A 55,575-nucleotide genomic window follows, 5' to 3' on the forward strand; every position below is an offset into this window, starting at 1 on the left:
ACTTCGCCGAGATGAAGGAAGGAGCCCTGCAATACGCGCCGATCGGTGCGATGGTCGGGCTGATCCTGGCGGCGGAGCTGATCGTCGTGCTGGGCGGCTACACCTTCGCGCCGAAGCTCGCCTCGACGGTCGCAAAGCCCATTCCGGATCTCGCCGCGCGCTCGAACACGGCAGCGCTCGGCGACATCCTCTATACCGACTACCTCTACTACTTCCAGATTTCAGGCCTCATCCTGCTGGTCGCCATGATCGGCGCCATCGTCCTGACGCTACGCCACAAGGAAGGGGTCAAGCGGCAGTCGATCGCAGCCCAGGTCGGCCGCACGCCGGCGACCGGCATGGAAATCCGCAAGGTCAAGTCGGGCGAAGGAGTCTGAGATGGTCGTCGGCATCGCACATTATCTGGCCGTATCGGCGATCCTGTTCACGCTCGGCGTGTTCGGCATCTTCCTCAACCGCCGCAACATCATCGTCATCCTGATGTCGATCGAATTGATCCTGCTCGCCGTCAATATCAACTTCGTCGCCTTTTCGGCGGCGCTCGGCGATCTGGTCGGCCAGGTGTTCGCGCTGTTCGTGCTGACGGTCGCAGCGGCTGAAGCCGCAATCGGACTTGCCATTCTTGTCGTCTTCTTCCGCAACCGCGGCTCGATCGCGGTCGAAGACGTGAACGCCATGAAGGGTTGACGGAACCACCATGTATCAGGCCATCGTCTTCCTTCCACTGCTCGGCTTCCTGATCGTCGGCCTGTTCGGCACGTCGCTCGGTGCCAAGGCATCCGAATACATCACCTCCGGCTTCCTGGTGATCGCGGCCGTGCTGTCATGGGTCGCCTTCTTCAGCGTCGGTTTCGGACATGGCGAAGTGTTCACCGTGCCGGTGCTGCACTGGATCCAGTCCGGCGGCCTGGACGTCTCCTGGGCGCTGCGGATCGACACGCTGACAGTGGTGATGCTGGTGGTGGTCAACACCGTGTCGGCGCTGGTTCACATCTATTCGATCGGCTACATGCACCACGATCCGAACCGGCCGCGCTTCTTCGCCTATCTGTCGCTGTTCACCTTCGCCATGCTGATGCTGGTGACGGCCGACAACCTCGTGCAGATGTTCTTCGGTTGGGAAGGGGTGGGCCTGGCGTCCTACCTGCTGATCGGCTTCTGGTACAAGAAGCCGTCGGCCAATGCCGCCGCCATCAAGGCGTTCGTCGTCAACCGCGTTGGCGATTTCGGCTTCGCGCTCGGCATTTTCGGCCTGTTCGTGCTGTTCGGCTCGGTCAACCTCGGCACGATCTTCGCCAATGCGGCGACGTTCATTCCTGCTGAAGGCGCGCCGCAGGGTGCCGCCGTGCTCACCTTCCTCGGCCATGCGCTGGACAAGCAGGCGGCGATGACCGTCGTTTGCCTGCTGCTGTTCATGGGCGCCATGGGCAAGTCGGCGCAGGTGCCGCTGCACACCTGGCTGCCGGACGCCATGGAAGGCCCGACCCCAGTGTCGGCGCTCATCCATGCCGCCACCATGGTAACCGCCGGCGTGTTCATGCTGGCGCGGCTTTCGCCGCTGTTCGAATTGTCGCATTCGGCGCTGACGGTGGTGACCTTCATCGGTGCCTTCACCGCCTTCTTCGCGGCGACCGTCGGCCTGGTCCAGAACGACATCAAGCGCGTCATCGCCTATTCGACCTGCTCGCAGCTCGGCTACATGTTCGTGGCGCTCGGCGTCGGCGCCTATGGCGCGGCGATCTTCCACCTGTTCACGCACGCCTTCTTCAAGGCGCTGCTGTTCCTTGGCTCGGGCTCGGTCATCCATGCCGTCTCCGATGAGCAGGACATGCGCAAGATGGGTGGCTTGCGGAAGCTGATCCCGACCACCTACTGGATGATGGTGATCGGCACGCTGGCGCTGACCGGCGTCGGCATTCCGGTGACCGTCATCGGCACCGCCGGCTTCTTCTCCAAGGACGCCATCATCGAGACGGCCTTTGCCGGGCACAATTCGGTCGCGGGGCTGGCCTTCGTGGCGCTGGTCATCGCCGCCGGCTTCACCTCCTTCTACTCCTGGCGGCTGATCTTCATGACCTTCCATGGCGAGCCGCGGGCGAGCCACGAGGTGATGCATCACGTCCATGAATCACCGCCGGTGATGCTGGTGCCGCTGTTCATCCTGGCGGCCGGCGCTTTGTTTGCCGGCATCATCTTCCACGGCGCCTTCATCGGCGAGGGCTATGCCGAATTCTGGAAGGCGTCGCTGTTCACGCTGGCGGACAACCACATCCTGCACGAGATCCACGAATTGCCGCTGTGGGTCGAGCTCTCGCCCTTCATCGCCATGCTGATCGGGCTCGCGGTGGCCTGGCAGTTCTACATTCGGTCGCCGGAAATGCCGAGGAATCTCGCTGCCCAGCATCGCGGGCTCTACGCCTTCCTGCTCAACAAGTGGTATTTCGACGAGCTTTACGACTTCCTGTTCGTGCGGCCGGCCAAGCGTCTCGGTTCCTTCCTGTGGAAGACCGGTGACGGAACCATCATCGATGGGCTCGGGCCGGACGGCATTTCGGCGCGCGTCGTCGATGTCACCAACCGCGTCGTCAAGCTGCAGACCGGCTATCTCTACCACTATGCCTTCGCCATGCTGATCGGCGTTGCCGCACTCGTCACCTGGATGATGCTCTGATGACCGCCTGGCCAATCCTCTCGCTGGTCACCTTCCTGCCGCTGGTTGGTGTGCTGCTGATCCTGTTCATCAACGATGACAGCGAAAACGCGCGCCGCAACATTCGCGCCATTGCGTTGATAACCACGGCATTCACCTTCCTGGTGTCGCTGTTGATCTGGACCGGCTTCGACAATTCGCAGGCCGGCTTCCAGTTCGTCGAAAAGGTCGCCTGGCTCGACTCCGGCATTTCCTATCATTTGGGCGTCGACGGCATTTCCATGCTGTTCGTCATCCTGACGACCTTCCTGATGCCGCTTTGCATCCTGGCGTCGTGGGAAGCGATCGAGAAGCGCGTCAAGGCCTACATGATCGCCTTCCTGCTTCTGGAAACGCTGATGATCGGCGTGTTCTGCGCGTTGGACATCGTGCTGTTCTACGTCTTCTTCGAAGCCGGCCTGATCCCGATGTTCATCATCATCGGCGTGTGGGGCGGCAAGCGGCGCGTCTACGCCTCGTTCAAATTCTTCCTCTATACGCTGGCCGGCTCGGTGCTGATGCTGCTCGCCATCATGGCGATGTTCTTCCAGTCCGGCACCACCGACATCCCGACGCTTTTGACGCACAACTTCCCGGCCAACATGCAGACCTGGTTGTGGCTCGCCTTCTTCGCCTCCTTCGCGGTGAAGATGCCGATGTGGCCGGTACATACCTGGCTGCCCGATGCGCATGTCGAGGCGCCAACGGCAGGCTCGGTCATCCTGGCCGCCATCCTCTTGAAAATGGGCGGGTACGGCTTCCTGCGCTTCTCCCTGCCGATGTTCCCGCTGGCGTCCGAGATGTTCGCGCCGCTGGTGTTCACGCTGTCGGTCGTCGCCATCATCTACACCTCGCTGGTGGCGCTGATGCAGGAGGACATGAAGAAGCTGATCGCCTATTCCTCGGTCGCCCATATGGGCTTCGTCACCATGGGCATCTTCGCCATGAACCAGGAAGGCGTCCAAGGCGCGATCTTCCAGATGCTCAGCCACGGCCTGGTCTCGGGCGCGCTGTTCCTGTGCGTCGGCGTCATCTATGACCGCATGCATACCCGCGAGATCGCCGCCTATGGCGGCCTCGTCAACAACATGCCGAAATACGCCACCGTGTTCATGATCTTCACCATGGCCAATGTCGGCCTGCCTGGTACGTCAGGCTTCGTCGGCGAGTTCCTGACCATGCTCGGCGTGTTCCGCGTCAACACCTGGGTGGCGTTCTTCGCCGCCACCGGCGTCATCCTGTCGGCCGCCTACGCGCTTTGGCTCTATCGCCGGGTGATCTTCGGCGCACTGACCAAGGACAGCCTGAAGGGACTGCTCGATCTGTCGACCCGCGAGAAGGCGATCATCTATCCGCTGGTCGTGCTGGTCATCTTCTTCGGCGTCTATCCCGCACCCGTCTTCGACGCGACGGCCCAATCGGTCAAGTCGCTCGTCACCAATGTCACCGCATCCATCGGCGCCGCGCAGACCGCGGCGGCGAACTGACCCAGGGGTTTTGCGAACCATGACGCCGGACCTTCTCTCCAGCCTGTCGCTCTCGACGCCCGAACTGATCCTTGCCATCGGCGCGCTCGCGCTGCTGATGGTCGGGGCCTATTCGCGTTCCAACACCGCCAATACGGTGACCGGCCTTGCCGTCGCCGTGCTGGTGATCGCAGGCGCCTGGCTGATCTTCCACGCCGGGCAGGGCACCGCCTATGGCAATGCCTTCATCCAGGATTCCTTCTCCCGCTTCATGAAAGTGCTGGCGCTGGTCGGTTCTGCGGTGACGCTCATCATGTCGATGCGCTTTGCCAAGGCGGAGCGTTTCGACAAGTTCGAATATCCGGTGCTGATCCTGCTTTGCACGCTCGGCATGATGCTGATGATCTCGGCCAACGGCATGATCGGGCTCTATCTCGGCCTCGAACTGCAGTCTCTGGCAATCTACGTGCTGGCGGCGATCAACCGCGACAATCTGCGTTCGACCGAGGCCGGCCTGAAATATTTCGTCCTCGGCGCGCTGTCCTCGGGCATGCTGCTCTACGGTATCAGCCTGGTCTACGGTTACACCGGCAACACCGGTTTCCAGGAGATCGCCACCGCGCTTGGCGGCGGCGAGCGCCAGCTTGGCCTCGTCGTCGGCCTCGTCTTCGTGCTGGCCGGGCTTGCCTTCAAGATCTCGGCGGTGCCGTTCCACATGTGGACGCCAGACGTCTATGAAGGTGCGCCGACACCGGTGACGGCCTTCCTGGCGGCAGCGCCGAAAATGGCGGCGATGGCGCTGATCGTGCGCGTCACCATGGGCGCGTTCAAGCCGATCGCTTCCGACTGGCAGCAGATCATCGTCTTCATCTCGATCGCCTCGATGGCGCTTGGCGCGTTCGCCGCCATCGGCCAGACCAACATCAAGCGGCTGATGGCCTATTCCTCGATCGGCCATATGGGCTACGCGCTGGTCGGCCTCGCCGCCAACAGCCAGGCCGGCGTGCGCGGTGTCGCCATCTATATGCTGATCTACCTGGTGATGACGCTCGGCACCTTCGCCTTCATCCTCGCCATGCGGCGCAAGGAAGGCAATGTCGAGCAGATCAGCGATCTCGCCGGCCTGTCGTCGACCAACCCGGTGATGGCGACGATCCTGACCATCCTGATGTTCTCGCTGGCCGGCATTCCGCCGCTCGCCGGCTTCTGGGGAAAATGGTACGTCTTCCTCGCCGCCATCAATGCCAATCTCTATGCGCTGGCGATTATCGGCGTGCTGGCCTCGGTGGTGGGCGCCTACTATTATCTGCGCATCATCAAGATCATGTGGTTCGATGAGCCGGTCGGCGGCTTCGTGCCGATGGCCAGCGAATTGCGTGTCGTGCTCGGCGTCAGTGGCGCGTTCGTGCTGTTCTATGTGCTGATCGGCGGGCCGATCGGCACCTATGCCGAAGCCGCCGCCAAGACATTTTTCTGACGGGATGGCATTTCGGCTGGCTCCAACCTCGGCGTCGGAAGGGTTCCGGCTCGAAGCGCATGACAGTGTCGGCTCCACCAACGCGCTGGCGCTGGACCATGCCCGGGCGGGCGACCCGGGTAAGCTCTGGGTCCTTTCCAAGAAGCAGGAAAGCGGGCGCGGCCGGCGTGGCCGTGCCTGGGCAACGCCGGAGGGCAATCTGGCGGCGACGCTGCTTGTCATCACCGCCGGCGAGCTTCGCCTTGCCGCGACGCTCGGCTTTGTCGCCGGGCTGGCGCTGGCCGACGCGCTCGACGCGGTGGTGCCGAAGAGCCGCATCGCGATAGGCATCGACGGCGCGAGCCAGGGACGGAACCGCTTCGAGCTGAAATGGCCGAACGACGTGCTCGCCTCCGGGGCCAAGCTCGCCGGCATCCTCTTGGAGTCGGCGATGCTTGATGGTGGCCGTTTCGCGGTGGCGGTGGGCATCGGCGTCAACGTGGTGGCGCACCCGCAGGATTTGCCGTATCCCGCGACATCGCTTCATGCGTTGGGCGCGGCTTGCGATGCCGAAACGCTGTTTCTGGCGCTGTCGGATGCCTGGAGCGAGAATGCCCGCCTTTGGGACGAAGGGCGTGGCCTTGCCGCCATCCGGAAGCGTTGGCTTACCCGCGCCGCGGGCCTTGGCGGCGAGGTTGCTGTCAGAATTGACGGCAATGTGGTGCGTGGCGTGTTCGAGACCATTGACGAGGACTGCCGTTTCGTGATCCGCGACGATGAGGGAGCCGTTTTGACGGTCGCCGCCGGAGATGTGCATTTCGGCGCGGTCGCGTCCGCGCGGGTATAGTTTTGTTTTTGAGCAATTCCGGGCTGAAAACGGTTAGACACTTTTGCTGGAATTGCTTTAACGGCTTGGCCTGAGGGCCAGGAAGGGAAAAATCATGGCGAAAGCGGACAACGCCGAACTCGTCTTCGTGCCGCTTGGCGGCGTCGGCGAGATCGGCATGAACTTCGCTCTCTACGGCTACGGCCCGCCGAGCGCGCGCGAGTGGATCGTCATCGATGTCGGTGTCACCTTTCCCGACGCGGCGCATCCGGGCGTCGACCTGATCCTGCCCGACACGCGCTTTATCGAGGAGAACCTCGCCAATTTGCGCGGCATCATCATCACCCACGCGCATGAGGACCATTACGGTGCGCTGCTCGACACCTGGCCGAAGCTGAAGGCGCCGGTCTGGATGACGCCATTCAGCGCCGGGCTGCTGGAAGCCAAGCGGCAGGGCGAGCAGGGCGCACCGAAGATCCTGCTGTCGATCTACCGGGCCGGCGAAAAGTTCACCGTCGGTCCCTTCGAAATCGAAGCCATTCCGGTGGCGCATTCCATTCCCGAGCCGATGTCGCTGGCGATCACCTCGCCGGCCGGCACCGTCATCCATACCGGCGACTGGAAGATCGATCCGGAACCGACGATCGGACCCAAGACCGATGAGGCGCGTTTCCGCGCCTATGGCGACAAGGGCGTGCTGGCGCTGATCTGCGATTCGACCAACGCGCTGCGCGAAGGCGATTCACCCTCGGAAGTGGCCGTGGGCGAGGGCCTGAAAGGTGTCATCCAGGCCGCCAAGGGCCGCGTCGCCGTCACCACTTTTTCCTCCAATGTCGGACGTATCGTCTCGATCGCCAGGGCAGCACGCGATGCCGGCCGCCAGTGCCTGGTGCTCGGCCGCTCGCTGAAGCGCGTCATCGATGTCGCTGACGAGCTTGGCTACATGGACGGTCTGCCGGAGTTCATCGCCGAGGAGGATTTCGGTTTCATCCCGCGCGAGAACCTTGTCATCATCTGCACCGGCAGCCAGGGCGAGCCGCTGGCGGCGCTGGCGAAACTGTCGCGCGACGAGATGAAATCGGTGTCGCTGACGGCGGGCGACACGGTGGTGTTTTCTTCGCGCACCATTCCCGGCAACGAGAAGGCGATCCTCGAAATCAAGAACCGCCTGATCGATCTCGGCATCAAGATCATCGAGGACGGCGATGCGCTGGTGCATGTCTCCGGCCATCCCCGGCGCAGCGAACTGCGCAAGATGTATGAATGGGTGCGTCCGCAGATCGGCGTTCCCGTGCATGGCGAGGCCGCGCATCTGGTGGCCCAGGGTTCGCTGATGTCGATGTCGGGCATCGGCCAGGTGGCGCAGGTGCGCGACGGCGACATGCTGCGGCTCGCGCCAGGTCCCGCGACCATCATCGACCAGGTGCCGTTCGGCCGCGTCTACAAGGACGGCAATCTGATCGGCACCGACCAGGCGATGGGTATTCGCGACCGGCGCAAATTGTCCTTTGCCGGTCATGTCGCGGTCAATGTCGTTCTCGACGATAAGTATGAACTGGCCGGCGATCCCGATCTGGTCGCAATCGGCGTCGCCGAGGCCGATGCCCGTGGCGAGACGCTCGAGGACCTGATGATTGATGCGGCCGTCGGCGCGGTCGATTCGATCCCCCGTCAGCGCCGCAAAGATCTCGACCTGGTGCAGGAGGCGGTGCGGCGCGCGGTGCGCGGCGCGGCCAACGAAGCCTGGGGCAAGAAACCGCTGGTGACTGTTTTCGTAACCCGTTGAGAGGGGCAGGGGCTGGTCAGACGTTCAACTGATAGCTGACCGGAATCCAGCGAAAGGACCCGCCTGTCTGCCCGACATAGCCCAGGCCCGGAAACGGCATGTGATGACCTGCAACGAGCAGGCGCCGCTCTGAAGCCATCCTCAGCAGCCGCTTGCGGGTCTCGATTGCCCTTTCCTTGTCGTCGTCGAAATCGGCATGCCACTCCGGACGCTGGATGGATACGACATAGTGCAGGAAAGCGTCCGACCAGATCAGCAATTGCTGCCCGTCGCTTTCGACAAGGAAGGCCAAAAGCCCGGGTGAGTGACCGGCTGCATCGATGGCAGTGATGCCCGGCACCACTTCGTCTCCAGGCGCTATGAATGTCGCGCGATCGGCCAGTCCGGTGCAGATCCGCCTGAAGAGATCACGGTTGGCCAACCTGGCCGCGCGCACCGCATCTCCTTCGGTCCAGAAGGCGAATTCCGCCGCGCCGAATACATAGCGCGCCTGGCTGAAAACCGGTTCGCCGTTCCGGACAAGCCCGCCAATGTGGTCCGGATGCCCGTGCGTGATGACCACCACATCGATGTCATCGGGGCCGAGCCCAAGGGCTTGCAGACAGTCCAGGAGTGAACTGTCTTCATCTCCGCAGCCAGTGTCGAACAGGATCTTTTCGGAACCGGTGTCGACCAGCGTCGGGATGAAGCAATGCTCGTAGCGATCCTGGTCGATGAAGTTCGAGACCGCGAGTTCGTGCACGGCCGCCGGCGGCTGTCCGGCCGCGAAGGCCGATGCAAGCTTGTCTCTGATATCGACGGCGTCGAGCAGGGCGGCAACTTTGAACGATCCGAGATCGAAGGTGAACACGCGGGCGCGGGCAGGGCTGATTCCGGACATCGCCGTTTGTACTTCGCTGATGTCGTTTGCAACAGGTGCGACAGTGCGCGCCTCGTGAAAGGCTGTCGGTCTCGGTTGATTTGACGTATGACGCCAACCTTGGACCTGGGAGAAAAAAGCTCGCCATGCTCGGACGGCTGAACCATGTCGCGCTTGCGGTGCCGGATTTGACTGCCGCCATTGCCGCTTACCGCAACACACTCGGCGCCGAAGTGACCGAGCCGCAGGCTTTGCCGGAGCATGGCGTCACCGTGGTGTTCGTCAATGTCGACAACACCAAGATCGAATTGCTGGAGCCGCTCGGCGAGAACTCGCCGATCACGGCATTCCTGGCGAAGAACCCATCGGGCGGCATGCATCATCTCTGCTACGAGGTCGACGATATCCTGGCCGCGCGCGACCAACTCAAGGCCGCCGGCGCCCGCGTGCTTGGCGACGGCAATCCCAAGTCAGGTGCGCATGGCAAGCCGGTGTTGTTCCTGCATCCGAAGGATTTCTTCGGTACGCTGATCGAATTGGAGCAATCATGAGCTGGGTCTCGTTCACCGCCCTGTTTTTCGCGACCTGGTGGGTGGTGCTGTTTGCCGTTCTGCCGTTCAGCGTCAAGACGCAGGATGACGATCACGACGTGACGCTGGGCACGGTTGCGAGCGCGCCGCGCGGGCCGCATATGTTGCGTGCCGTGATCCGCACCACCGTCGCGACGGCGATCCTGATGGGCACTTTCTACGGTTTGACGCACGGGCTGGGATATAGCCTCAACGACATTCCGCACATCGTGCCGGATTTCGGCCAGACCCCAGCGAAATAGAGAGCCCGGCAAGCCTGCACCCAAGGGTGCTCCAACAAGATCGGAGCGCTGCGGATGGTATTGAGATGCCGCCCCGCCTGCCGGCCATGGGCTGCTGACGCAAGGTCATGTAGCTTGGCAATTCGCGGCGCTAACCAGATGATTGCACAAAAAAAATGCAAGGCACAAGGCCTTGCAATTAAACGCGTCCGATCTGTTTTCCGGTGTCCGGCGGCAGCGAATAACCGCGCCTAGATCGCATCCTCCCAAGACTTTGACCGCGTAGGAAGGCAGATTTGTTTCTGCCCTCTCGGTTATCGGGGCACATTAGCCTAACGGAAATGAAAATGTCACGAAGAATTTTGCCTTGAAACGGGCATTCTCGTGCTGCACTGCACAATAGTGCGGCAGGCTTTGCTTTTGAAACGGACAGCCAAGGTTGATAGAGCCTTTGCGGCATGTTCGCGATTGACGCGCGCAAAGAATTGGGGGGCAAATCCGAAGAGGTTCGGTGCGTTCCATTGTCGGCGCGGACTGATCCGAAGCGCGGGATTCCGGGACGGAAGGGGCTGATGTGGTGGGATGGCCGGGTTTCCATTCGGTCATGAAATCGCTATGAAGCCGGGGCAAGCAAGCCTGCGCCCCGCCGATTCTGGCGTGGCCATTCTCATTCACGGACCAGTCCATGCGTTTGTCGCGCTATTTCCTGCCTATCCTTAAAGAAAATCCGCGCGAGGCCGAAATCGTCTCGCATCGGCTGATGCTGCGCGCCGGCATGATCCGCCAGCAGGGGCAGGGCAGTTTTTCCTGGCTGCCGCTGGGCAAGCGGGTGCTGGACAAGGTCTGCAAGATCATCCGCGAGGAGCAAAACCGCGCCGGTGCGCTGGAGATCCTGATGCCGACCATCCAGTCGGCCGATCTGTGGCGCGAGAGCGGCCGTTACAACGACTATGGCAAGGAGATGCTGCGCATCAAGGACCGCCAGGACCGCGACATGCTCTACGGACCGACCAACGAGGAAATGGTCACCGAGATTTTTCGCGCTTACGTCAAGTCCTACAAGGACCTGCCGCTCAACCTCTACCACATCCAATGGAAGTTCCGTGACGAGGTGCGGCCGCGCTTCGGCGTGATGCGTTCGCGCGAATTCCTGATGAAGGACGCCTACTCCTTCGATCTCGACTTCGAGGGCGCGCGAGCCGCCTATAACAGGATGTTCGTGTCCTATCTCCGGACCTTCACCCGCATGGGCCTGCAGGCAATCCCGATGCGGGCCGACACCGGACCGATCGGCGGCGATCTCAGCCATGAGTTCATCATCCTGGCCGATACAGGCGAGAGCCAGGTCTTCTGCCATCGCGATTATCTGTCGCTTGCCGTGCCCGGCGCGAACACCGACTTCGCCAATGACGGCGAGATATCGGATATCGTCAAGACGTGGACGACGCCTTACGCCGCCACCGACGAGATGCATGACGAGGCGGCCTGGGAAAAGGTCCCGACAGGTGACCGGGTCTCGGCGCGCGGCATCGAGGTCGGCCATATCTTCCACTTCGGCGAGAAATACTCCAAGCCGATGGGCGCCAAGGTGACCGGCCCCGACGGCAAGGATCATTTCGCCTCCGGCGGCTCCTACGGCATCGGCCCGTCGCGGCTGGTCGCGGCGATCATCGAGGCCAGCCATGACGAGAACGGCATCATCTGGCCGGAAGCGGTGGCGCCGTTCGATATCGGCCTGATCAACATGAAGGCGGGCGACGCCGACTGCGACCGCGTCTGCGACGAACTCAACGCTGCCTTCACGGCGGCCGGCAAGGACATGCTCTACGACGATACGGACCAGCGGCCGGGCGGCAAATTCGCCACCGCCGACCTGATCGGCCTGCCGTGGCAAGTGATTGTCGGACCGCGCGGCGTGGCTGCCGGCGAGGTCGAGATCAAGAATCGCAAGACCGGCGAGCGCGTGACGCTGCCGATCGCCGACGCGGCAAAACGCTTCGGTGCCACCGCATGAGCGAGGCGGCGGCAGCGAGATCGGCGGGCGCCGGCCCGTTCTCAATCTTCGAACGCACGGTTGCGTGGCGCTATTTGCGCTCGCGGCGCAAGGAGACGGTGATCTCGGTGATTGCCTCGATCTCCTTTCTCGGCATCATGCTGGGCGTCGCCACGCTGATCGTGGTCATGGCCGTGATGAACGGGTTCCGCGCCGAGCTTTTGACGCGCATACTCGGCGTCAACGGCCATCTGATCGTGCAGCCGCTCGATTCGCCACTCGAGGACTATGCCCAGGTCGCCAGCCGCATCAACGGCGTGTCTGGCGTCAAATACGCTATTCCGCTGATCGATGGCCAGGTGCTGGCGCAAGGCAATGTCGGCGGCGGCACCGGCGCGCTGGTGCGCGGTATCAGGGGTGAAGACCTCGGCAAGATCGCCATCGTGGCCAGCAACATCAAGCAAGGCACGCTCGCCGATTTCGATACCGGCGAGGGCGTCGCCATCGGCAAGCGCATGGCCGAGAATCTCGGCCTGGCGCTCGGCGATAGCATTACCTTGATCTCGCCGGACGGGGATGTGACGCCGCTCGGCACCACGCCGCGCATGAAGGGCTACAAGATCGCCGCGATCTTCGAAGTCGGCATGTCGGAGTATGACAGCTCCATCGTCTACATGCCGTTCTCCGAAGCGCAGCTCTATTTCAACATGGACGGCCGGGCGCAGACGATCGAGATCTACGTCGACAATCCTGATGATGTCGATGCGCTGAAACCGAAGGTGGAAGAGGCGGCGCAACGCCCCATTGATCTCGTCGACTGGCGCCAGCGCAACGAGACCTTCTTTTCCGCCCTTCAGGTCGAGCGCAACGTGATGTTCATGATCCTGACGCTGATCGTGTTGGTGGCGGCGCTCAACATCATTTCCGGACTGATCATGCTGGTGAAGGACAAGGGGCATGACATCGCCATCCTGCGCACCATGGGCGCCTCGCGTAATGCCATCCTGCGCATCTTCCTGATGACGGGAGCGGCGATTGGCGTGACGGGCACGCTCGCCGGCGTGCTGCTCGGCGTCCTGATCTGCACCAACATCGAATCGATCCGCCAGTTCTTCTCCTGGATGACCGGCAAGGTGCTGTTCAATCCGGAGCTCTATTTCCTCAGCCAGCTGCCGGCCAAGATGGATCCGCGCGAGACGACCTATGTCATCATCATGGCGCTGGCGCTGTCCTTCCTGGCAACGCTGTTTCCAGCCTGGCGAGCGGCCCGCCTCGATCCGGTCGAAGCCTTGAGGTACGAGTAGTGGCCGAGGTCATTATCGAGTTGAAGAGCGTCGAGCGGCACTATGTCCAGGGGCCGCGCAAGCTCACCATCCTGAACGGCGCCGACTTCTCGCTGCGGCGCGGCGAAATGGTGGCGCTGGTGGCGCCGTCGGGCACCGGCAAGTCGACGCTGCTGCATACGGCGGGCCTGCTGGAGCGCCCCGACGCCGGAGACGTGATCCTGTCCGGACGCGCCTGCGGCCGGTTGTCCGACGACGAGCGCACCTCGATCCGCCGCAACGATGTCGGCTTCGTCTACCAGTTCCATCATTTGCTGCCGGAGTTTTCGGCGCTGGAAAACATCATGATGCCGCAGCTCATCAAGGGGCTGCCGCGCAAGGAAGCGGGCGAGCGCGCCGCGCAACTGCTCGACTACATGCAGATCGGCAAGCGGGCTTCGCACCGGCCATCCGAGCTGTCCGGCGGCGAGCAGCAGCGTGTCGCCATTGCGCGAGCTGTCGCCAATGCGCCGCTGGTGCTGCTCGCCGACGAGCCGACCGGCAACCTGGACCCGGTCACCGCCTCCTACGTCTTCGAGGCGCTGGAGGCGCTGGTGCGGCAATCGGGTCTCGCCGCGCTGATCGCCACCCACAATCACGAACTGGCATCGCGCATGGACCGGCGCGTCACGCTCGCCGACGGCAAGGTGGTGCCGCTTTAGCCTGTGCGTCAGGTGTTGCCGGCCTGACCTGAAACTCAACACCTGCGTGTTTCGCGAGTGCCCGACGCCCGCCATTTCCCCTGCCTGTTGATAGGCGGCGGGCTGTCAACGTTTTCTTAACCCTGCCGATCTGATCGCCCGGAGATTTTGGATGCGGTCGGATTCTGTTCGTTGACAATGGAACAAAATTAGAACAAATTAGAAACATATCCACAACAGGAGAGAGTTATGACCGATCTGGTTCAGGATGTCATCTCGCTGGTTTGCATGAGTGCGTTTCTTGTTTCCATGGCGATCTGGATCGGAGCCATGTGAGTTGGCGGTGTCCGCCATCGCTGTTTCCCGATGGCCGCAAGCAGCTCCGCCGTTAAGCTTTTCTTGCCGCCGCGACGTTAGGGTGCGCCTCCAGGCAGGAGCAACGTCCAGGTGTCGCCCATCGTCACGGCCATTCTCGTGGCCAGCAATCTCGGGCTGATCTTTCTCTTGATGACCGTGCCGCTCGGTTTGCGCACGGTCCGGTCGAGCCGCGTCGTGGCAATGGACCGGCAGCGCCTGTGGCAGGCGCTGTGGCCGCTTGGCAGCGATGCCGGCTGGTCCGGCGAGATCCTGTCGGCGCAGCCGCTGGACGAAGAGGGCGTGGCCCGCATCATGCTGTCGTGGGAAGGCCGCGACGGCAAGCCGATCGAGCGCAGGGCGCGCTTTGAAGATGTCGTCGAGGGCGGCCGCTTCTCTATGCGGGTGATCGAGGACACCGCGCTCGATGGCTCGTTCTGGAAGGATTATGGCGAGACCGCCGAACTGGTTTCGGAGGGCAGCGGCACACGCGTGACGCTCAGCCGGACAGACCGGTATCGCGGCGTCGCTTTCCTGGTGTTCCGTTACTTCGCCATGCGCCGCGAGCTCTCCAAGCTGCAGCGTTGGGCAAAGACCGGGCAGTACCGCAAGGGCGGCTGGTTCGAGCATCCGCTGAGCCAGGTCGGCTTTGCCGTGCTGTCGGCGTTGATGCTGTGGCCGTTCTTCGGCCTTCATCTTGGCGGGCTGGCGTTGGCCGCGATCCTGACGTCGGCGGTGGCACTGCACGAACTGGGCCACATGGCGGCGTTTCGGCTGACGGGCCATCGCAGGGCGCGGATGATCTTCATCCCGCTGCTTGGCGGCATCGCCATTGGCGGCCGGCCCTACAACAGCCGTTTCGAAGTGGCCTTCGTGGCGTTGATGGGGGCGGGGTTCTCCGCCTTCCTGGTGCCGATCGTCATTGCCGCCAGCGTGCTTGCCGGCGGCGAGGGCCACAAGGCCGCGGCCGCGCTGCTGGCCGCGCTTGCGGGCTGCGTGGCCCTGTTCAACATCGCCAATCTGGTGCCGGTGTGGAAATTCGACGGCGGCCAGGTGCTGCGCCAGATCTGCCCGGGGCCGGTCGTCCTGGCGCTGGCGTCCTTCTCGCTGCTTTCTGCCTTTCTGGCGCTCGGCTGGCGGGCTGGTTTTTCGTCGGGCTTCCTGCTGGCGGCCGGTGCGGTGTTTTCGATCCTTAGCCTGCTCACCGTCGGCAGCGGCGTGAAGCCACGTCACGAACTGGAGCCGATCGGCACCGTCGACCGTCTCGTCATCGCAGGCGCCTTGCTGGCGGTCTTCGCCATCCATGGCTGCGGCGTGCTGTGGGCGTCGGCCCAACTGATCTGACGCGCGGTCAGCCGGTCTTGCGGGCCACTTCGGCGGGCAAGGCCGCGGCTGCGCCGAACACATCCTCGAACGCGGATTTCAGCGCCAGGTCGAGATCGGCCATTGTCAGGGGAAGGCCGAGATCGACGAGGCTGGTGACGCCATGGTCCTGCACCCCGCAAGGCACGATGCCGCCGAAATGGGACAGGTCCGGCTCGACATTGATGGCGATGCCGTGAAAACTGACCCAGCGCCGCAGCCTGATGCCGATTGCCGCGATCTTGTCCTCGCCCAGTGAGCCGTCCGGCAAGGCAGGGCGATCGGGCCGCACCACCCAGACGCCGACGCGGTCCTCGCGGCGTTCGCCGCGCACGTTGAAGGCGGCGAGCGTACCGATGATCCACTGTTCGAGCGCGGCGACGAAGGCGCGCACGTCCTCGCGCCGGCGCTTGAGGTCGAGCATGACATAGGCAACCCGCTGGCCGGGCCCGTGATAGGTGTATTCGCCGCCGCGACCGGCCGCGAAGACCGGAAAGCGGTCAGGCTCGATCAGGTCCTCGATGCGGGCGCTGGTGCCGGCGGTGTAGAGCGACGGATGTTCGACCAGCCAGACCATCTCGCCGGCGGCTCCGCTGCGGATCGCCTCGGCGCGCGCCTCCATGAAGGCCAGCGCATCGGGATAGGCGGTAAGGCCAGGTTCGACCAGCCATTCGACCGGCGCCGAACCGGGCAAGGGGAGGAACGACGTGGCGATCTGGCTGCGTTCTGTCATGGTGTGTCGCTTTTACTTATACATGTCGTGGCCCAAAACCGCCTTCCACTTTTGGGCGACATGCCTTTGGCCTCCATATGGCGACATCAGGCGCAAACGTCCAGTTCCGGATGCTCATTGCAATCCTGTGGAACGTTATGCCAATTGCCGGACATTATTGCTCATCGCGCACTTGTTTCGCCGGAAACGATTTGCTACACGCCGCGAGCCGGTCGGTTCCGGCTCCTACCACGTGCGGTCGTGGCGGAATTGGTAGACGCGCAGCGTTGAGGTCGCTGTGGGGCAACCCGTGGAAGTTCGAGTCTTCTCGACCGCACCATTGCCGGATTTGTCGAGCCGAAAGCTGCTGGCAACTGGCGGCAAGGCTGAACCTCTCCTGCCGGAGCAGTGCGGGGTGGGGTGACTGCCTGTCGCTGTCCGAGTTCGATTTCTCCTGTGGTTACTTATGAGCGACACATAGCGACGCTGCGTTCGAAAGACCTCTCAGCCGTGCGTGCGGCGATCGGCGGCAAAGGTGTACAAATAGGATTGTTTGCAGGTGTGCCAGCCCGAACAACGAAGATTGAAAACCGCGTCAGCCTTTGACACGCCGCGTCAGGTCGCCACGGCGTAGTGCACGTCGCTTTGCCCCTACGCACTTGCCCTTCACCTTTCAGACGGCAGTTTCGACGATCGTTTGCACCATATCAGCATCCCGTCGCGGCGGCTCGCCAAAAAGACGTCTGTACTCCCGGCTGAACTGAGAGGTATTCTTGTAGCCCACCGCAAAACCAGCAGAGGCAGCATCACCCTGCCTGGCAACCAGGCGGCGACGGGCTTCTTGCAGTCGGATATGCTTTTGATACTGCAGTGGGCTTAGAGCTGTCACGGCCTTGAAGCGGCGGTGAAATACGGACTCACTCATGCCGGCAACCGCAGCCATGTCCTCAACGCTGAGGTGCTCCGTGTAGTGCTCGCGAATCCAGGCCATAGCCTGTCGGATGTGGGACAGCCGGGAGTCGACTCCGGCAATCTGGCGCAGCATCTCGGCGTGCGGACCCAGCATCAGCCGAAACATCAATTCATGCTCCAAATGGAGCCCCATCACGGGGATCTCCTTCGGGCGCTCATACATCTCCAGCAACCTTTGCCAGGCGCCTATCAACTCAGAATTGGCCATGCTGAAACCGAATCCGGGCTGCATCCGCAGCTCCGGTGTCTGGGACAGATAGAGCACCACGTTCATTATTACAGCAGGATCGAGATTGAGGTTTATCGCTAGGAACGGGCTTTCCGCTGATGCCTCGAGGATCTGGCCCATGGCCGTGATTTCGGCGGCAACGACCATGGTCTGACCCGGTCCGTATTCGAACACCTGATCCCCGATGATCGTGCGTTTGGTTCCCTGAAGTACGATGAAGGCCATCGGATCATAAACCAGAGCAGTCATTTCGGTCGGTTCAGCAATGCTGTGGACACTCAGCCGCGGCAAGTCGGGTTTTTGGACTCCGGCATGACGGATCGCCAAGGATCGGATTTCATCGAGTTTTTCCATAGTCTCATCAGGTGCCAGTTATCTGAAAAAATCAACCTGTCGGCAGGATCAGGCAATTAATCAGGACCATCAGGCATCGCAAAAGTCTGACGACTGACCACATTCCTCCCGTACCACGGAAGGATACAAAACATGCAAAAACGCAAATTGGGCACTAACGGCCCGGAAGTCTCCGCCATCGGCTACGGCGCCATGGGTTTTCACCTGGCCTATGGTGCCGCCGACGAGCAGGCCGGGCTCAAAACGATCCGACGCGCTTATGACCTAGGAGTGACCTTTTTCGACACTGCCGAGGTTTATGGCTGGGGAGAAAACGAGAAGTTCATCGGCCGCGCCGTCAAGGGCTTCCGTGATAAGGTCGTCTTGGCGACCAAATTTGGGTTCACCCGCTCTTGGGGATCCGACAGCCGTCCAGAGCACATTCGCGAGGTCACCGAGAACAGCCTGCGCTATCTCGGCGTCGACCATATCGACGTCCTCTACCAGCACCGCGTCGATCCAAACGTGCCGATTGAGGATGTTGCAGGCACGGTCAAGGATCTGATCGCTGAGGGAAAGGTCAAGTATTTCGGCCTGAGCGAAGCAGGCTCCCAGACGATCCGCAAGGCCCACGTCGTGCAGGAAGTCGCAATGCTGCAGACCGAATATTCGGTGTTCGAGCGCGATGTTGAAGTCCTGTTCCCGACCTTGCGGGAGCTTGGCATCGGCTTGGTCCCGTACTCACCGCTCGGCCGTGGCTTTCTGACTGGAGCGGTCAAGCCCGCCGCTGAGTATGAGGAAAGCGACATGCGTCGAGGCGATCCCCGCTGGCAGCCCGGCAATTTCGAGAAGAACCTCGAAGCGGTTCGCCAGTTGACGGAGCTGGCCAGAACCAGAGGATCCAGCGTGTCACAGCTGGCACTGGCCTGGCTTTTGGCTCAGGGCGACGACATCGTGCCGATCCCGGGCTCGCGTCGACAGGAACGTGTGGCTGAAAACGTCGGCGCGGCCGATCTGGCGCTGTCCGCGGAAGACCTGACCAGGATCAAGGAGATCCTTCCAGGCGGCGGCTTCGGCGAGCGCTATGCCGCTGAATTCACGCCGACCTGGATCTAGTCCATTTCAAGGGTGGACTGGGGGCTGTCACCCCCCACCATATCAACGAAGGAATTCTAACATGGCGACACCTATTGAGGTCGTGACTGATTTCTGCGCCGCCTATTCCGAGGATCGCGGTAGGCCCGCTATACGGCGGTGGTTCACACCTAAGACGCTGTGGGTCAACGTCGGCATTTCCGCCACCACCGGCATTGAAGAAGCGATCGGGATGATCAACGAGCTCGAGAAATCCATGAGGATCGCTACCGTTCACATCGACATGCTCGCCATTGCCGCAGACGGGAAACGCGTGCTGACAGAGCGGTTGGACCGGTTTGAACGCGCTGACGGCAGCGAGATCGGAAGGATGACCCTGATGGGAATTTACGAAATCGAAGGCGATCACATTGTCGCTTGGCGCGACTACTTCGACATCAACGCGGTCTCAAAACTCGCCGCGGGATGACGGGTCGATCATTCCCACCGCATCGCCGGGGCGGACGCCATGGCCGCTTTCATCATCATCGGTGAACGCCCGCCCGACCTCCCGATGTCGAAAGCGGTGCGCAGGACGCCTCCTTAGCTCATACGAAAAAGGATCATGTCGTGACACTTTCCCATGGTATCGCCTCCTTGCGAGCTGAGTGACAGTGCCACTCAGCTCGCAATTGGCAGCTTCGAAGGCGTCGATGCGACGTCTTCGGTCAGCCATTCAGCATCCGACCGCCATCGACAATGACTTCCGAGCCGATGGTCCACGCCGATTCATCGGATGCGAGATAGATGACGGCCTTGGCGACCTCTTGCGGTGTGCCAAAACGGCCAACGGGGATGGACCCAGCGATATCCTTGTTGACCTGTGCGCGATAGGCGTCCGGAATGCCGAGCTTGTCGTAAAGCGGCGTCTCGACCGGGCCGGGGCTTACTGCATTGACGCGAATGCCGCGATCCATGAGTTCGCTGGAGAGCGTCTTGGATAGGTTGAGAAACGCCGCCTTTGTGGCGGCATAGACCGATGACCGGGCGGCGCCAACATGAGCGTTGATCGAGGTGTTGAACACCACCGAGGCCGGATTTGCGAAGACGGGCAGCAGCGCCTGCATCAGGAAATAGGGGCCTTTCACATTAATGGCGAACGACTGATCGAAGGCTTCTTCGGTCCAGTCCTCGACCGGCTGCCAGACCGAAACGCCGGCATTGAGGAACGCCACGTCCAACTGGCCGAAATGCTCCTTGACCGACTTGGCCAGCTTCCTTTGCGCGTTGACATCCGAGCTATCGGCCCGCAGCACTGGAACGGTCGAACCCAGTTCGGCCTTTGCTCTTTCGATAGAGTCAGGATTATTGCCAGTGACCATGACGCGCGCGCCCTCGGTCAAAAATTGTTTGGCTGTCTCCAGGCCAATGCCCGAAGTGCCGCCAGTGATAAGCGTCCGTTTTCCGTCGAGGCGATTCATGTGGGTTCCATTCCTTGCAATTTGGCTCAATGAAGCTGGCAATGACTTTCAACTCGCGACCGATCCTGAGGATGGCACGACGGTGAGTTAAGTCACTTAGTTCTATTTATAGACGCACGGATTGTATGTCAAGTTAAGCCACTTACCTTGATTTCTGGCCAGCTTGTGCCTATCTGATGAGCTTACAACCACAAAGAAGGCGCAAGGGCTTCAGGAAACGGGCGATGACAGGCGAGACATATCAAGATCGGGTCAAGGAGGAGAAGCGCGTCGCTTCTGTCGCGGCGGCCACCAAGCTCTTCTTCGAACAAGGCTACGGAGCAACATCACTTCAGCAGATTGCAAAACTTGCTGACGTGTCGACCGCCACATTGTTCAAGCGCTATCCAACCAAGGCTTCGCTTTTTGAAGCGATCGTTGAGGAATTCTGGACATTGGAAAGCGGTTGCCACGCGGACGTTCTCGTCGGCGATCCGAACGCGAGCCTGCGCAAGATCGGGCGTGACTATGCCGACCGGATGCGCCAGCCCAGAATGGTTGCCATTTTCAGGCTTATCATCGCTGAAGCCCTGCGCTTTCCCGATCTGGGGCAGATGCTGTTCGACCGCGGATTCGAGCCCTATCTCGATCGGCTGAGCGCCTATGTGATTGAAGAGGCGCAGGCCGGAAACCTCGTCGTACCCGACGCCAAGCTCGCTGCTCAGGCTTTCCTGGCCACGATCGCCGGGCAGGCGTTCTGGCCTGAACTGATGGCGCCGGGCTGTGGCGGCACCGACAAAGACTTGTCAGTCATCATTGACGAAGCTGTCGCCACCTTCCTGGCGCGCTACGGCGCCAAGCTCGCTTGAATGCCTGCGAACGCAGCCGTCAAACCCACCAAAGTACCTTCGTCTGGAGCAAACCCCGGGACTGAATTCTCCCTCACCCTCGTCAGCAATCCATCATGTCCGTTTGTGCAACGAGCCGCGATCGCTCTTAATGAAAAGGGCGTGCCGATTAAGCGGATTGACGTCGACCTCGCCAATAAGCCGGATTGGTTTTTGGCCATGTCGCCGACCGGCGAGGTGCCCGTGCTCCACGCATTCCAGTCGCGCCGCCTCGTGCTCGGCAACGGCCCGCGGCCGCTTGTTGGTGAAGGTTATGCAGCCTTCTTCGTCCGAGCCAGCGTATCGGCCACCACGTCGCCGAAGGACGAGGGCGTCGGCACGATGATGACGCCGGCCTCTTTCAGGATCTCGACCTTCTCCTGCGCGGACTCGCCGAAGGCCGAGATGATGGCGCCGGCATGACCCATGCGGCGGCCTTTTGGCGCGGAAAGCCCTGCAATGTAGGCGATCAGCGGCTTTCTCATATTGTCGCGCGCCCAGATCGCGGCTTCGGCTTCCTGCGGTCCGCCGATCTCGCCGATCATCACCACGGCGTCGGTTTCGTCATCCTGCTCGAACAGCTTCAGAATGTCCTTGAAGGAAGAGCCGTTGATCGGATCGCCGCCGATGCCGACGCTGGTCGAGACGCCGATGCCGAGCGCCTTCATCTGCGAGGCGGCCTCGTAGCCCAGCGTGCCCGAGCGGCCGACGATGCCGACGCGGCCGGGAAGGTAGATCGAGCCGGGCATGATCCCCATCAGCGCCTGTCCCGGCGTGATGATGCCGGCGCAGTTCGGACCGACCAGCCGCATGCGGTCCTCGAAGCGGTAGCGGCGCATGTAGCGCTTGACCTGCATCATGTCCTGCGAGGGGATGCCGTCGGTGATGCAGACGCAGAGCTTTATCCCCGCATCCGCCGCCTCCATGATCGAATCGGCGGCAAAGGGCGGCGGCACGAAGACGATGCTCGCCTCGGCGCGGGTTTCGCGCACCGCGCCCTTGACGGTGTTGAAGATCGGCAGGCCGAGATGCGTCTGGCCGCCTTTGCCTGGGGTGACGCCGCCGACCAGCTTGGTGCCGTAGCGTTTCATGTCCTCGGCATGGAAACTGCCGATCTTGCCGGTGAAACCTTGCACGATGACGCGCGTGCTGCGGTTGAGCAGGATTGCCATTTTCCGTCCTCCCTCAGGCTGCTTTTTTCTTGGTGGCCGCGCGCCATGCGGCGACGGCTTTTTCGGCGGCTTCGGCGAGCGTGTCGGCGACGATCACCGCCTCGCCGGAATCGGCCAGGATCTTGCGCCCTTCCTCGGCCCTGGTGCCGGACAGCCGCACCACCAGCGGCACGTTGACGCCGACCTCGCGGATCGCCTTGATGACGCCCTCGGCAACCCAGTCGCAACGGTTGATGCCGGCAAAGATGTTGACCAGGATGGTCTCGACATTCTTGTCGCCGAGCACCGCGCGAAAAGATTTCGCCACCCGCTCCGGCGAAGCGCCGCCGCCTATGTCGAGGAAGTTCGCCGGCTCGCCGCCGGCGATCTTGATCATGTCCATGGTCGCCATGGCGAGCCCCGCGCCGTTGATGATGCAGCCGATGTTGCCGTCGAGGCCGACATAGGAGAGGCCTCGGTCGCTGGCGAAGGTTTCGCGCGGATCTTCCTGGCTCTTGTCGCGCAATTCGGAGATTTCGGGCCGCCGGAACAGCGCGTTCTCGTCGAACGACATCTTGGCGTCGAGGGCGATCAGGCTGCCGTCGCGGGTCACCACCAGCGGATTGATCTCCAGCATCGAGGCGTCGTAATCGCGGAACACCTGGTAGCAGCTGAAGATGGTCTCGGTCGCCTTGCCGATCAGGCTGTCCTCCAGCCCGAGCCCGAAGGCGATCTCGCGCGCCTGGAAGCGTTGCATGCCGACGCCCGGGTCGACGGTGGCGCGGATGATCGAATCCGGCGCTCTTTCGGCGATCTCCTCGATCTCCATGCCGCCGGCGGCCGAGGCCACGATCATGACGCGCTCTTCCTTGCGGTCGAGCACGAAGCCGAGATAGAGCTCCTGCGCGATGTCGACGGCTTCCTCCAGATAGAGGCGCGAGATCAGCTTGCCGCGCGGGCCGGTCTGGTGGGTCACCAGCTTGCGCCCGAGCATGGCTTCGGCGGCGCTCGAAATCTCCTCGTCATTGGCGCAAAGCTTGATGCCACCGGCCTTGCCGCGCGCGCCGGAATGAACCTGCGCCTTCAGCACCCATTTGCCGCCGCCGATCTCGCGCGCCCGGTAGGTCGCCTGTTCGGGACTGTAAGCCAGGCCGCCGCGCGGTACATGCACTCCATGCCGGGCAAGCAGTTCCTTGGCCTGATATTCGTGGATGTCCATTTTTTCTTCTCCCCAAATCGTCGAAGTGCCGCGACGCGCGGCTCTCATTGGCTAGTTAAGCTGGCCGGCGCGCTCGATGGAGTCATTAACCACCAGCACGTTGCGTGCCATGCGTTCCGATGCGGCGTCGATCATCTTGCCGTCGAGCGCGGCAGCCCCCTTGCCCTGCGCCTCGGCCTCTTTCAGCACTTCGAGGATGCGGCGGGCGCGCGTGACTTCCTTCTCCGGCGGCGAGAACACCTCATTGGCCAAGGCAATCTGCGAGGGATGGATCGCCCATTTGCCTTCGATACCGAGTGCGGCGGCGCGCCTGGCGGCCGCCTTGTAGCCTTCCGGATCGGAGAAATCGCCGAACGGCCCGTCGATGGCGCGCAACCCATAGGCGCGGCAGGCGACGGTCATCCGCGACAGGGCGAAATGCCACTGGTCGCCGGGATAGTCGGGGTTGAGGCCGCCGATGTTGACGGTCCGCGCCTTGTTGCTGGCGGCATAATCGGCGACGCCGAAATGCATCGCCTCCAGACGCCCTGGCGTGGCGGCGATCGCCTCGACATTGGCCATGCCGAGCGCGGTTTCGATCAGCGCTTCCAGGCCGACACGGGTCTTGAATCCCTTGGCCATCTCGATCTGGTTGACCATCGCCTCGACCATGTAGAGGTCGGCCGGCACGCCGACCTTCGGCACCAGGATGGTGTCCAGCCGGTCGCCGGCCTGTTCCATCACGTCGACGACGTCGCGATACATGTAATGGGTGTCAAGGCCGTTGATACGCACCGATACGGTCTTGCCCTTGGCGCGCCAGTCGATGTCGTTGAGCGCCTGGATGATGTTCTTGCGGGCGCGTTCCTTGTCGGGCGGGGCGACAGCGTCCTCGATGTCGAGGAAGACGAAGTCGGCGGCGCTGTTGGCCGCCTTGTCGATCATCTCCGGGCTGGAGCCGGGAACAGCCAGCTCGCTGCGCTGGAGCCTGAGTTTCTTGAGGTGGTTGATGGTGTGGCTCATCGTCTCTCCCCTCAGGCGGCTTCGGCGACCGGCATTGCCGCCGAGGCGCGGAAATGCTGGATGGCGGCGCCGACGCCGGAGCCCGGCGCCAGCCGGACGCCGCAATCGAGCAGCGCCATTTCAGCTGAAGACAGCGAGGCCAGCACCATCACCTCGTTCAGCCAGCCGAGATGGCCAATGCGGAAAACCTTGCCGAACACCTTGTTGAGGCCGCCGCCGAGCGACGTCTGGTAGGCCTGGTAGGCGCGCTTGACGACGTCGCCGCTATCGACGCCATCCGGCACGAGGATGGCGCTGACCGTGTCCGAATGCCATTTCGGCGCCTTGGCGCAGAGCTTCAGGCCCCAGGCGTCGACCGCCTTGCGCACGCCTTCGGCGAGGCGATGGTGACGAGCGAAGATGGCGTCGAGCCCTTCGTCCTCGATCAGGTCGAGCGAGGCGCGCAGGCCGCGCAGCAGCTGTGTTGCCGGCGTGTAGGGAAAATAGCCGGCATCGTTGGCACGGATCATGTCCTCGAAGGAGAAGAAGCAGTGCTGGTGGGTGGCGGTTCTGGAAGCCACGAGCGCCTTCTTGCTGACCGACAGGAAGCCGAGGCCGGCCGGCAGCATGAAGCCTTTCTGCGAGCCGCTGACGGCGCAGTCGACACCCCATTCTTCCTGGCGAAAGTCGATCGAGCCGATCGACGACACGCCGTCGACGAAGAGCAGGGCAGGGTGGTTCGCATCGTCGAGCGCTGCGCGGCAGCCGGCGACGTCGCTGGTGACGCCGGTCGCCGTCTCGTTCTGAGTGCAGAAGATCGCCTTGATGCGGTGCGTCTTGTCCGCCTTCAGCCGCTCGGCATAGAGGTCCAGCGGAACGCCGTTTCCCCATTCGCAGTCGATCACGTCGACCTCGAAGCCGAGCCGCTCGGCCATGTCGACCCACAGATGGGAGAACTGGCCGAAGCGAGACATCAGCACGCGATCGCCGGGGCTGAGCACATTGGTCATCGCCGCTTCCCAGGCACCGGTGCCGGAGGACGGGTAGATGAAGACGCGGCCGGTCTCGTTCCTGAAGACGCGTTTGATGTCCTCGAACAGTGGCAGGGTGAGGTCGGGGAAGGTGGCCGCGCGCATGTCCTCCATCGGCAGGTTCATCGCCTGCCGCACCTGTTCGGGAATATTGGTCGGCCCGGGAATGAAAAGATGGGTGAAACCGGCCATGGTGCGAACTCCTCCTGATCCAGCAAAAGCGGTGGTGGGGAGTTTCGTTTCGAAGGTTGATGTCAACAACACCTTGGCGGGTAAGAACTTGCCGCGTGCGGGTGGGTATGGCCTACCCGGTCGCCCTACCCGAAAGGCTGCTTCTGGCTGCGCCTCTCTCGTGAATAGAGTGCGACCGCCATGGCGCGGTTGCGGACGTCCAGCTTGTCGTAGAGATTCTTGAGATGGTACTTCACCGTATTCTCGGAGATCCCGGTCCGGGTCGCGATCTGCAAATTGGTCCAGCCATCTGACAGTACCGCCAGCAGTTCACGCTCGCGCACGGTAAGCCGGGACAGAGGCGTGTCGTTGACCTTGTTGATGTCGATATAGGGGATGCAGATGCGGCCATGCGCGACAGCCAGGATCGTGTCGAAAATGATGGCGGGATCGTCGAACTGGAAGCAGTAGCCTTGCGCGCCGAGGCGCACACACTGTTTCAGGATGCCGATGTCATGGTCATTTGAAAAGACCGCGATGCGGATGTTGAGCTTGCGGCCCTGGACCTCGGCCAGGACGTCCGCGCCGTCCATGTCGGAGAGCTTCCAGCCGATCACGGCGACATCGAACTCCTGTACCGCCGCAAGCTCCAGGAAATGCCTGCCGCTTTGTACCGAGGCCAAAAGTTCGAAGCGCCCGTCGCAGTCCAGCATTTCGCGCAGAGCCGATATGACGAGCGGATTGCGTTCGGCCACGACCACGCGAACGCGCCGCTCTTCGATTGCCTTGTTCTCTGTCCGTGACTTGATCTTCAAGGGCTTCCGCTTTTTGTTGCGGTCTGGCGGGTCCAGCCGATGCCTGGACCTGCATCATGACAATTCTGCTCCAATGGCGCGGGGGTGCTCTTTCCCCAGCGACATCGGCTGTCGCGCCACAGGAAGCCGAAGCGCGGCCTGCTTTTGATGAAATCGACAGTTCGCGCGGGGCGGGCAAGCATGTGTTTGGCCTGAAATTCCCGCGCGTTGGAAGAACATGTTGCGAAGTTGAAGCGTTCCGGGTCGCCGTCACTTTTGTATGGGCACCGGACCGAAAACCGGTTTCCACTTTGCGGACTCATGGTCTAGACCTGATTTGCACCTTTTCCGGATTCTGATGGCGGGAGGCGCTGGTGGAAGGCCAGGACGAACGGACGACCGGCGCCAGGGCCGCCGACGAGCACCACGCTGATATCTATGGCGAGGACGGTGCCGTCCTATCGTCCTTCCTTGCCCAGATTGGTGCGGCGATCGCCGATCGCGATACGCTGACCCTCAAGCGCCAAGTCGACGACCTGCATCAGTCGGAACTTGGCGACCTCATCGAGGCGCTGCACCCCGAACAGCGGCGCGCGCTGGTCGAACTGCTGGGGGCGGACTTCGATTTTTCCGCGCTGACCGAAGTCGACGAGGCTATCCGCATGGATATCGTCGATAACCTGCCCAATGCCCAGATCGCGCAAGCCGTGCAGGCACTCGATTCCGACGATGCGGTCTACATCCTCGAAGACCTGGAGCCGGAAGACCAGGACGAGATCCTGTCGCAGCTGCCGTTCACCGAGCGGATCAGGCTGCGCCGTTCGCTCGACTACCCGGAAGAGACGGCCGGGCGGCGCATGCAGACCGAGTTCGTCGCGGTGCCGCCCTTCTGGACCATCGGCCAGACCATCGACTACATGCGCGAGGACAAGAACCTTCCCGACCGCTTCAGCCAGATCTTCGTCATCGATCCGACCTTCAAGTTGTTGGGCGCCATCGATCTCGACCAGATCCTGCGCACCAAGCGCGCGGTCAAGGTCGAGGAAGTCATGCATGAGACGCGGCACGCCATCCCGGCCACCATGGACCAGGAAGAGGCGGCGCGGGAATTCGAACAATACGACCTTTTGTCGGCCGCCGTCGTCGACGAGAACGAGCGGCTGGTCGGCGTGCTGACCATCGACGACGTCGTCGACGTCATCCAGCAGGAAGCGGAGGAGGACCTGCTGCGCATGGGCGGCGTCGGCGACGAGGAGCTCTCCGACAGCATCCTGGCGACCTCGCGCTCGCGCGTTCCCTGGCTGCTCGTCAACCTGCTGACGGCATTTTTGGCGGCATCGGTGATCGGCCTGTTCGATCGCACGATCGAGCATATCGTCGCGCTCGCCGTGCTGATGCCGATCGTGGCCGGCATGGGCGGCAATGCCGGTTCGCAGACCATGACCGTCACCGTGCGGGCGCTGGCGACCAGGGATCTCGACATCTACAATGCCGGCCGCATCATCCGCCGCGAAATGGGCGTCGGCTTCATCAACGGCATCGTCTTCGCCATCCTGATCGGCATCGTCGCGGCTGTCTGGTTCCGCGACCCCAATCTGGGCGGCATCATCGCGGCGGCGATGATCATCAACATGTTCGTGGCGGCCCTTGCCGGTATCCTGATCCCGTTGCTGCTCGACCGGTTCAAGGTCGATCCCGCGGTCGCTTCGGCGGTTTTCGTCACCACCGTTACCGATGTCGTTGGATTCTTTGCTTTTCTCGGCCTCGCGACCTGGTGGTTCGGCGTCCGGTAAGCGTCGTAATTGACTTTTACGTAAATGCCGTGCGAGGCTCGTGCGGGGTGCCGCTTCGATTCCAGCGGCAAGGGGTTTGGTTCGGGACAGATGGGCGACGCCGCATGGCGATCACCCGGAATTCCGGCATGGAGTGACAATGCGGGAATATTATTCGATCACCGAACTGACCCGCGAATTCGACGTGTCGACGCGGACGCTGCGTTTTTACGAAGACGAGGGACTGGTGCAGCCTGTGCGGCGCGGCCGTACGCGGCTGTTTCGCCCTTCCGATCGTCACCTCATCCGGCAGATCATGCGCGGAAAACGGCTCGGCTTCTCGATCAACGAGATCCGCGAGATCATCCAGATGTACAAGGAGCCGCCGGGCGAGGTCGGGCAGCTCAAGCTGATGATCAAGCGCATCGAGGAAAAGCGCGAGGACCTCAGGCAAAAGCGCCGGGACCTCGAGGAGACGCTGGCCGAACTCGATCAGGCCGAGGAGTCTTGCGTCGAGCGGCTGGTCGAGCTCGGGGTCAACACCTAGCCGAAATTTCGAGATATTGGCGGGACAGCGCCCCCCCTCTGTCCTGCCGGACATCTCCCCATAAGAAGGGGGAGATTGACAAATTTAACGCTGACTCAAATCCAGCGCCGCACCCGCTTGGCATAGTCGCGGTATTTCTTGCCGAACTTCGCCGCCAATATCTTTTCCTCGCCCTCGATCGCGACCTTCTGGGTGACGAAGGCGGCGACGAAGGCAAGCAGGAAAAACCAGGCGATGCCCGAGACGAAGGCAATGCCGATCAACAGCAGCGTGTTGGCCAGGTACATCGGGTTGCGGGTGACGCCGAAGGGGCCGGTCGTGACGAGATGATCGGGCACGGCGTTGGGATTGAGCGTTGTCCTGGCCCGCATCATGGTGCGGATCGCGGTGAACCAGAGTACGGCGACGGCGAACAACGCCACCCAACCGGCGGCGAACAGGATATCGCCCAGGAGGTCTCCGATCCAGGGCAAGGGATAGAGCATGCCGAGGATGATGCTGATGGCGATCGCGGCAGCGTAGATCACCGGCGGCCACGGTATCACTCCAGGCTTCGGTTCGGTCATTGTGTCCCTCCCTCCGTCATCTTGTCCTCGGTCTTGGCGGTGCACGTTGCGGCAAGATCGGACAGATGCGCCCTGAAGTCCGCAGTCTGGTCGTTGTTGAAGAGCCGATCAAGTGATCCTTCGCCTTGCAGCGTATCAAGCATGCAGCCGCAATAGCTCGAACAGAAGGTTGCGTTGCGCATCTGCTCGCACGAGCGCTGGCAGGTTTTCAGGAAATTGACCTGCGGGGTTTCGACCTGCGCCGGCATCACTTGCGAGAACAGCCAGACGCTACCGATCAGCAGCGGCTGGTGGATCAGGTAAAAGGCCAGGCTGTGGCGGCCGATGAAGACCAGTGGATTGGCCCAGCGGCCGGGCACGAGGCTCGCCAGGCGTGCCCGCATGCCGGAAGCGGAAGCGAGTTTCGCCGCTCCGAGGCCGAGAAGCACCGCGCCGAACCAGGGGAACAGCGGCACGTAGTCGTTGGAGCGCGGATTGACGGCGGAAAGGCCAATCCACCACAGCCAGGGGTGATCGAGTGCCTCGAAGCGCAGGTAGACTGGCGCCGCGATGACCAGTGCGGCGACGACAAGCGTCAGCAGCGCCGGCAGGCGCAGGAAGGCGAGGCCAAGCAGGCTGGCGAGCGCGATCTCATGCAGGATGCCGAAGAAGATGAATCCATCCGGCGTTGCGATGCGGGTGACGACCGAGATGGCGATCGCAGCACCTGCAACCATGGCGAACCGCTTCCAGAAGGAGTTCCAGCGGATTTGCCGGCCATGGGCGAGATAGAGGCTGACGCCGACCAGGAACAGAAAGGTCGAGGCGATGCAGCGGGCGTAGATCTTCCACCAGCCGAAGGCGGTGAGACCGGGGTCGGTGTAACCGAAGAATTCCAGGTCCCAGGTGAAATGGTAGCTTGCCATCGCGATCAGCGCGATGCCGCGCAAAATATCGATGGCAACGATGCGCTTCGATGGCTCCGGAACGGGTGCGGTCGGCGTGTGGATGCTCATGGTCTCGCGATCTGATTCAGCCCCTCCAAGACGACTATCACGGTTGCACTGGATAGAAGAAGACCGGTCGCCTTGGCCTGACCGCGCGGCGGAGCCCGCGCCAGCCGCCGAATTGGGCCAGCGCGGGAAAGCCTTTGACCGGCTTCGCTTTTCGCCGGCTGTGCGTCGGTTTCCTCTTAATGGGCATGAAATGTCCACGGCAGATTTGACGCCGCGATTCTGCTTTGGGGAAGCAATGTCCACGCATGTGCGCCATCCGATCTGGCTTCCGGCCCTCAAGGCCGCGGATGCGCGCACCTTCGCCTCGCTCTACGCGGTCGAGTCCTTCGCCCGCGCCATGGTGTCGAGCGTCATCCCGATCCAGGCCTACGAGATCCTCCACAACGAGCAGATCGTCTCGATCCTCTATACCGTCGTATCCATGCTCGGCCTGTCGGTGACCTTGTTCATGCCGATGCTGATCCGCCGCTTCGCGCGGCGCTGGGTCTACACGGCAGGCGCCTGCCTGCTCGCCATCGGCTCGCTGTTCTTCGTCACCCATACGCTCGCCGGACAATTGGCCGGGATGCTGTGCCGGGTGATGGGTGCCAGTGCGCTGTCGATCACGCTCAACCTCTACATCATGGACCACATCCGCAAGACCGACTTCATGCAGGCCGAATCGCTGCGCATGGCGTGGTCGATGGTTGCCTGGACGGGCGGGCCGACGCTTGGCATTTTCCTTTATGCGCATTTCGGCATCTATGCCGCGCATGGCGCGGTGGCGGTTTTCGCCATGGCTTTGCTGGCGCTGTTCTGGACCTACCGGCTGGGCGACAACCCGTCGATCCGCCCGGGCAAGACGCGGCCGGCAAATCCGCTCGCCAACATCGGCCGCTTCGTGGCGCAGCCAAGGCTCAGGCTCGCCTGGCTGATCGCCTTCGGCCGGTCCTGCTTCTGGACGACGTTCTTCGTCTATGGACCGCTGTTCATGGTGATCACCGGCGAGGGTGAACTGGCAGGCGGCCTGCTGGTCTCGGCCGGCAATGCGCTGCTGTTCATGGCGATCTTCTGGGGCAAGGCAGGAAAACGCTTTGGCGGCAGACGCACCATGACGTTTGCCTATTTCGCGATGTCGGCGTCGCTGCTGGCGGCGGGCACGGTCGGAGCGGCAGAGCCGTTGCTGACCGGCACCTTCCTGTTGTGCGGCGCCTTCTTCACCATCGCGCTCGACGCGCTGGGCTCGACCGCCTTCATGCGCTCGGTGCGCTCCTATGAACGCGCGCAGATGGCGGCGGTCTACCGCACCTATCTCGACTTTTCCGAATTGACGCCGCCGCTTGTCTATTCGGTAGTGCTGGCCTTCTTCGGATTGGGATCGGTGTTCGTCACGCTCGGCCTGCTGGCGGCGTTTTGCGGCTTCATGACCTGGCGCTACCTGCCTAAATCCCTCTAAAAAATCAGAGCGAAAGCTCAGTATGGCGCTCGCGCACCCAATTGTGGAAGCGGTGCAAATCGTACTCCTCCGGCATCAGCACGCCGGCTGTATGGCGCATCGAGCGCAGGCCCTTCTGGTTGACCTCGCAGATCGCGGCATCCTCCTCCAGCACCTGTGTGCCGAAGGCGACGATGTTGTCGATATCGGTGGCGGCGAGCGCCTCGGGCGCGAACAGCCATTCGGCGGTCAATTCGGTCTGTTCGGGACCGAGCGGCACCAGCCGCACGGTCCTGACATAGTCGACATGGCCGACGATGAACATCGAGGGCAGGCTGGTGGCATAGGTCTGGCCGGCGGTGCGTTCCGCCTGCGTCAAGCCGGGGAAAACCGGCCCATGCGTCTGCCCATCACGCGACCATGTTTCAGCCCCGGCGCGCAGGCCGCCGGAGAATTCCGGCGCATCATTGTCGGCATGGCGCGTCCATTCGGGATCGTCATGCCGGCTCATCAGGCCGCGGCCATAGATCGGCACCAGCCGCGACAGGTCCTTGTGGACGCCCGGGCAGTGCAGGCACTCGTTGAAGTTTTCCCAGAAAATCTTCCAGTTGCAGTTCATCACCTTGCGCAGCACATGGCCTGACACCAGCGTGTCCAGCGGCCAGTTGCCGAGGTCGCCGGAGGCCGGGTCGAAGGATGACTGCGCTGAGCAGGCGGCATCTTCAGCAAGATTGACGAAGACGAAGCCCCGCCACACCGAGAGTGCAACGCGATAAAGCGGGTGGTCGGCCTTGTCGAAGCCGTCGGGCAGCGATTTCGACGGTACACGCACCAGATCGCCACGCAGCGAATACGACCAGGCATGGTACGGGCAGGTGATCAGCCGGGCCTTCAGGCGTCCTTCGCTTTCCTGGCAAAGCTGCGAGCCGCGATGCCGGCACGTATTGTGGAAGGCACGCAACTCGCCGGCGTCGTCGCGCAGCACAAGGATTTCCTGCGTACCGACGCGGAAGGTGCGGAATGCCAAAGGCTGGGCAAGGTCGGCCTCGCGGCAGACGAGCAGCCAATTTCTGTACCAGATGGCGTCGAGATCACGCTGATAGTTCTCCTGGTCCCAATAGGCCGATGAGGGCAGGGTCGGCTCGGTTCGGGTCAGGCCGCTATAGGGCTCGCGCCCGCTGGCATCAGGCTGCATGGCTGGCTTCCTGTCAGGTTGGCAGCCGACACCCGGCCATGAAGTTTGTCAATCAGGAGGGGAGCGGCCTTGCCGATACGACGCTCCTGCGCTGGCGACTGTCGGAATTTGGTTTGCCGCGCGCGGCGAATTTCCCTATAGTCACCAACGTCGTCGGTTCCTTTTTGGAGCCAAGAGGGAATGCGGTGCGGACAGGAATTCCTGTCCAATGCCGTGGCTGCCCCCGCAACTGTGTGCGGTAGTCCTCTCCATATGCCACTGAAGGTTTTCCTTCGGGAAGGTGGGGAAGGGCGCTTATCCGCGAGCCAGGAGACCTGCCGGCGACAGGAAACTGACTTCGATGCCCTCGGGTGGAGGGCGAAAGGACAAGACATGACTACCGCTTCCGTCTCCCTCGGCGCCTCCGTCTCCTCGCAGTCGCGCTTCATGCAGCTCGCGCTCGCGGCGCTGCTCGGCATGTTCGTCGTCGGCTTTGTCGGTTTCTCGCATATCGATGCGGTCCACAATGCCGCCCACGACTATCGCCACTCGATGGCATTTCCCTGCCACTAACGAGGATCTGACATCATGAATCTGTTTCGCAACGTCGTGTTCGTCGCGGCGATCGCGGGGCTCGTGGCCGGTGTCGTTCTCGCCTGCATGCAGGCCTATGCGACAGTGCCGCTGATCCTCAAGGCGGAAGTCTACGAACAGGCCGGCGGCGGCCATCACCATGACCACGCGGCTGCACCAGCAGCGAGCAACGATGCGGTGAGCACGGTCGCGCCCGCTGGGAATGCGATGAGTTCTGCCGCGCCAGCACCCGCCGAAGTCACGGCACCGGCGGAGGAAGACGAGGGTTGGGCGCCGGCCGACGGTGTCGAGCGTTTTGCCTTCAGCGTGGTTGCCAATATCGTCACCGGCATCGGCTTCGCGCTGGTCCTGGTCGCGGTTTCCGAGTTTGCCGGCGGCGTCGGCAATTGGCGCCAGGGCGTGTTCTGGGGGCTGGCCGGCTTTGCCGTGTTCACGCTGGCACCAGGCCTCGGCCTGCAGCCGGAACTGCCGGCAATGCCGGCGGCCGATCTGCTTGCGCGCCAGATCTGGTGGACGGCAACGGCCGCGGCGACGGCTATCGGCCTTGGCCTGATAGTGTTTCGCAGATCGCTGCCATTGACCATCCTCGCCGTCTTGCTGATCGTCGCCCCGCACGTCGTCGGCGCGCCGCAGCCCGACAGTTTCGAGACGCCTATCCCGGAAGGCCTGCACCATCAGTTCGTGGTGGCGGTGACGGTGACCAATCTGGTGTTCTGGCTGGTGCTCGGCGCGGTCGTGGGCGTGGTGCGCAGGCGCTTCACCGGCACGGCGACCAGCTTGCGCGACAGCTTTGCCTGATCGCGGCAAGCTGACTTTCATCATCGGTGGTGCGCGCTCCGGCAAGAGCGCGCACGCCGAAACCCTGGTGACGGCATTGCCCTCGTCATGGGCCTATATTGCCACGGCGCAAGCCTATGACGACGAGATGCATGAGCGCATCGCACTGCACCGCTCCCGGCGCGGCGAGGGCTGGTCGACCATCGACGCGCCGCTCGACCTTGCCGAAGCGCTGGAGGCCTTGCCGGATGATCAGCCGGTGCTTGTCGACTGCCTGACGCTATGGCTGACCAATCATATGCTGGCCGATCACGACGTCGAGACTGAGTGCCGACGGCTGGCCGACGTGCTGTCGCGGCCGCGCGGACCGTGGTTCGTGGTGTCGAACGAGGTCGGGCAAGGCATCGTGCCCGACAATGCGCTGGCGCGGCGTTTTCGCGACGACGCCGGCCGGCTCAACCAGCGGGTCGCCGCGGTTGCCGACACGGTGCTCCTGATGGTGGCGGGGCTACCGCTCAAGGTGAAGTGAAATGACTGACATCGACGGCAAGGATGAAGAACGCCATCGCGCCAAGATGGCCAAGCGCAAGGCCGTGCAGGACGCCGAGGTTGCGAGCAAGACGGTCGAGAAGGGGTTGCTGATCGTCAACACCGGTCCCGGCAAGGGCAAGACCACGGCCGCCTTCGGGCTGGCGCTGCGGATGCTCGGCTACGGCAATCGCGTCGGCGTCGTGCAATTCATCAAGGGCAAATGGCACACCGGCGAGAAGGATGCGTTTGCCGCCTTCGGCGACCGCGTCGTCTGGCACGCAATGGGCGAGGGTTTCACCTGGGAGACGCAGGACCTGAAGCGCGATATCGCCGCTGCCGAGACCGCCTGGGCCAAGGCACTGGAATTGATCGACGATCCCTCGATCAGCCTTGTCGTGCTCGACGAGCTCAACATTGCGTTGCGCTACGACTACCTCGATCTCGACAAGGTGGTTGCGGCGCTGAAGGGCCGGCGCGAGGGCCTGCATGTCGTCGTCACCGGCCGCAACGCCAAGCCAGCGCTGGTCGAGGCTGCGGATCTGGTCACCGAGATGGGCGCCACCAAGCATCATTTCTCGGCGGGCGTGAAAGCCCAGCAGGGCATCGAGTTTTAGAAAACCAGAACAGCGATCACCGCGACCAGGCCGAACAAGCCAATCAGCAGGAAATCAGCGATACGGTAGAGTTGCAGCGCCCGCCTGATGTCGCCGCTGTCGACATCGCTGCGGCCGCCTTCGCCCATGAAGATGTCGTCGACCATGACACCGCCATAGCTGCGTGGCCCGGCAAGCGCCAGACCAAGCGCGCCGGCCATGGCCGCTTCGGGCCAGCCGGCATTGGGCGAGCGGTGTTTTTTCGCGTCGCGCCGTACCGCTTGCCAGGCGCCGTGGGGGTCGGCGCCCTCGACCAAGAAGGAAGCGAGCACGATCAGCAGCGCGGTCAGCCGCGATGCCGGCAGGTTGATCCAATCGTCGAAGCGCGCCGCCGCCCAGCCGAACGCCTCATGGCGCGGGGTGTGGTGGCCGATCATCGAATCGGCGGTGTTGGCCGCCTTGTAGGCGGCGCCGCCGGCCAGCCCGCCAACGCCGGTCCAGAAGGCGGGGGCGACGATGCCATCGGAAAAATTCTCCGCCAGGCTTTCGATCGCCGCACGGCAGACGCCTGCCCGGTCCAGCGTTTCGGGATCGCGGCCGACGATCCGCGAGACGGCGGCGCGGCCCATGTCGAGGCCTCCACTGTCGAGCGCGTCGGCGACGGCTTCGACATGTTCGTGCAGGCTCTTCTGCGACAGAAGCGATGTTGCCAGAAGGACGGCAATGATCCATCCCAAGGGGACGAACCAGAGCAGAACGAGCTGCACGCAAAGACCTGTCAGCGCCGGCACCAGCACGATGACCAAAAGCGCCTGGACACCACGTTGGCGACGCAGTGCGTCGGGATCAGTGGCGCGGTTGAGCCTCAAGTCGAGAAAGGATATCAGCCTGCCGAACCACGTCACCGGATGGCCGATGGCGCGAAACAGCCAGTCGGGATAACCAAGGACGAATTCGACAACCAAGGACAGGAAAGCGATCAGGACTGACATGAAGCTTCTTGAAGGAGCGGTGGACCATGGTGGAAGTCTTGGCCGGGCAAGGGTGCTTTTCCCCAATGCCGTGCTGCCTTTCGTCGACCTCTCGACCGGTATCAATCCGCACTCCTACCCGCTTTTCCACCTGCCCGCCACCTCCCTGTGGCGGTTGCCGGAGGCCGCGCGTGGGCGCGAACTGATAGAGATCGCGGCCAACACCTATGGCGCGCCTTCCGCGGGAAACGTGGTGGCGGCGCCCGGGACCCAAATTCTGCTGCCGCGCGTAGCCTCGCTGGTGAAGCCCGGCAAGGCGATGGTGCTGGGGCCGACCTATGCCGAACACGCCCGGGCGGCGGCGATTGCCGGGCATGAGGTGGTCGAGGTCAGCGATTTCGCGGCGCTGGTCGACGCTGACCTCGCCATCATCGTCAATCCGAACAATCCGGATGGGCGAATCATCGAGCGCGACCGGCTGCTGATGCTGGCTGACGGACTTCGCGCCAAGGGCGGGCTGCTGGCCGTCGACGAGGCGTTCATGGATGTCGGTCCACGCGAACACAGCCTCGCCGGCGATGTCGCCCAGGGCGGCATCATCGTGCTGCGTTCGTTTGGCAAATTCTTCGGTCTGGCCGGCCTGCGGCTTGGGTTCGCGCTTGCCGATGCGCCGACGGCTGAACGGTTGGACATGCAGTTCGGGCCGTGGGCCGTCGCCGGACCGGCGCTGGAATACGGCATCCGCGCGCTCGCCGATCTCGACTGGCAGGATGCGATACGGGCGTCGCTGGCGGATGAGGTGGTGCGGCTCGATGCGCTGTTTGGCCGGTTCGGCGTTCGCGTCGCGGGCGGCACCACATTGTTCCGCTATCTCAGCCTGCCCGATGCCGGCGGCCTGTTTTCCGCGCTTGGCGAGAGTGGCATCCTGCTCCGGCATTTCTCCGACCGGCCGCATGCCCTGCGCGCCGGCCTGCCGGCGAGCGAGGAAGAATGGCGCAGGCTTGAATTCGCCCTTGCTGACTGGACGTCGCGGCGCGAGGATCGGTCGAAAGGTTCGAAACAATGATCCATGTCTGCTCGCTGGCGAAGATCGAGGAAACGGTGGCCAGGACCGGCGCCGACCGCATGCTGTCGCTGCTTGCCGCCGGCACCGAGGTGGTGCGTCCGACCTCGATCGCCCGGGAAAACCACCTGCATCTGGTCATGCACGACATCGCGGTGGCGCAGGACGGCATGACCATGCCTGGCGAGGAGCATGTACGCAATCTGCTCGATTTCGCGCGCCGCTGGGATCGGGCAAAGCCGATGGTCGTGCACTGCTATGCCGGCATCAGCCGCTCGACCGCCTCGGCCTATATCATCGCCGCGGCTTTGGCGCCGAAACGCGACGAGGTGGAACTGGCGCAGACCTTGCGCGCGCTGTCGCCTTCGGCGACGCCCAATCCACGGCTGATCGCGGTGGCCGACACGCTGCTCGAGCGCAATGGCCGCATGATCGAGGCGGTCGAAACGATCGGGCGCGGCGCCGACGCCTTCGAAGGCACGCCGTTCGCACTCAAGATCGATATTTAGGCGGCTATTTCAGCCAGTCGGCGAGCTTTGCCTTGCGCACGTCGCGCACCAGGCTGATGAAGCCATCGGCCTGATATTCCGCCGTCAATCGGCCTTTCTCCGCCGTTGCAATGCTGGCGTCACCGACCACGCCGTTCGGGTTGAGATCGCTGGCGATCCAGGCGAAGGCATGCGTGCCGGTCTGGCGCAGAAGCGCGAATTCCTTCTCCGCGTCGGCGACGTTGGAAACGAAATTGTCGGCCTTGCCCATGTCGACGAGATCCGGCCGGAAATGCAGCATCAGCGAAGTCTCGACATCGCCGCCATGGATGCCGTGGCGGTCCTCGAGTTCGGTGTACATGCCGGCCGGACGGCCAAAGCGCTGCCAACTGGTCTTCACCGCCAGCATCTTTTCGCGCACGCGCAGTTCGCGCGTGACGATGCCCATGATCTCTTCATTGCCGCCATGGGAATTGACGACGATGAGCTTGCGCACGCCGGCGCGCGCTATCGACAGGCCAAGCTCGGTCCACGCCTCGATCAGCGTCGTTGCCGGCAGGGTCAATGTTCCCGGCGCGTGCAGATGCTCGTTCGACTTGCCCACCGCCTGGACCGGCAGGATGCGGATATCGAGGTCCTCGGGCAGGCGTGCGATCACCGTGTCGAGCATGCCGTTCATGATCGAGGTGTCGGTCGAGACGGGCAGATGCGGCCCATGCTGCTCGATCGCCGCGACCGGCAGCACCGCGATCGTCGTCTCGGGATCGATCGAGGCATACTCGGTTGTCCGGTAATCGCCCCACCAGACGCGTCTTTTTGCTACGGTCATGTCACGCCTCTTCAAATGATCAGGGCAGACCTAGCGCGGTGTGGCCGGCCTGTCGATCACCCGGCCGCGATCGCCTCGACCTCGACCTTGAATTCGGGCCGGGCAAAGCCGGAAACGATCATCAGCGTCGAGGCCGGCGCCGGGCTTGAAAACAGCCGGTCGCGGACCTCCATATAGGGCCGCAGATGCGCGCGGTCGGTGACATAGGCATTGATGCGCACGATGTCCGGCAATCCCAGCCCGGCTTCTTCCAGGATCGCCGCGATGTTCCTGAAGCAAAGTTCGGCCTGCGCACCGGCGTCGTCCGGTATCTGGTCGTCCGCCGTGATGGCGACCTGCCCCGAGCACAGCACCAGCCGCTTGCCGGCCGGCACCTCGACGCCGTGGCTGTAACGGGCAAAGGGCGGCTTGATCGACTTCGGGGTGAGGAACTTGAACATGGCAATCTCCTGGATATCGCCAGCCTAAGGCCGGATGCATTGCACCATCAAGATGGCGGTGCATGTCGCCGGTGCGATTGTGGACAGGCGTTCAAAAAATAGGCACGATGCCCTTCGGTGCAGCACGACCTTTCCGGCTTTCGCAGATGGCTGTGGTGCAGGCGGGCGGGTCCCGGCGCGCGACGCCGGTGGCATGTGTCTTGCTTCTTGAATCTTTGGTGTCAAGCACGGCGCGCAGCGCGCTGGTGCAAATAAAGGGTGGTGGTCAATGTACGTGAAACAGAAGATTTCGGTCGCGGTGGTGGCTCTCCTTGCGGCCAGCACATTGGGCGCGGCGGCGAATGAAAAAGTCACTTTCGGCACCAACTGGCTCGCCGAGCCGGAACATGGCGGCTATTACCAGGCCGTGGCGGATGGCACCTATGCCGCCTGCGGCCTCGATGTCACCATCATGCAGGGCGGCCCGCAGGTCAGCGGCCGGCCGATGCTCCTTGCCGGCAAGATCGATTTCTACATGGGCGGCAATTTGCTGTCGGCCTTCGATGCCGTCCAGCAGGGCATTCCGATGCGTGTCGTGGCCGCCGATTTCCAGAAGGATCCGCAGGTCATCATGTCCCACCCCGGTGAGGGGCTCGACAAATGGGAAGACCTGAAGAACGCCGAGCAGTACATTCTGGGCGATGAAGGTGCGCAGACCTTCTTCCAGTGGATGGTCATCGAACTCGGTTTCGACGCTTCAAAGCGTGCGCCCTACACCTACAACACCGCTCCTTTCCTCGCCAACAAGAAGTCGATCCAGCAGGGCTACGTCACTTCGGAGCCGTTCGCGGTCAAGAAGGAAGGCGGCTTCGTGCCGAACCAGTTCCTGCTCGCCGACTATGGTTGGGACACCTATTCGACCACGATCGAGGTGATGCAGGACACGATCGACAAGAAACCCGAGGTGGTCCAGTGCTTCGTCGATGGCTCGGCCAAGGGCTGGTACAAGTACCTCTACGGCGACAACAAGGCCGCCAACGACATGATCAAGAAAGACAATCCTGACATGAGCGACGAGCAGATCGCTTTCTCGATCGACCAGATGAAGAAGTTCGGCCTTGCCGATTCCGGCGACACCGAGAAGCTCGGCATCGGCGCCATGACCGATGCGCGGATCAAGAGCTTCTACGACAAGATGGTCAAGGCCAAGGTCACGCCTGCAGGCATCGACATCACGAAGGCCTACACGCTGGCCTTCGTCAACAAGGGCGTCGGGCTCGAGCTGAAGAAATAGGCCGGCCCGGCATGATGCGGGAAAAGGTAGCGCAAACGCCCGCCTCGGACATGGCTCCGACCTTGCTGGCGCTGCGTGGCGTCGGCAAGGTCTTTTCCAATGGCGTGACGGCGCTCAGCGATGTCGACCTGACGATCCGGGAAGGCGATTTCCTGAGCCTGCTCGGACCGTCGGGCTGCGGCAAGTCGACCGCGCTGCGGCTGATTGCCGGCCTGTCGACGCCGACATCAGGTGTGCTCGACTGGCGTGGCGGCGGTTCGCTCGACCGCGCGAATATCGGCTTCGTCTTTCAGGAGCCGACGCTGCTGCCCTGGGCCAGCGTCTTCGACAATGTCTGGCTGCCGCTCAGGCTGAAAGGCATTTCCCGCGCCAAGGCCGCTCCGGCGATAACGGAGATGCTGGCGCGGGTTCACCTGACCGGCTTCGAAGACGCCGTGCCGCGCGAACTGTCGGGCGGCATGAAGATGCGCGTCTCGATCGCGCGCGCCATGGTGACCAAGCCGCGCGTGCTGTTGATGGACGAGCCGTTCGCCGCGCTCGACGAGATCACCCGCTTCAAGCTCAACAACGATCTGCTGGAACTGTGGCAGGACGAGCGCTTCACCGTCGTCTTCGTCACCCACAGTGTGTTCGAAAGCGTGTTTCTGTCCAACCGCGTCGTCGTCATGGCGGCGCGGCCGGGCAGGGTGTTCGACGAACTCGCCATTGAGGCATCCTATCCGCGCGACGAGGCGTTTCGCACCTCGCCGGATTATGCGGCCCTTTGCCGGCAGGCCTCGGATGTGCTGGTCAATGCCATCAATTCAACAGCGGGCTCGCATCATGACGGTCATTGACGGCACGTTGAAACTCGACCCCGAGGAAGCGCGGCGCGTGCGCCAGGAGCGGCTCGAGCGGATCGGCCGCTGGGTGCTGCCGCTGGCAATCATGGTCCTGGCGATCTGGCTGTGGGACCGTATCTGCGTGTGGAACGAGATTCCGCAATACATCCTGCCGCGCCCCGGCGTGGTGCTGACAACGCTCTACAACGATGCCGGCCTGCTGTTTTCCGCACTGCTGGTCACCTTGCGCATCACCTTCCTCAGCCTGCTCCTCGCGGTTGTCGGCGGCGTCGGCCTGGCGGTCTTGTTCGCGCAGTCGAAGTGGGTGGAGATGTCGTTCTTCCCGTTCGCCATCGTGCTGCAGGTGACGCCGATCGTGGCGATCTTTCCGCTGATCAACATCTATGTCGACAATCAGACGACCAAGCTTCTGCTGTGCGCCTGGATCGTCGCCTTCTTCCCGATCCTGTCCAACACCACGCTTGGCCTGAACTCGGTCGACCGCAATCTGCGCGACCTGTTCAAGCTCAACGGCGCGACGCGTTGGCAGCAGCTGCGCTATCTCAGACTGCCGGCGGCGATGCCGTATTTCCTCGGCGGGCTGAAGATCGCTGGCGGCCTGTCGCTGATCGGCGCCGTGGTGGCCGAGTTCGTCGCCGGCGCCACCGGCCAGTCGTCGGGGCTCGCCTCGCGCATTATCGAGGCCGGCTACCGGCTGAATGCACCCAGGCTTTTCGCGGCGCTATTTTTGATTTCACTTACCGGCATCCTGATCTTCCTCGTACTGTCGCTGATTTCGCATCTCATTCTGCGGCGCTGGCACGAGAGCGCACTGAAGCAGGAGCGTTAGTGCCTTGATACCAACCTCCGGTCCCTATCACCTCGCCAATGTCCGACTTCACGCGTCGCTGACGCCGGGCCTTGCCGCGGCTTTCGACAGAGATGGTTTTGCGCTGACCGACATCACCGTCGCGGGCGGCAAGATTTCCAGCATCGCCGCTGCGCATGCCGCATCGAAGGTATCGGCCGGCGCCATCGACCTTGGCGGCCGTGTCGTGCTGCCGTGTTTCGTCGACTGCCACACGCATATCGACAAGGGCCATATCTGGCCGCGAAAGCCCAATCCCGACGGTACGTTCATGGGCGCTCTGAACGCTACGGGCGCCGACCGCACTGCCCGCTGGAGCGCCGAGGATGTGGCGCGCCGCATGGATTTCTCGCTGCGCTCGGCCTACGCGCATGGCACCCGGGCGCTCAGAACTCATATCGACAGCGTCGCGCCGCAGGAGGAAATCTCCTGGCCGGTGTTCGAGACGATGCGCGAGGCATGGCGGGGCCGCATCGAATTGCAGGGTGCCTGCCTGCTTGGCATCGAGGGCGTGCGCGACAAAAAATGGTTCGACAGGCTGGCGAAACGCGTGGCCGCCGCCAAGGGCGTGCTTGGCGTCGTCACCTATATGGTGCCAGACCTGGAAGAGCTGCTCGACCACGTTTTCGCGCAAGCGATCAAGCATGGGCTCGACCTCGATTTCCATGCCGACGAGACCGACGATGTCGCCGCAATCTCGCTGAAGAAGATCGCCGAGGCGGCGCTGTGGAACGGCTTCGAGGGAAAAATCCTCGTTGGCCATTGCTGCTCGCTGGCGCGGCAGCCGGATCTCGAGGTGCTGGACACGCTGGACAAAGTGGCGAAGGCCGGGCTCGCAATCGTGTCGCTGCCGATGTGCAATCTCTATTTGCAAGATCGTCGCGCTGATCAAACCACACCGCGCTGGCGTGGCGTGACGCTGCTGCACGAGATGAAGGCGAGGGGCATTCCGGTGGCCGTCGCTTCAGACAACACGCGCGATCCCTTCTATGCCTATGGCGATCTCGACATGCTGGAGGTCTACCGCATGGCGACACGTATCCTGCACTTCGATCATCCGGTCGCCGACTGGCCGCAGGCGGTCACCGCGACGCCGGCCAAGGTGATGCGGCTCGATGGCTTCGGCATGCTTGCCGCCGGAGGCGATGCCGACTTCGTGCTGTTCAAAGGTCGGAGCTGGACGGAATTGCTGTCGCGGCCCGAATCGGATCGCATCGTCGTGCGCGCGGGACGCGCGATCGACCGGCAATTGCCCGACTATGCCGACCTCGACGAGTTGATGGTGGAATGATGGATGTTTCGGCGCTGAAACGCGATCTCGACGGGATAAAGCTCGACGACAATCCGGCCATCGTCCAGCAGAAGAGCCGCGACTTCTACTGGTACAGCCCGGTTCTGAAACAGCAGCTCGACCATGTCACCGGCGACCTGATCGTGACGCCGAAGACCGAAGCCGAGCTGATCCGCGTGCTTGCCGCCTGTCACCGCCATGGCGTGCCGGTGACGCCTCGCGGCAGCGGCACTGGCAATTACGGCCAGGCGATGCCCCTGTCGGGAGGCGTGGTGCTCAATCTTGCGGAGATGAACGAAATCAAGTCGATCGGCCCAGGCCGCGTGGTGACCGGACCCGGCGCGATCCTGGCCGACATCGACAAGGCGACACGGGCGCATTCCGGACAGGAATTGAGGCTGTCGCCCTCCACCTACAACACCGCTTCGATCGGCGGCTTCATCGCCGGCGGTTCTGGCGGCGTCGGCTCGATCAATTTCGGCGGATTGCGCGATTTCGGCAATGTGCTGCGCTTGCGCGTGGTGACGATGGAGGCCGAGCCGAGGGTGCTCGATCTGACAGGCGAAGACCTGCACAAGGTGACCCATGCCTATGGCACCAATGGCATCATATCAGAGGTCGAGATGCCGCTGACGGCAGCCTATGAGTGGATCGACGTCATCGTCGGCTTCGACGCTTTCATGGATGCGGCCCGCTATGGCAACGCGCTGGCCTGCCAGGATGGCATCCTGACCAAGCTGATCACGCCGATCGCAGCACCCGTGCCGCAGCTCTATTTCAAGCGCCACCAGAAATTTTTCAGGCAAGGCCAAAGCATCTGCGTCGTCATGGTGGCGCAGCATGGGCTGGACGCCTTCCTTGCCTTTACGCGCCGCGCTGGGGGCGAAGTGATCTTCAACGCCGCCCTTGCCGCGCCGGAGGAGAAAAAGGGCCTGCCGCCGGCCTATGAATTGGCCTGGAACCACACCACGCTCAGGGCGCTGCGCGTCGACCCAGCGATCACCTATCTGCAGTCGCTCTATCCCTTTCCCAACCAGCTGGCGCTGGTCGAGAAAATGGATGCGATGTTTCCCGGCGAGATGTTCTCGCATCTCGAATTCGTGCGGCTGGACGGCAACATCACCTGCTTTGGCCTGCCACTGGTCAACTTCACCACCGAGGCGCGGCTCAACGAGATCATCCGCCTGCACGAGGACAATGGCTGCCCGATCTTCAACCCGCACCGCTACACGCTGGAAGAGGGCGGCATGAAGCAGACGGACGCGGTGCAACTCGCCTTCAAGCGTGAGACCGACCCGCAAGGCCTGCTCAACCCCGGCAAGATGATCGCCTGGGAAAACCCGGACTATGATTATCGTTCGGGCCGGACTTTTCTGTTCAAGGGGCTGCAAAAGGCAGGCTGATAACGATGAAGCGTTGGCGCCAAGACCTGCGGGATGTCCTCCCATGAACATCCTCGTCCTCTACGCCCATCCGGTCGAGACCAGCTTCAATGCCGGCCTGCACCGGATGATCGTCGAGCGGCTGACGGCGGCGGGACATATGGTCGATGACTGCGACCTCTATACCGAGGACTTCGACCCGCGGCTGACGCGGGCCGAGCGGCTCGGCTATCACGACCAGCGTGGACCAGGCGATGCGGTTACCGGCTACATTCAGAGGCTACAGGCAGCCGAGGCTCTGGTGCTGTCGTTTCCGGTATGGAATTACGGCTATCCGGCGATCCTGAAAGGGTTTTTCGACCGCGTCTTCCTGCCCGGCGTGTCGTTCAAGCTTATCGATGGCAAAGTGCAGCCGACGCTACACAACATCCGCAAGCTGACGGCCGTCACCACCTATGGCGGCAGCCGATTCCGCGCCATGCTGATGGGCGACCCGCCGCGCAAGGTTGTGAAGCGCATGCTGCGCGCCACGATCAAGCCCGGCGCTCCGGTCTCCTATCTCGCCCACTATTCGATGAACCTGTCGACCGACGAGACGCGGAAGTCCTTCATGGCGAAGGTCGCGGCCAGCGTGGATGCGTTCTGATGCGGGTGCTCGTCGTCTACTGCCATCCGGTGCCGGAGAGTTTTTGCGCCGCGGTCCGCGATACCGCCGTGGATGTGCTGACGCGGCGAGGCTGGGACGTGCGGCTGCTCGACCTTTATGCGGAAAAGTTCGATCCGGTGATGAGCTGCGAGGAGCGGCGTTCCTACAACGATCAGGCGCCGCGGGATCCGGCGCTGAAGCCGCATTTCGAACTGCTCAACTGGGCCGAGGCGATCCTGTTCGTCTATCCGACCTGGTGGTACGGGCTGCCGGCGATGTTGAAGGGCTGGCTCGACCGGGTGTGGGCGACCGACATCGCTTTCAAGCTGCCGGCTGGCAAGGGAGGGATCAAGTCGCTGATGACGCATGTGACCAAGGTCGGCGTCATCACCACCTGCGGTGCGCCGACCTGGTGGAGCGTCGTCGTCGGCCAACCCGGACGCAAGACCTTGCTGCGCGGCATGCGGGCGCTATGCGCCAGACGCTGCAAGACGTTCTTCCTGGCGCATTATTTGATGGATGCCTCGACGCCGACGACGAGGGCGGCGTTTCTGGTGAAGGTGAGGGCGAAGCTGGAGCGGTTTTAAGCGCGGGACTTGCCTTCTCCCCTTGTGGGAGAAGGTGGCCTCGCGAAGCGAGGTCGGATGAGGGGTGTTCCAGGGAACACCGACGTCTCACTCCGCTGGAACACCCCTCAACCGTCTCGGCGCTACGCGCCGATCCACCTTCTCCCGCAAGGGGAGAAGGGAAAAAGTGCCGCGCTACATCTTCGTTCGTTCCGCCTTCGGATCATACATCGGCTTCAGCGATGCCTCCGCCGCAAACCGCTCGCCGGCGATTTCGATTTCGTAGGTCGAGGCCAGCACATCTGCCTCGCTCTCGCCCTGGCAAGGCACATAGCCCAGCCCGATCGCCCCGCCGAGATGGTGACCATAGTTGCCCGAGGTGATCGGACCGACGATCTTGCCGTCGCGCAGGATCGCCTCGTTGTGGAAGAGCAGCGGCTGCGTATCCTTCAGCCGGAACTGGACCAGACGGCGGTCCAGTCCGGCTTCCTTCTTCTTCAACACGGCATCTCGGCCGATGAAATCGCCCTTAGCCGTCTTCACCGCGAAGCCGAGGCCCGCCTCCAGCACGTTGTCTTCATCGGTGATGTCATGGCCGAAATGGCGGAAAGCTTTTTCGATGCGGCAGGAATCCAGCGTGTGCAACCCGCACAGCTTCAGCCCGACATCCGCGCCGGCATCGTCGATCGCCTCGAAGACATGGGCGGCCTGGTCGCTCGAGACATAAAGCTCCCAGCCGAGTTCGCCGACATAGGTGACGCGATGCGCCCGGGCGAGGCCCATGCCGATTTCGATCTCCTGGAAGGTGCCGAACGGGTTGTTCTCGTTGGAGAAGTCGTTGGGGCTGACCTTCTGGATCAGTTTGCGCGCATCCGGGCCCATCACGCAGAGCACGCTCTCGGCCGCGGTGACATCGGTGATGACCACGAACTGCTCGCCGGCATGCCGGCGCAGCCAGGCGAGGTCGCGCTGCAGCGTGGCGCCCGGCACGACGAGGAAATAGGCCGTATCCGAAAGCCGCGACACGGTGAGGTCGCTCTCGATGCCGCCGCGCTGGTTGAGCATCTGGGTATAGATGATCTTGCCCGGCGCCACGTCCATGTCGTTGGCGCAGAGCTTTTGCAGGAAGGCACAGGCATCGCGGCCCTCGACGCGGATCTTGCCGAACGAGGTCATGTCGAACAGGCCGACCTTGTTGCGGACGGCCAGATGTTCCTCGCGCTGGTTGTCGAACCAGTTCTGCCGCTTCCAGGAATAGCGATATTCGCGTTCCTGTCCTTCGCGCGCGAACCAGTTGGCGCGCTCCCAGCCGGCGACTTCGCCGAACACGGCGCCACGCGCCTTCAGATGCTCATGCAGGGGCGAGCGGCGCACACCACGCGATGTCGCCATCTGGCGGTAGGGGAAATGGTCGGCATAGAGCAGGCCGAGCGTTTCGGAAACGCGCTCCTTGAGATAGCGGCGGTTCTTCTGAAACGGCTGGGTGCGGCGGATGTCGACTTCCCAGAGGTCGAACGGCGCTTCGCCATCGTTGATCCACTGCGCCAGCGCCATGCCGGCGCCGCCGGACGAGACGATGCCGATGGAATTGTAGCCGGTTGCCATCCAGTAGCCGCGCAGCTCCGGCGCCTCGCCGAGATAGTAGCGGTCATCGGGAGTGAAGCTTTCAGGGCCGTTGAAGAAAGTGTGGATGCCGGCGGTGGCCAGCATCGGCATGCGGTTGACGCCCATTTCGAGGATCGGCTCGAAATGGTCCATATCCTCGGGCAACTGATCGAAGCAGAAATCCTCGCGAATGCCATCCATGCCCCATGGCTTCGCCACCGGTTCGAAGGCGCCGAGCATCATCTTGCCGGCGTCTTCCTTGTAGTAGGCGCACTCGTCCGGCACGCGCAGCACCGGCAGCCGGCCGAGGCCGGGGATCGGCTCGGTGACGAGATAAAAGTGCTCGCAGGCGTGCAGCGGGATGTTCACGCCGTTCCGGGCGCCGAGGTCGCGTGCCCACATGCCGGCGCAGTTGATGACGATGTCGGTTTCGATCGTGCCTTGGTCTTCGCCTTGCGCCCAGGACACGCCGGAGACGCGGCCATTTTTCGTATGGATCCTTGTGACCTTCACATTCTCGGCGATGGTGGCGCCGCGCTGACGCGCACCCTTGGCCAATGCCATGGCGATGTTGGCGGGGTCGCACTGGCCGTCGAGCGGCAGATGCACGGCGCCGACCACGTCGGAGACGTTGAGATGCGGGTACATCTCCTTGACTTCGTTGGGAGAAATCTCGCGCACGTCGACGTCGAAGGCGCGGGCGAGCGACGCCTGCCGGTAGATCTCGTGCTTGCGCTCCTCGGTCAGCGCCACGGTGATCGAGCCGACCTGGCGCATGCCGGTGCCGACCTCGGTCTCGGCTTCCAGCTTGACGTAGAGATCGGCCGAATATTTCGCCAGCCGGGTCATGTTCTGCGAACCGCGCAACTGGCCGATCAGGCCGGCGGCATGCCATGTCGTGCCCGAGGTCAGCTGCTTGCGCTCCAAAAGCACGATGTCGGTCCAACCGAGCTTGGCCAGATGGTAGGCGACCGAGCAGCCGGAGACGCCGCCGCCGATGATGACGGCCCGCGCTTTGGTGGGAAGGATCCTGGCGGTCATGCGGCCTCGCGGCGGTAGCTGGAAACGAAACGGCGCAGCCGCGTGGCTGCTTCCTGCAATACGGGCTCGGGCTGGCACAGGCTGATTCTGATATGGCCGGCTGCGGCTTCGCCGAAACTCGAGCCCGGCATGACGCCGACCTTCTCCTTGTCGAGGAAGGCGAAGGCGAATTTCTCGTCGTCGGGTTCGACAGCCGAAATGTCGAGCATGACATACATGCCGCCTTCGGAACCGCGCACGGTGACATCGTTCATTCCGTGTACCGCATCGAGCAGGACGGTGCGGCGTGCAGCGTAGCGTTCGGCGATGTCCTTGACGCCATAGTTCTGCTCCAGCGCCTCGGTGCAAGCGATCGAGATGAAGGCGGGCAAGCCGTAGGTCGTCACCAGGTTGAGGTTGATCAGCAATGTGATCATTTTCTCAGGACCGGTCAGCCAGCCCATGCGCCAGCCGGTCATGCCGTGGCTCTTGGACATGGAATTGATGACCAGCGTGCGCTCGGCCATGCCTGGCAGCGAGCGCGGCGAGATGTGCTCGCCGCCGCCCAGCGTCCAGTAGACCTCGTCGGACAGCAGCCACAGGTCATGCTCGCGGCAAACCTCGGCCAATTGTTCCAGCCGCTCGCGCGAATAGACCGCACCGGTCGGGTTGTTCGGCGTGTTGATCAATATGGCGCGCGTGTTGGGCTTGAGTGCCGCGCGGATCATGTCGGCGCGGGGTTGGAAACCATCCTCGGCCGGTGTCTCGACGACGGTGAAACTCGCACCCGCCGCACTGAAGGTGTTGGGATAGGTGGCATAGTAGGGGGCGACGACGATGGCGTGGTCGCCGGGGTCGAGAACAGCCTGCACGGCCGCGTAAAGTGCGGCCTGGCCGCCTGGCGTGGCGATGACCTCTTCCGGCATCGTCTCGACGCCGGTGCAGGCGCTGGAGGCCGCCGCCATCGCCTTTCGCAGGCGCGGCAGGCCTGGCAGCGGCGTGTAGTGATGGTTGCTGCCACGGACCGCTACCACACAAGCTTCGATCGTTTCCGAAGGCGTGTCGAAATCATGGTCGCCGGCCGACAGCATGATGATGTCCTCGCCGGCTTCCTTGCGGTTCCAGGCGGCGAAATGAACCTCCCAGCCGTCCTTGCCCGATGGCACGATGCCGATAATGCGCGATGATGGTCTAGGCATGTGAGACTCCCGAGATCGCGTAGCCGTTCCGTTGCAGCCGGTCGCGCAAGGCGGCGATATGGGCAGGACCGACCTCGCAGCAACCGCCGACGATGTCCGCACCCGCTTCCACCCAGCCGACAGCCTGTTCGGCATAAGCGTCCGGACCGAGGTCGTGGCGGGCATGCAGTACATCCACCGTGCCGCCATGCTTGAGCGCTTCGGTGGAGGTGAAGCCATTGGCATAGGCGCCGACTGGGCCGCCCAGTTCGATCAGTTCCGGCAAGGCCGCCGCGATCGCTTCCGGGCGGCAGCAGTTGAGCAGCCGCGCCGCCACCGGCAGATCGCCAAGCGCCTCCGCCGCCGACGCAATCGTCTCGCCACTGCGCAAGCGTGGCGTGCCGTGATCGGCCAGCGTCCATGACACCCAGACAGGCTTGCCGCTTTCCGATGCTGCGGTGACCGCCGCCCGCGCTTCCTCTGATGACGCCATGGTCTCGCACAGGAAGAGGTCGATGCCGTCCGCCTGCTCGGCGACGATACGGCGGTAGATGTCGAGCGTGTCCTGGTAGGAGATGGTCAGCGCCGGCGCGTAACTGCCGAAAAGCGGCGACAGGCAGCCGGCGATGGCCGCATCGCCGGCCTCGTCGCGCGCTTGCCTGGCCAGGTCGATGCCACGCTTCTGCAATGGCTTGAACAGGTCTTCCGCACCTTCGCGCGCCAAGCGTTCGGGCGTCGCCGAATAGGTGTTTATGGTGATGACGCGGGCGCCGGCGCGGATGAATTCGGCATGCAGGCCGCGCACGAGGTCCGGTTCGTCTATCAGCACCCTGGCCGACCACAGCGGCGTCGGCTCGGACTTGCTGCGCCGCACCAGCTCCTGACCCATGCCGCCATCGGTGAGGATAACGTTTTTCATGCCCGCAGCCTTTCGTTCCTGGGATCCCACAAGGGCTCGTCCTGCTGCACGACGGCCTTGAAGCGATCGCCGAAGATTTCGACCTCGACGGCGGTACCGGCTTCGGTCAGGTCGGCGCGCAGCATGCCGAGCGCGATCGACTTGTCGACGCGATGGCCCCAGCCCCCCGATGTCGTCTCGCCGACGATCTGGCCGTCATGCCAGAGCGTCGACATGTAAGGCGCGTCGCAATCGCCGGGATTTTCGACCACCAGCGTGACGAAGCGTTTCTTCACGCCTTGCTGTTTCTCGTTCTGGAGCGCCGACTTGCCACGGAAGTCGGGCTTTTCCCATTTTACGAAACGCTCCAGCCCGCCCTGCAGGATCGAGTAGTCCGTCGACAGGTCGCCCTTCCAGGTGCGGTAGCCCTTTTCCAGACGCAGCGAATCCAGCGCGTACATGCCGAACGGCTTCAACCCATGATTCTGCCCGGCGGCGCAGATCGCATCGAAGATAGCGGCGGTGTCGTCGACCCTGGTGTGGATCTCCCAGCCGAGCTCGCCGGCGAAGGAGACACGGACCAGCTTGGCCCAGCGGCCGGCAATCCTGGTCTCCTGATGGGTCAGCCATGGCAGGGTCAGGTCGGCCTCACAGACGTCGGCAAGGATTTTTCGCGAATTGGGGCCCGCCAGGATCTGCGTGGAGAATTCCTCCGTCCGGTCGATCAGCTTGAACGCCGCATCCCCGGGCATGTGCGATTTCAGCCATTCGAAGTCATGCCACTGCGCCACCGCCGCGGTGATCAGCGTCATGGATTCCTCGCCATGGCGTACCACCGACATTTCGGTGACGATGCGGCCCTTGTCGTCGGAGAAATAGACGAGGCCGATGCGGCCAGGCTTCGGCACCAGGCCGGTCACTTGCTGGCTCAACCACTCGGCGGCACCTGGGCCCTTGAGGTTGAAGCGCGAGAAGCCGGGCAGGTCGAGGATGCCCGCGGCGTCACGCACGGCCAGGCACTCTTCGCGGACGCGCTGCTGCCAGGGTCCGTCGCGGCGGAAGGTCAACGTGGCTTGCTCGGAGACGTCGTCGCCGTCCTGCGCGTACCAGATAGCGCGCTCCCAGCCATTATAGGCATCGAAGCGGGCGCCGAACGCCTTGATGCGATCGTGGATCGGCGACAGTTTTCTGTCACGTCCTTCCGGCCAGGCGTGACGCGGGAACTGGATGGCGTATTCGTTGCCATAGATTTCCATGCCCTTGGCCACGCAATAGTCCGGCGCGGAAGCAAAGGAGGTGAAGCGGCGCGGATCGCAGGACCACATGTCCCATTCGGTCCGGCCTTGCGTCACCCATTCGGCCAGCACCTTGCCGGCGCCGCCGCCCTGGGCGATGCCAAAGGTGAAGACGCAAGCCTCGAAGGCGTTGGGAACGCCCGGCATCGGACCGATCAGCGGATTGCCGTCCGGCGCATAAGGGATCGGGCCGTTGATGACCTTGGAGAGTCCAGCGGTGCCCAGGATCGGCACGCGGGCAACCGCATCGGCCAAGTAATGCTCCAGCCGGTCGAGATCGTCGGGGAAGAGCTGGAAGGAAAAGTCCTCCGGCATGGGGTCGTTGTGGGTGGCCCAATGCGCGCGGCAATTGCGCTCATAGGGGCCAAGATTCATCCCGGCCTTTTCCTGGCGCAAATAGTATGAGGTGTCGACGTCGCGCAGCAGCGGCAGCTTCTTGCCCTGTTCCTTCGACCAGGCGGCGAGTTCGGGGATTTCCTCGAACAGTATGTACTGGTGGCTCATCACCATCATCGGCACGTCGCGGCCGAACATCCTGCCGACTTCGGCGGCGCGGTAGCCGGCTGCATTGACGACGATCTCGCAGCGGATCTCGCCTTGCGCCGTTACGACCACCCATTCGTCCTTCTCGCGTCGCACGCCGGTGACGGGGCAGAAGCGGATGATCCTGGCGCCCATGTCGCGCGCGCCTTTAGCCAGCGCCTGCGTCAACTGTGCCGGGTCGATGTCGCCGTCGCTCGGATCGTAGAGCGCGCCCTTCAACTCGTGCGTTTCGAGGAAGGGGTAGCGGCGCTTGATCTCGTCGAGCCCGACCACATCTATGTCCATGCCCTGGTGGCGGCCCATGCCCTTGGCGCGCTGGAATTCCTGCATGCGCTCGTTGGAGTGGGCGAGCCTGAGCGAGCCGGTGACATGGTAGTTCATGGGATAGTCGACCGCGTCGGCGAGCCCACGATAGAGCTCGGTCGAATAGCGCTGCATGTTCATCAGCGACCAGGAGGAGGAGAAGGTCGGCACATTGCCGGCAGCATGCCAGGTCGAGCCCGAGGTCAGCTCGTTCTTTTCCAGGAGCACGCAGTCGGTCCAGCCGGCCTTGGCCAGATGATAGAGCGAGGAGGTTCCGACAACGCCACCTCCGATGATCACCACGCGCGCCATGCTCGGCAAACCCGCCATGTTCTTCTCCCAATCTTCAAGCGCGCCGCGCTCTATTTTTGTTTGATGCATGTCGTGTCCCAAAACCGCTCCACGGTTTGGGCGACATGCACTCAATAGACCGGTGGCGAAACCACCCAGATGACGACCGCCGGCTCGCTACCCGGATTGCGCCAGCGGTAAGGCTTGCCTTCGAAGCGGAAGGAGTCGCCTTCGCCAAGCCGGTGCCAGACCCCGGCTATTTCGATGTCGAACTGCCCGGACGCGATGTATCCGGCCTCCTCGGTCGGCCGGCGGGCCTCGCTCTTCAACTCCGCGCCCGGCGCGAAGACCGACCGCACCATCTCGAAGCTACCACCGAGGTCCGGTGACAGAAGTTCCTCCACCAGGCCGGATTCGCTGGTGCCAAGCGTGCGACGCTTGCCGGCGCGCACCACCACGCCGCGCTCGCTTTCCACGGGCACGTCATGGCTGAAGAACAGGCTGATCGGCACGCCGAACAACTCGGCGAAGGCCCTGAGGTCACTGAGCGATGGCGTCGACAGGCCGCGCTCGACCTGGCTGACCCAGCCGACCGACCGGCCGAGTTTCAGCGCGATCTCGGCCAGCGTCAGCCCGCGCACCCGGCGCAAGGCCCTGATATCGCCGGCCAGGACTCGTTCGTCAGCTCCCTGTAATGTTCGTGCGGTAGGGGAGGCCAAATCGCTCACTTCATGAAAAATTGCAGTCGAATTTCATGAGAAATGAAGCTCATGAAAAAATCAAGTAGATTTTCACCAATGCTCAAGATTTGCTTGCAGGATTTTGACGGTTCATGCAAAGGCTCCGCCGCGAGCGGCGAATGGGGACGTCCGATCGACACAATGGCTAAGGGACGGCCCATGCTGGAAAAGAAGGCTCGAATCGCGGTTGATGCCGAGATCGTCGACGATGCGATCATGTCGCGCCGTTCGGTGCGCGCATTTCTGCCCGACATGGTCGACGACGAGACAATCCGTGACATATTGAGTGTTGCGGCGCGGGCTCCTTCCGGCACCAACATGCAGCCCTGGCGGGTCTATGTCACCAAGGGCGGGACCAAGCAGCGGATCACGGATGCCATCATGAATTCCGGCATCCGCGCGGAAAAAGCCGACTGGGACGAATACCGCTATTATCCCACCCAGTTCTTCGAGCCTTATCTCACCCGCCGCCGTGCCAACGGGTTCGGCCTCTACGGCGCGCTCGGCATCGGCCGCCGGGAAGTCGACAAGATGCGCGCCCAGCACGACCGCAACTTCGTCTTCTTCGACGCGCCGGTCGGCATGATCTTCACCATCGACCGCCGGCTCAACCAGGGTTCGTGGATCGACTATGGCATGTTCCTGCAGAACATCATGGTCGCGGCGCGGGGCAGGGGTCTGCATAGCTGTCCGCAAGCGGCCTTCGCGCCCTATCACCGGCAGATCCGGCCGGTGCTCGACATTCCCGACGAGGAGATCGTCGTCTGCGGCATGGCGCTCGGCTATGAAGACACTTCCAAGCCCGAGAACGCCTTCCGCACCGACCGTGAGCCGCTCGAGGAATGGGTGACGTTCAGCGAATAGGTTCGTCCGGCGCAGCCCCGCTATTCCGTATTCATGTGCGCGCCGTGGCCGCTGACATGGGCGCCGTCCCGCGGCGTCAGCTTGAGATAGGCGAGCAGCGCGCAGAGCGTGATGATGCCCTCGATCACGAACAGGATTCGGAAATCGCTGGCGGCGGCCGGCCCGCCGCCGGCGAGAAACGACAGCATCGCAGCCGCCAGGCCGACGCTGATCGCGACCGCCAGCTGCCAGAGGATATAGTAGAGCGCGCTGAAGCGGGCGAGTTGTTCGGGCGCGATGTCGGAATAGGCGAGGTTGCCGGTCGAAGCCCATTGCACCGAGCGAAAGACGCCAAAGATGAAGATGTAGGTGAGCGTGATCCAGACCGGAGTCGTTGCCTGCATCAAGGCGAAGCCCGCGACCATGGCGGCAACAACGGGTGTGTTGAAGACCAGCACGCGGCGAAAACCGAAACGGTTGAGGACGCGTGGCATGAAGACACGCATACCCACCGAACCGACCGCCGCCACGAAGGTCAGCGATCCCGCCTGCACCGCGCTCATGCCGAAGCCGAGCTGGAACATCAGCGGCAGCAGGAAGACGACGGAGCTGAGACCGATCGTGTCGAGCCCGCCGCCGGTAAGAAAGGAGATGCGGAAGGTGCGGATGCGCAGGAGCT

At 63.0% G+C, this 55,575-nt stretch carries 55 protein-coding genes, 1 tRNA gene, 1 pseudogene and 1 riboswitch (2 of these 58 only partly in view); of the genes and pseudogenes, 36 read left to right on the forward strand and 21 right to left on the reverse strand.

The window, feature by feature from the left end; translation table 11 throughout:
- The 7 genes from O7B34_RS09855 to O7B34_RS09885 form a co-directional block, all read left to right on the forward strand.
- Nucleotides 1-377: the 3' portion of an NADH-quinone oxidoreductase subunit J gene (locus O7B34_RS09855; protein WP_027145289.1), read on the forward strand. Its footprint begins 244 nt before the window's first position; the window shows 377 of its 621 coding nt (coding positions 245-621); the start codon falls outside the window, past its left edge; the stop codon is at nt 375-377.
- A 1-nt stretch (nt 378) separates the two neighbouring features.
- Complete coding sequence (gene nuoK / locus O7B34_RS09860; protein ID WP_027145288.1) at nt 379-687, forward strand: NADH-quinone oxidoreductase subunit NuoK; 309 nt, start codon at nt 379-381, stop codon at nt 685-687.
- A 10-nt stretch (nt 688-697) separates the two neighbouring features.
- Nucleotides 698-2,671, forward strand: coding sequence for an NADH-quinone oxidoreductase subunit L (gene nuoL, locus O7B34_RS09865; RefSeq protein WP_140502567.1), 1,974 nt, complete (start codon nt 698-700; stop codon nt 2,669-2,671).
- Nucleotides 2,671-4,176: an NADH-quinone oxidoreductase subunit M gene (locus tag O7B34_RS09870; RefSeq protein ID WP_337145870.1), complete on the forward strand. Its 1,506-nt coding sequence runs from the start codon at nt 2,671-2,673 to the stop codon at nt 4,174-4,176. The genes nuoL and O7B34_RS09870 overlap by 1 nt, the downstream gene beginning before the upstream one ends.
- Nucleotides 4,177-4,195: 19 nt before the next feature.
- Nucleotides 4,196-5,632 (forward strand): NADH-quinone oxidoreductase subunit NuoN, encoded by a 1,437-nt coding sequence (gene nuoN / locus O7B34_RS09875; RefSeq protein ID WP_337141688.1) that lies wholly within the window; start codon nt 4,196-4,198, stop codon nt 5,630-5,632.
- Nucleotides 5,633-5,636: 4 nt separating this feature from the next.
- Complete coding sequence (locus O7B34_RS09880; protein WP_337145871.1) at nt 5,637-6,458, forward strand: biotin--[acetyl-CoA-carboxylase] ligase; 822 nt, start codon at nt 5,637-5,639, stop codon at nt 6,456-6,458.
- Nucleotides 6,459-6,552: 94 nt separating this feature from the next.
- Nucleotides 6,553-8,223 (forward strand): ribonuclease J, encoded by a 1,671-nt coding sequence (locus O7B34_RS09885; RefSeq protein WP_337145872.1) that lies wholly within the window; start codon nt 6,553-6,555, stop codon nt 8,221-8,223.
- Between the two features lie 16 nt (nt 8,224-8,239).
- On the opposite strand, the gene O7B34_RS09890 is transcribed toward O7B34_RS09885, so the two are convergent.
- Entirely contained in the window at nt 8,240-9,103 is an 864-nt protein-coding gene (locus tag O7B34_RS09890; RefSeq protein WP_337145873.1) for an MBL fold metallo-hydrolase, read from the reverse strand.
- A 125-nt stretch (nt 9,104-9,228) separates the two neighbouring features.
- On the opposite strand from O7B34_RS09890, the gene mce reads away from it, so the two are divergent.
- The 6 genes from mce (at nt 9,229) to O7B34_RS09920 (ending at nt 15,547) form a co-directional block, all read left to right on the forward strand.
- On the forward strand, nt 9,229-9,633 hold the full coding sequence (gene mce / locus O7B34_RS09895) for a methylmalonyl-CoA epimerase (protein WP_337145875.1): 405 nt from the start codon (nt 9,229-9,231) through the stop codon (nt 9,631-9,633).
- Nucleotides 9,630-9,914 carry a DUF1467 family protein gene (locus tag O7B34_RS09900; RefSeq protein WP_027145280.1) on the forward strand — a complete coding sequence of 95 codons (285 nt, stop codon included), beginning with the start codon at nt 9,630-9,632 and terminating at the stop codon, nt 9,912-9,914. Before mce ends, O7B34_RS09900 begins: the two co-directional genes overlap by 4 nt.
- Before the next feature lie 664 nt (nt 9,915-10,578).
- Complete coding sequence (proS, locus tag O7B34_RS09905) at nt 10,579-11,907, forward strand: proline--tRNA ligase (RefSeq protein ID WP_337145877.1); 1,329 nt, start codon at nt 10,579-10,581, stop codon at nt 11,905-11,907.
- Nucleotides 11,904-13,190, forward strand: coding sequence for a lipoprotein-releasing ABC transporter permease subunit (locus tag O7B34_RS09910; RefSeq protein ID WP_337145879.1), 1,287 nt, complete (start codon nt 11,904-11,906; stop codon nt 13,188-13,190). Before proS ends, O7B34_RS09910 begins: the two co-directional genes overlap by 4 nt.
- Complete coding sequence (locus O7B34_RS09915) at nt 13,190-13,870, forward strand: ABC transporter ATP-binding protein (RefSeq protein ID WP_135915676.1); 681 nt, start codon at nt 13,190-13,192, stop codon at nt 13,868-13,870. Before O7B34_RS09910 ends, O7B34_RS09915 begins: the two co-directional genes overlap by 1 nt.
- Nucleotides 13,871-14,296: 426 nt before the next feature.
- On the forward strand, nt 14,297-15,547 hold the full coding sequence (locus O7B34_RS09920) for a site-2 protease family protein (RefSeq protein ID WP_337145886.1): 1,251 nt from the start codon (nt 14,297-14,299) through the stop codon (nt 15,545-15,547).
- A gap of 7 nt (nt 15,548-15,554) precedes the next feature.
- Here the strand turns inward: O7B34_RS09920 and lipB are convergent, their stop codons facing one another.
- A complete protein-coding gene (lipB, locus tag O7B34_RS09925) occupies nt 15,555-16,298 on the reverse strand; it encodes a lipoyl(octanoyl) transferase LipB (protein WP_027145275.1) in 744 nt (247 codons plus the stop codon).
- Nucleotides 16,299-16,532: 234 nt separating this feature from the next.
- Between lipB and O7B34_RS09930 the strand changes: the two genes are divergently transcribed.
- Nucleotides 16,533-16,617: transfer RNA gene (locus O7B34_RS09930), tRNA-Leu, on the forward strand.
- Nucleotides 16,618-16,950: 333 nt separating this feature from the next.
- Here the strand turns inward: O7B34_RS09930 and O7B34_RS09935 are convergent.
- The gene (locus O7B34_RS09935; RefSeq protein ID WP_337145888.1) at nt 16,951-17,832 is read right to left on the reverse strand and encodes an AraC family transcriptional regulator; all 882 of its coding nucleotides are present in this window, start codon (nt 17,830-17,832) and stop codon (nt 16,951-16,953) included.
- Nucleotides 17,833-17,964: 132 nt separating this feature from the next.
- Between O7B34_RS09935 and O7B34_RS09940 the strand changes: the two genes are divergently transcribed.
- Both O7B34_RS09940 and O7B34_RS09945 read left to right on the forward strand, forming a co-directional pair.
- Nucleotides 17,965-18,927 carry an aldo/keto reductase gene (locus O7B34_RS09940; RefSeq protein ID WP_337141698.1) on the forward strand — a complete coding sequence of 321 codons (963 nt, stop codon included), beginning with the start codon at nt 17,965-17,967 and terminating at the stop codon, nt 18,925-18,927.
- Between the two features lie 61 nt (nt 18,928-18,988).
- Nucleotides 18,989-19,375, forward strand: coding sequence for a limonene-1,2-epoxide hydrolase family protein (locus O7B34_RS09945; RefSeq protein WP_337141699.1), 387 nt, complete (start codon nt 18,989-18,991; stop codon nt 19,373-19,375).
- Between the two features lie 238 nt (nt 19,376-19,613).
- On the opposite strand, the gene O7B34_RS09950 is transcribed toward O7B34_RS09945, so the two are convergent.
- Complete coding sequence (locus tag O7B34_RS09950) at nt 19,614-20,366, reverse strand: SDR family oxidoreductase (protein WP_337145890.1); 753 nt, start codon at nt 20,364-20,366, stop codon at nt 19,614-19,616.
- A 224-nt stretch (nt 20,367-20,590) separates the two neighbouring features.
- Here O7B34_RS09950 and O7B34_RS09955 point away from each other — a divergent pair, with 224 nt between their 5' ends.
- Together O7B34_RS09955 and O7B34_RS09960 are read left to right on the forward strand one after the other, a co-directional pair.
- Nucleotides 20,591-21,214, forward strand: coding sequence for a TetR/AcrR family transcriptional regulator (locus tag O7B34_RS09955; protein WP_337145893.1), 624 nt, complete (start codon nt 20,591-20,593; stop codon nt 21,212-21,214).
- Nucleotides 21,215-21,454 (forward strand): annotated as a pseudogene (locus O7B34_RS09960) (glutathione S-transferase N-terminal domain-containing protein); the annotation flags it as partial. It abuts the gene before it with no gap.
- Nucleotides 21,455-21,504: 50 nt separating this feature from the next.
- Here the strand turns inward: O7B34_RS09960 and sucD are convergent.
- The 5 genes from sucD to O7B34_RS09985 all read right to left on the reverse strand — a co-directional run bounded on the left by sucD (nt 21,505) and on the right by O7B34_RS09985 (nt 26,600).
- Nucleotides 21,505-22,404 (reverse strand): succinate--CoA ligase subunit alpha, encoded by a 900-nt coding sequence (gene sucD / locus O7B34_RS09965; RefSeq protein ID WP_337145894.1) that lies wholly within the window; start codon nt 22,402-22,404, stop codon nt 21,505-21,507.
- A gap of 13 nt (nt 22,405-22,417) precedes the next feature.
- Nucleotides 22,418-23,602: a malate--CoA ligase subunit beta gene (locus tag O7B34_RS09970; RefSeq protein WP_337145895.1), complete on the reverse strand. Its 1,185-nt coding sequence runs from the start codon at nt 23,600-23,602 to the stop codon at nt 22,418-22,420.
- Nucleotides 23,603-23,653: 51 nt separating this feature from the next.
- Nucleotides 23,654-24,604, reverse strand: coding sequence for an HpcH/HpaI aldolase/citrate lyase family protein (locus O7B34_RS09975; RefSeq protein WP_337145897.1), 951 nt, complete (start codon nt 24,602-24,604; stop codon nt 23,654-23,656).
- Between the two features lie 11 nt (nt 24,605-24,615).
- Nucleotides 24,616-25,806 (reverse strand): aminotransferase class V-fold PLP-dependent enzyme, encoded by a 1,191-nt coding sequence (locus O7B34_RS09980; protein WP_337145899.1) that lies wholly within the window; start codon nt 25,804-25,806, stop codon nt 24,616-24,618.
- 125 nt (nt 25,807-25,931) lie between these two features.
- Nucleotides 25,932-26,600, reverse strand: coding sequence for a response regulator transcription factor (locus O7B34_RS09985; protein ID WP_337145901.1), 669 nt, complete (start codon nt 26,598-26,600; stop codon nt 25,932-25,934).
- A gap of 56 nt (nt 26,601-26,656) precedes the next feature.
- Between O7B34_RS09985 and O7B34_RS09990 the strand changes: the two genes are divergently transcribed.
- The 3 genes from O7B34_RS09990 (at nt 26,657) to O7B34_RS10000 (ending at nt 28,898) form a co-directional block, all read left to right on the forward strand.
- The gene (locus O7B34_RS09990; protein ID WP_337145903.1) at nt 26,657-26,938 is read left to right on the forward strand and encodes a hypothetical protein; all 282 of its coding nucleotides are present in this window, start codon (nt 26,657-26,659) and stop codon (nt 26,936-26,938) included.
- Nucleotides 26,939-26,953: 15 nt separating this feature from the next.
- On the forward strand, nt 26,954-28,372 hold the full coding sequence (mgtE, locus tag O7B34_RS09995) for a magnesium transporter (protein WP_337145905.1): 1,419 nt from the start codon (nt 26,954-26,956) through the stop codon (nt 28,370-28,372).
- A 139-nt stretch (nt 28,373-28,511) separates the two neighbouring features.
- A complete protein-coding gene (locus O7B34_RS10000) occupies nt 28,512-28,898 on the forward strand; it encodes a MerR family transcriptional regulator (protein WP_006203215.1) in 387 nt (128 codons plus the stop codon).
- A gap of 95 nt (nt 28,899-28,993) precedes the next feature.
- On the opposite strand, the gene O7B34_RS10005 is transcribed toward O7B34_RS10000, so the two are convergent.
- The gene (locus O7B34_RS10005; protein ID WP_337141707.1) at nt 28,994-29,464 is read right to left on the reverse strand and encodes a methyltransferase family protein; all 471 of its coding nucleotides are present in this window, start codon (nt 29,462-29,464) and stop codon (nt 28,994-28,996) included.
- Nucleotides 29,461-30,459, reverse strand: coding sequence for a heparan-alpha-glucosaminide N-acetyltransferase (locus O7B34_RS10010; RefSeq protein ID WP_337145907.1), 999 nt, complete (start codon nt 30,457-30,459; stop codon nt 29,461-29,463). The genes O7B34_RS10005 and O7B34_RS10010 overlap by 4 nt, the downstream gene beginning before the upstream one ends.
- A 235-nt stretch (nt 30,460-30,694) precedes the next feature.
- On the opposite strand from O7B34_RS10010, the gene O7B34_RS10015 reads away from it, so the two are divergent.
- A complete protein-coding gene (locus tag O7B34_RS10015) occupies nt 30,695-31,894 on the forward strand; it encodes an MFS transporter (protein WP_337145909.1) in 1,200 nt (399 codons plus the stop codon).
- Nucleotides 31,895-31,898: 4 nt separating this feature from the next.
- Here O7B34_RS10015 and O7B34_RS10020 read toward each other — a convergent pair whose 3' ends face one another.
- Nucleotides 31,899-33,068, reverse strand: coding sequence for an aromatic ring-hydroxylating oxygenase subunit alpha (locus O7B34_RS10020; RefSeq protein ID WP_337145911.1), 1,170 nt, complete (start codon nt 33,066-33,068; stop codon nt 31,899-31,901).
- Between the two features lie 137 nt (nt 33,069-33,205).
- Nucleotides 33,206-33,404, forward strand: a riboswitch (cobalamin riboswitch).
- A gap of 36 nt (nt 33,405-33,440) precedes the next feature.
- Here O7B34_RS10020 and O7B34_RS10025 point away from each other — a divergent pair.
- Genes O7B34_RS10025 through cobO form a run of 4 tightly spaced genes read left to right on the forward strand, consistent with a single transcriptional unit; the run spans nt 33,441 to nt 35,563 of the window.
- Complete coding sequence (locus O7B34_RS10025; protein WP_140502595.1) at nt 33,441-33,620, forward strand: CbtB domain-containing protein; 180 nt, start codon at nt 33,441-33,443, stop codon at nt 33,618-33,620.
- A gap of 15 nt (nt 33,621-33,635) precedes the next feature.
- Nucleotides 33,636-34,439 (forward strand): CbtA family protein, encoded by an 804-nt coding sequence (locus O7B34_RS10030; RefSeq protein ID WP_337145913.1) that lies wholly within the window; start codon nt 33,636-33,638, stop codon nt 34,437-34,439.
- Nucleotides 34,432-34,947 carry a bifunctional adenosylcobinamide kinase/adenosylcobinamide-phosphate guanylyltransferase gene (gene cobU / locus O7B34_RS10035; protein WP_337145915.1) on the forward strand — a complete coding sequence of 172 codons (516 nt, stop codon included), beginning with the start codon at nt 34,432-34,434 and terminating at the stop codon, nt 34,945-34,947. The genes O7B34_RS10030 and cobU overlap by 8 nt, the downstream gene beginning before the upstream one ends.
- A gap of 1 nt (nt 34,948) precedes the next feature.
- Nucleotides 34,949-35,563 (forward strand): cob(I)yrinic acid a,c-diamide adenosyltransferase, encoded by a 615-nt coding sequence (gene cobO / locus O7B34_RS10040; RefSeq protein WP_337145917.1) that lies wholly within the window; start codon nt 34,949-34,951, stop codon nt 35,561-35,563.
- On the opposite strand, the gene cbiB is transcribed toward cobO, so the two are convergent.
- Entirely contained in the window at nt 35,560-36,534 is a 975-nt protein-coding gene (cbiB, locus tag O7B34_RS10045; protein ID WP_337145919.1) for an adenosylcobinamide-phosphate synthase CbiB, read from the reverse strand. The genes cobO and cbiB overlap by 4 nt on opposite strands.
- On the opposite strand from cbiB, the gene cobD reads away from it, so the two are divergent.
- Nucleotides 36,533-37,579 (forward strand): threonine-phosphate decarboxylase CobD, encoded by a 1,047-nt coding sequence (gene cobD, locus O7B34_RS10050; protein ID WP_337145920.1) that lies wholly within the window; start codon nt 36,533-36,535, stop codon nt 37,577-37,579. The two genes, cbiB and cobD, sit on opposite strands and share 2 nt — an antisense overlap.
- Entirely contained in the window at nt 37,576-38,085 is a 510-nt protein-coding gene (locus O7B34_RS10055; protein ID WP_337145921.1) for a tyrosine phosphatase family protein, read from the forward strand. The genes cobD and O7B34_RS10055 overlap by 4 nt, the downstream gene beginning before the upstream one ends.
- Nucleotides 38,086-38,089: 4 nt before the next feature.
- Here O7B34_RS10055 and O7B34_RS10060 read toward each other — a convergent pair whose 3' ends face one another.
- Nucleotides 38,090-38,893, reverse strand: coding sequence for a creatininase family protein (locus O7B34_RS10060; protein ID WP_337145923.1), 804 nt, complete (start codon nt 38,891-38,893; stop codon nt 38,090-38,092).
- Between the two features lie 56 nt (nt 38,894-38,949).
- Nucleotides 38,950-39,333 (reverse strand): RidA family protein, encoded by a 384-nt coding sequence (locus O7B34_RS10065; RefSeq protein WP_337145925.1) that lies wholly within the window; start codon nt 39,331-39,333, stop codon nt 38,950-38,952.
- 268 nt (nt 39,334-39,601) lie between these two features.
- Here O7B34_RS10065 and O7B34_RS10070 point away from each other — a divergent pair, with 268 nt between their 5' ends.
- The 7 genes from O7B34_RS10070 to O7B34_RS10100 are packed head-to-tail and all read left to right on the forward strand — an operon-like array spanning nt 39,602 to nt 46,201.
- Nucleotides 39,602-40,606 carry an ABC transporter substrate-binding protein gene (locus tag O7B34_RS10070; protein ID WP_027146496.1) on the forward strand — a complete coding sequence of 335 codons (1,005 nt, stop codon included), beginning with the start codon at nt 39,602-39,604 and terminating at the stop codon, nt 40,604-40,606.
- Nucleotides 40,607-40,617: 11 nt separating this feature from the next.
- Nucleotides 40,618-41,442, forward strand: coding sequence for an ABC transporter ATP-binding protein (locus O7B34_RS10075; protein WP_337141720.1), 825 nt, complete (start codon nt 40,618-40,620; stop codon nt 41,440-41,442).
- Nucleotides 41,429-42,277, forward strand: coding sequence for an ABC transporter permease (locus tag O7B34_RS10080; RefSeq protein WP_027146494.1), 849 nt, complete (start codon nt 41,429-41,431; stop codon nt 42,275-42,277). Before O7B34_RS10075 ends, O7B34_RS10080 begins: the two co-directional genes overlap by 14 nt.
- Before the next feature lie 4 nt (nt 42,278-42,281).
- Nucleotides 42,282-43,586, forward strand: coding sequence for a cytosine deaminase (locus O7B34_RS10085; RefSeq protein ID WP_337145927.1), 1,305 nt, complete (start codon nt 42,282-42,284; stop codon nt 43,584-43,586).
- Nucleotides 43,586-44,989, forward strand: a complete 1,404-nt coding sequence (locus O7B34_RS10090; protein WP_337146127.1) for an FAD-binding oxidoreductase — start codon at nt 43,586-43,588, stop codon at nt 44,987-44,989. Before O7B34_RS10085 ends, O7B34_RS10090 begins: the two co-directional genes overlap by 1 nt.
- Nucleotides 44,990-45,032: 43 nt before the next feature.
- A complete protein-coding gene (locus O7B34_RS10095) occupies nt 45,033-45,614 on the forward strand; it encodes an NAD(P)H-dependent oxidoreductase (protein WP_337141722.1) in 582 nt (193 codons plus the stop codon).
- A complete protein-coding gene (locus tag O7B34_RS10100) occupies nt 45,614-46,201 on the forward strand; it encodes an NAD(P)H-dependent oxidoreductase (protein ID WP_337141723.1) in 588 nt (195 codons plus the stop codon). The genes O7B34_RS10095 and O7B34_RS10100 overlap by 1 nt, the downstream gene beginning before the upstream one ends.
- Before the next feature lie 174 nt (nt 46,202-46,375).
- Here the strand turns inward: O7B34_RS10100 and O7B34_RS10105 are convergent, their stop codons facing one another.
- From O7B34_RS10105 to O7B34_RS10125, 5 genes are all read right to left on the reverse strand, one after another.
- Nucleotides 46,376-48,826, reverse strand: coding sequence for a GcvT family protein (locus O7B34_RS10105; RefSeq protein ID WP_337145929.1), 2,451 nt, complete (start codon nt 48,824-48,826; stop codon nt 46,376-46,378).
- Nucleotides 48,823-50,004: a pyridoxal phosphate-dependent aminotransferase gene (locus O7B34_RS10110; RefSeq protein WP_337141725.1), complete on the reverse strand. Its 1,182-nt coding sequence runs from the start codon at nt 50,002-50,004 to the stop codon at nt 48,823-48,825. The genes O7B34_RS10105 and O7B34_RS10110 overlap by 4 nt, the downstream gene beginning before the upstream one ends.
- A complete protein-coding gene (locus O7B34_RS10115; protein WP_337145931.1) occupies nt 49,997-50,902 on the reverse strand; it encodes a homocysteine S-methyltransferase family protein in 906 nt (301 codons plus the stop codon). The genes O7B34_RS10110 and O7B34_RS10115 overlap by 8 nt, the downstream gene beginning before the upstream one ends.
- Complete coding sequence (locus tag O7B34_RS10120) at nt 50,899-53,352, reverse strand: GcvT family protein (protein WP_337146128.1); 2,454 nt, start codon at nt 53,350-53,352, stop codon at nt 50,899-50,901. Before O7B34_RS10120 ends, O7B34_RS10115 begins: the two co-directional genes overlap by 4 nt.
- Nucleotides 53,353-53,444: 92 nt before the next feature.
- Complete coding sequence (locus O7B34_RS10125; protein WP_027145869.1) at nt 53,445-54,041, reverse strand: helix-turn-helix domain-containing protein; 597 nt, start codon at nt 54,039-54,041, stop codon at nt 53,445-53,447.
- Between the two features lie 171 nt (nt 54,042-54,212).
- Here O7B34_RS10125 and O7B34_RS10130 point away from each other — a divergent pair, with 171 nt between their 5' ends.
- On the forward strand, nt 54,213-54,917 hold the full coding sequence (locus tag O7B34_RS10130) for a nitroreductase (RefSeq protein ID WP_337145933.1): 705 nt from the start codon (nt 54,213-54,215) through the stop codon (nt 54,915-54,917).
- Nucleotides 54,918-54,937: 20 nt separating this feature from the next.
- Here the strand turns inward: O7B34_RS10130 and O7B34_RS10135 are convergent, their stop codons facing one another.
- Nucleotides 54,938-55,575: the 3' portion of an MFS transporter gene (locus tag O7B34_RS10135; protein WP_337145935.1), read on the reverse strand. It continues 805 nt past the right edge of the window; 638 of the gene's 1,443 nt are visible here — the last part of the coding sequence; its start codon lies off the right edge, out of view; its stop codon occupies nt 54,938-54,940.

It is taken from the genome of Mesorhizobium sp. Cs1299R1N3 (assembly GCF_037179625.1).
Taxonomy (GTDB): domain Bacteria; phylum Pseudomonadota; class Alphaproteobacteria; order Rhizobiales; family Rhizobiaceae; genus Mesorhizobium; species Mesorhizobium salmacidum.

What these genes read in the sequence shown, in the direction of transcription:
- nuoK (WP_027145288.1), top strand. Translation starts at nt 379, where the DNA reads ATGGTCGTCGGCATCGCACATTATCTGGCCGTATCGGCGATCCTGTTC.
- nuoL (WP_140502567.1), top strand. Translation starts at nt 698, where the DNA reads ATGTATCAGGCCATCGTCTTCCTTCCACTGCTCGGCTTCCTGATCGTC.
- O7B34_RS09870 (WP_337145870.1), top strand. Translation starts at nt 2,671, where the DNA reads ATGACCGCCTGGCCAATCCTCTCGCTGGTCACCTTCCTGCCGCTGGTT.
- nuoN (WP_337141688.1), top strand. Translation starts at nt 4,196, where the DNA reads ATGACGCCGGACCTTCTCTCCAGCCTGTCGCTCTCGACGCCCGAACTG.
- O7B34_RS09880 (WP_337145871.1), top strand. Translation starts at nt 5,637, where the DNA reads ATGGCATTTCGGCTGGCTCCAACCTCGGCGTCGGAAGGGTTCCGGCTC.
- O7B34_RS09885 (WP_337145872.1), top strand. Translation starts at nt 6,553, where the DNA reads ATGGCGAAAGCGGACAACGCCGAACTCGTCTTCGTGCCGCTTGGCGGC.
- O7B34_RS09890 (WP_337145873.1), bottom strand. Translation starts at nt 9,103, where the DNA reads ATGTCCGGAATCAGCCCTGCCCGCGCCCGCGTGTTCACCTTCGATCTC.
- mce (WP_337145875.1), top strand. Translation starts at nt 9,229, where the DNA reads ATGCTCGGACGGCTGAACCATGTCGCGCTTGCGGTGCCGGATTTGACT.
- O7B34_RS09900 (WP_027145280.1), top strand. Translation starts at nt 9,630, where the DNA reads ATGAGCTGGGTCTCGTTCACCGCCCTGTTTTTCGCGACCTGGTGGGTG.
- proS (WP_337145877.1), top strand. Translation starts at nt 10,579, where the DNA reads ATGCGTTTGTCGCGCTATTTCCTGCCTATCCTTAAAGAAAATCCGCGC.
- O7B34_RS09910 (WP_337145879.1), top strand. Translation starts at nt 11,904, where the DNA reads ATGAGCGAGGCGGCGGCAGCGAGATCGGCGGGCGCCGGCCCGTTCTCA.
- lipB (WP_027145275.1), bottom strand. Translation starts at nt 16,298, where the DNA reads ATGACAGAACGCAGCCAGATCGCCACGTCGTTCCTCCCCTTGCCCGGT.
- O7B34_RS09935 (WP_337145888.1), bottom strand. Translation starts at nt 17,832, where the DNA reads ATGGAAAAACTCGATGAAATCCGATCCTTGGCGATCCGTCATGCCGGA.
- O7B34_RS09940 (WP_337141698.1), top strand. Translation starts at nt 17,965, where the DNA reads ATGCAAAAACGCAAATTGGGCACTAACGGCCCGGAAGTCTCCGCCATC.
- O7B34_RS09945 (WP_337141699.1), top strand. Translation starts at nt 18,989, where the DNA reads ATGGCGACACCTATTGAGGTCGTGACTGATTTCTGCGCCGCCTATTCC.
- O7B34_RS09950 (WP_337145890.1), bottom strand. Translation starts at nt 20,366, where the DNA reads ATGAATCGCCTCGACGGAAAACGGACGCTTATCACTGGCGGCACTTCG.
- O7B34_RS09955 (WP_337145893.1), top strand. Translation starts at nt 20,591, where the DNA reads ATGACAGGCGAGACATATCAAGATCGGGTCAAGGAGGAGAAGCGCGTC.
- sucD (WP_337145894.1), bottom strand. Translation starts at nt 22,404, where the DNA reads ATGGCAATCCTGCTCAACCGCAGCACGCGCGTCATCGTGCAAGGTTTC.
- O7B34_RS09970 (WP_337145895.1), bottom strand. Translation starts at nt 23,602, where the DNA reads ATGGACATCCACGAATATCAGGCCAAGGAACTGCTTGCCCGGCATGGA.
- O7B34_RS09975 (WP_337145897.1), bottom strand. Translation starts at nt 24,604, where the DNA reads ATGAGCCACACCATCAACCACCTCAAGAAACTCAGGCTCCAGCGCAGC.
- O7B34_RS09980 (WP_337145899.1), bottom strand. Translation starts at nt 25,806, where the DNA reads ATGGCCGGTTTCACCCATCTTTTCATTCCCGGGCCGACCAATATTCCC.
- O7B34_RS09990 (WP_337145903.1), top strand. Translation starts at nt 26,657, where the DNA reads ATGACAATTCTGCTCCAATGGCGCGGGGGTGCTCTTTCCCCAGCGACA.
- O7B34_RS10000 (WP_006203215.1), top strand. Translation starts at nt 28,512, where the DNA reads ATGCGGGAATATTATTCGATCACCGAACTGACCCGCGAATTCGACGTG.
- O7B34_RS10005 (WP_337141707.1), bottom strand. Translation starts at nt 29,464, where the DNA reads ATGACCGAACCGAAGCCTGGAGTGATACCGTGGCCGCCGGTGATCTAC.
- O7B34_RS10010 (WP_337145907.1), bottom strand. Translation starts at nt 30,459, where the DNA reads ATGAGCATCCACACGCCGACCGCACCCGTTCCGGAGCCATCGAAGCGC.
- O7B34_RS10015 (WP_337145909.1), top strand. Translation starts at nt 30,695, where the DNA reads ATGTCCACGCATGTGCGCCATCCGATCTGGCTTCCGGCCCTCAAGGCC.
- O7B34_RS10020 (WP_337145911.1), bottom strand. Translation starts at nt 33,068, where the DNA reads ATGCAGCCTGATGCCAGCGGGCGCGAGCCCTATAGCGGCCTGACCCGA.
- O7B34_RS10025 (WP_140502595.1), top strand. Translation starts at nt 33,441, where the DNA reads ATGACTACCGCTTCCGTCTCCCTCGGCGCCTCCGTCTCCTCGCAGTCG.
- O7B34_RS10030 (WP_337145913.1), top strand. Translation starts at nt 33,636, where the DNA reads ATGAATCTGTTTCGCAACGTCGTGTTCGTCGCGGCGATCGCGGGGCTC.
- cobO (WP_337145917.1), top strand. Translation starts at nt 34,949, where the DNA reads ATGACTGACATCGACGGCAAGGATGAAGAACGCCATCGCGCCAAGATG.
- cobD (WP_337145920.1), top strand. Translation starts at nt 36,533, where the DNA reads ATGAAGCTTCTTGAAGGAGCGGTGGACCATGGTGGAAGTCTTGGCCGG.
- cbiB (WP_337145919.1), bottom strand. Translation starts at nt 36,534, where the DNA reads ATGTCAGTCCTGATCGCTTTCCTGTCCTTGGTTGTCGAATTCGTCCTT.
- O7B34_RS10055 (WP_337145921.1), top strand. Translation starts at nt 37,576, where the DNA reads ATGATCCATGTCTGCTCGCTGGCGAAGATCGAGGAAACGGTGGCCAGG.
- O7B34_RS10060 (WP_337145923.1), bottom strand. Translation starts at nt 38,893, where the DNA reads ATGACCGTAGCAAAAAGACGCGTCTGGTGGGGCGATTACCGGACAACC.
- O7B34_RS10065 (WP_337145925.1), bottom strand. Translation starts at nt 39,333, where the DNA reads ATGTTCAAGTTCCTCACCCCGAAGTCGATCAAGCCGCCCTTTGCCCGT.
- O7B34_RS10070 (WP_027146496.1), top strand. Translation starts at nt 39,602, where the DNA reads ATGTACGTGAAACAGAAGATTTCGGTCGCGGTGGTGGCTCTCCTTGCG.
- O7B34_RS10075 (WP_337141720.1), top strand. Translation starts at nt 40,618, where the DNA reads ATGATGCGGGAAAAGGTAGCGCAAACGCCCGCCTCGGACATGGCTCCG.
- O7B34_RS10080 (WP_027146494.1), top strand. Translation starts at nt 41,429, where the DNA reads ATGACGGTCATTGACGGCACGTTGAAACTCGACCCCGAGGAAGCGCGG.
- O7B34_RS10090 (WP_337146127.1), top strand. Translation starts at nt 43,586, where the DNA reads ATGGATGTTTCGGCGCTGAAACGCGATCTCGACGGGATAAAGCTCGAC.
- O7B34_RS10095 (WP_337141722.1), top strand. Translation starts at nt 45,033, where the DNA reads ATGAACATCCTCGTCCTCTACGCCCATCCGGTCGAGACCAGCTTCAAT.
- O7B34_RS10100 (WP_337141723.1), top strand. Translation starts at nt 45,614, where the DNA reads ATGCGGGTGCTCGTCGTCTACTGCCATCCGGTGCCGGAGAGTTTTTGC.
- O7B34_RS10105 (WP_337145929.1), bottom strand. Translation starts at nt 48,826, where the DNA reads ATGACCGCCAGGATCCTTCCCACCAAAGCGCGGGCCGTCATCATCGGC.
- O7B34_RS10110 (WP_337141725.1), bottom strand. Translation starts at nt 50,004, where the DNA reads ATGCCTAGACCATCATCGCGCATTATCGGCATCGTGCCATCGGGCAAG.
- O7B34_RS10115 (WP_337145931.1), bottom strand. Translation starts at nt 50,902, where the DNA reads ATGAAAAACGTTATCCTCACCGATGGCGGCATGGGTCAGGAGCTGGTG.
- O7B34_RS10120 (WP_337146128.1), bottom strand. Translation starts at nt 53,352, where the DNA reads ATGGCGGGTTTGCCGAGCATGGCGCGCGTGGTGATCATCGGAGGTGGC.
- O7B34_RS10130 (WP_337145933.1), top strand. Translation starts at nt 54,213, where the DNA reads ATGCTGGAAAAGAAGGCTCGAATCGCGGTTGATGCCGAGATCGTCGAC.